The following is a 45,144-nucleotide window of genomic DNA, read 5'->3' on the forward strand; positions in this document are numbered from 1 at the left end:
CGGTGGTTGGCGATGGCTTGAGTGATTTTCAGGTCTTCGCGGTAAACGACGATTTCGGCCTTCGCTACATCGATACCAATAACCGTTGGTGAGTTAAGGATTGTCATGACGAATCCTCGGAGCTAGGGTTTAGGTGCTTGTCGGGGTCTACCTTTGCGCTGGCTTGCCTCTATCGTCGGTTTTACCGATGAATTCCTTATCGGCGCTTTAGGTAGAAAGGGCGGAACGAGAAGTCTCCCACGGTCCGTACTGGCTAGAGTCGGAATCGAGCTTTTAGTCCCGCCCACCCCTTCAAGTCTAAACATACAAGCGAGCCTGCTCGCGATGGCGGTGTATCAGTCAATGCAGATGTTGACCGACATACCGCCATCGCGAGCAGGCTCGCTCCCACAGGGGATTTGTGTTGCTGTTCTGCTGACCTGCGAGTCAATAAAACCGCCGTTTCAGCGCAAATGACAGATGGTCGGCGAAAGTGCGTTTAACGCACCATTTTCGGTATACTGCCCGGCCTTCGGTCGGTTCACCCGGCCATAATTCGTACAACAAGCCACGCCGGTTTCCTGCGTGGCTTGTTGTTTTTTGACGCGCCTGCGGGCGCCCAGAGAGAAGAGGCACGACGATGAGTGCACTGGTTGGCGTGATCATGGGCTCCAAGTCCGATTGGTCCACCCTTAGCCACACCGCCGATATGCTGGAAAAGCTCGGCATCCCTTACGAGGTGAAAGTGGTCTCCGCCCACCGTACCCCGGACCTGCTGTTCCAGTACGCCGAAGAGGCCGAGGCGCGTGGCATCGAGGTGATCATCGCCGGTGCCGGTGGCGCCGCCCATCTGCCAGGCATGTGTGCGGCCAAGACCCACCTGCCGGTGCTGGGCGTGCCGGTCCAGTCTTCGATGCTCTCGGGCGTCGATTCGCTGCTGTCGATCGTGCAGATGCCGGCCGGCATCCCGGTCGCTACCCTGGCCATCGGCAAGGCCGGTGCGATCAACGCGGCCCTGCTGTCGGCAAGCATCCTGGGCGCCAAGCATCCAGAATTTCATACCGTGCTGAAAAAATTCCGCGCTGAACAGACAGACAGTGTCCTGGACAATCCAGACCCACGTATTGCCTGAGGTTGTTGACGAATGAAGATCGGTGTAATCGGTGGCGGCCAGTTGGGTCGCATGTTGGCCCTGGCGGGTACGCCGCTGGGGATGAACTTCGCTTTCCTGGATCCGGCGCCGGACGCCTGCGCCGCGGCACTGGGTGAACACCTGCGGGCCGACTACGGCGATCAGGATCACCTGCGCCAATTGGCCGATGAAGTCGACCTGGTGACCTTCGAGTTCGAAAGCGTCCCGGCCGAAACCGTGGCCTTCCTGTCCCAGTTCGTCCCGGTCTACCCGAGTGCCGAAGCCTTGCGCATCGCCCGCGACCGCTGGTTCGAAAAGAACATGTTCAAGGACCTGGGCATCCCCACGCCGGCCTTCGCCGACATTCAATCCCAGGCCGACCTGGACGCCGCCGTTGCCGCCATCGGCCTGCCGGCCGTGCTCAAGACCCGCACTTTGGGTTACGACGGCAAGGGCCAGAAAGTCCTGCGCACCCCTGAAGACGTGGCCGGTACGTTTGCCGAGCTTGGTAGCGTGGGTTGCCTGCTGGAAGGCTTCGTACCGTTCACCGGCGAAGTCTCGCTGATCGCCGTGCGGGCCCGCGACGGTGAAATCCGCTTCTACCCGCTGGTGCACAATACCCACAAGGACGGCATCCTCAAGCTGTCTGTCGCTAGCACCGATCACCCGTTGCAGGCCCTGGCCGAGGACTACTCCAGCCGGGTGCTCAAGCAGCTCGATTATGTCGGCGTGATGGCGTTCGAGTTCTTTGAAGTGGACGGCGGCCTCAAGGCCAACGAAATCGCGCCTCGGGTACACAATTCCGGGCACTGGACCACCGAAGGCGCCGAGTGCAGCCAGTTCGAAAACCACCTGCGGGCGGTGGCCGGGCTGCCGCTGGGGTCGACCGCCAAGGTCGGTGAGAGCGCAATGCTCAACTTCATCGGCAAGGTCCCGGATAGCGAGAAAGTCCTGGCGATCGCTGACTGCCATTTGCACCACTATGGCAAGGCGTTCAAGGCCGGACGCAAGGTCGGTCACGCCAACCTGCGCTGCGCTGACCGGGCCACGCTGGCTCAGCAGATCATCAAGGTCGAGACGCTGATCGCCGAACAATAATCTGGAACGACGGTGGAACCATTCGTCGGCTAATCTCTCTCATGGCTAAGTGCCAAAGTCTGACTAGGCTTTGGCCATAGCTATCCAACCAGAGGGAAATGCCATGGGAATCATCGGAACCATTTTTATCGGCTTGATCGTTGGCCTGCTGGCACGCTTCCTGAAACCAGGCGATGACAGCATGGGCTGGATCATGACCATCCTGCTCGGTATCGGCGGTTCGTTGGCAGCCACTTACGGTGGCCAGGCCCTGGGCATCTACCAGGCCGGTCAAGGCGCGGGCTTCATCGGTGCCCTGGTGGGCGCGATTGTGTTGCTGGTGATCTACGGCCTGATCAAAAGAAACTGATTCAAATGCGACAAAGCCCTCTCTGCGTGGCGCGCAGAGGGGGCTAGAATGCCCGGCGTTGCACTTCCTACTCATTGCCGAGCCCTTTCATGCGCCGTCTAGTGTTGACCCTTCTTTTGCTGGGCAGTGGCCTGGCCCATGCTGCCGAACTGCCGGAAACCGACTGGCTCGAACTGATGCCCAAGTCGGACCAGAAAGCCCTCGAGGCCATGCCCGAGATCGACCACAACTCCCCGGAAGCCAACGGCACCTTCACCGAAAAAGGCGGCCTGAAGCAGAGCAAGGGCTTGCCGGCGGTGATGTATTCGACCAAGACCGTGGCGTCGATGAATGACAAGCACATTCGTATCGGCGGTTACCCGGTGCCCCTGGAAAGTGATGCCAAGGGCCGTAGCACGCTGTTCTTCCTGGTGCCTTACCCGGGCGCCTGCATCCACGTCCCGCCACCGCCGCCTAATCAACTGGTGTTGGTGCGCTATCCCAAGGGCTTGAAGCTGGACGACATCTATACGCCGCTCTGGGTAACGGGCACGTTGAAGATCGAAAAGGTCGACAACGATTTGGCGAGTGCGGCGTATGCGCTGGATGCGGAGAAGGTGAGGGTGGTGCAGGAGGCGGATCTGTAGCGCCAGCGTAGTTCCACTGTGGGAGCGAGCCTGCTCGCGATAGCGGGCTGACAGTCGACATCTGCATTGACTGGTGCAGCGCTATCGCGAGCAGGCTCGCTCCCACAAGGGATTTGTGGTGTGGCTTAGAGCGGCTTGCTACCGATGCTCACGCCCAGGGTATGACTGGCCTGTGGCAACAACGTCACCACATCGTCCATTACATTCGCTGTCTCGATGCACAACATGCGCTGCCAGCCATCGTCGGCCATGTCGCTGAAGGCCTTGGCGCGTTCGGTCCAGGGGTTCCAGATCACCGCCGAGCGCGAACCGCTGCTGGTCAGTTCGATCCGGCGTTCCCAGTGCGGGTCAAGGATGCTCAGCGTCGGCGGGGTATCGAGGTAGATGCGGTCGGTTTCGCCGGCAAAGTGCAGGTTGCCGGCCTGGGTATGGGTGTTCCAGTCGTCCAGGGTCTCGATGTAGCTCAAGCCATCCACCCCTTCGACCTGCACGTTGCGCACGTCGCTCACGGCGAAATAGCTGTGCAGCGCCTGGCTGAGGCTGACGGTTTCGCTGCCACGGTTATGGCTGGTGAGGTGGATGTGCAACTGCTCGTCCATCACGATAGTCAGCGTCAGGTCCACCTGGTGCGGCCAGCCCGAGAGACCGTTCTCGGGATAGGGCAGCACAAATTCCACCTTCAGGCTCTCGCCTTCGGTTTCGATGCCCTTCAACTCCCAGTCCATCGCCCGCACCAGGCCATGGGCGGTGGCTGGATCGTTGCTCACGCGCATGGCTTGTACGCTGTCGGGGTTGCGCGTCAGGTTGCCGAACCATGGCCAGCACACCGGCACGCCCGCACGGATGCTCTTGCCGGTCTTGAACGTGGCCTGGTCGTTGAGCCAGATCAGCGGCGGCTGGCCGTCCACTTGATAGCTGAGGATATGCGCGCCTTGTTGGGCCACCAGCAACTCGGCCTGACCGTGGCGGATGCGCCAGGCATTGAGTTCATCCAGTTTGACGGCTTCGACGTTGGGCGTAGGCATGTTGCAAATCTCGCTCGAGAACAGGGACTGCAATGGACCGCAAAACGGCCGTGGTGTTTAACGAGCGCGCGGCGGAACCGAGCGGGTGCGACCGCTGCCGTCGATGGCGACGAAGACAAATACCGCCTCGGTCACCTTGCGCCACTCACTGGACAGCGGGTCGTCGCTCCAGACCTCGACCATCATCTGGATCGAGCTGCGGCCGATTTCCAGCGCCTGGGTATAAAAGGACAGCTGCGCACCCACCGCCACCGGTACCAGGAACGCCATGCGATCGATCGCCACGGTGGCCACGCGTCCGCCAGCCACTTTGCTGGCCATGGCGGTGCCGGCCAGGTCCATCTGGGACACCAGCCAGCCGCCGAAAATATCGCCAAAGCCGTTGGTCTCGCGAGGGAGCGCGGTGATTTGCAGGGCCAGGTCGCCTTGCGGGATTGGATCTTCTTGTTCGAGTTCTATCATGCCGGGGGTGCCTCTGACCCGTAACGCTGTCTTGTGCTTCAGGTGAATAGCCGTCTTTGTAAAAAACGATTCAGCCCGAACATGCTGCGTTCGTCACGTTTTTCGTAAAGGCGTGCCAAAGGGAAACTCTGCGAAACCGGCTGGTTCTGGTACTACTCCCCCAACGACGTTTTCGCACAGCAACCCCTTACAGAGTACTGCAAGGTTGCGAGTATATCGGGCGATAGACGTCGAGACGACCACTCGGTTCTGATTTCGACTGTCAAATACGCGCCTCTATGTGCTTTTTTGAACAATTTGCTATCGTGCCGGACCTGCCCAGGCCCCCAACCCGTGTCTTCAGGGTTGCAGAACCGACTATAAGAGAAGCCCTTGCCATGACCACTGCGCCTTCGAGCACGGCGACGCCCGCACAACCGGCACGTCCACTGACCCGCAACGATTACAAGACCCTGTCGCTTTCTGCCCTGGGCGGTGCGCTGGAATTCTACGATTTCATCATTTTCGTGTTCTTTGCCACCGTAGTCGGCAAATTATTCTTCCCTGCCGAAATGCCCGAGTGGCTGCGTTTGATGCAGACATTCGGCATTTTCGCCGCCGGTTACCTGGCCCGGCCGCTGGGCGGGATCATCATGGCCCACTTCGGCGACCTGCTGGGGCGCAAGAAAATGTTCACCCTGAGCATTTTCATGATGGCCGTGCCGACTCTGATCATGGGCCTGTTGCCCACTTATGCGCAGATCGGCATGTGGGCACCCATCCTGCTCTTGCTGATGCGGGTGATCCAGGGGGCGGCCATCGGCGGAGAAGTGCCGGGCGCCTGGGTATTCGTTTCCGAACACGTTCCGGCGCGTCACATCGGCTATGCCTGCGGCACGCTGACCTGCGGCCTGACGGCGGGGATTTTGCTGGGTTCGCTGGTCGCCACCGCAATCAACAGCCTCTATACGCCGCTGGAAGTGGCCGATTACGCCTGGCGGATTCCGTTCCTGCTCGGCGGTGTGTTCGGGCTGTTTTCGGTGTACCTGCGTCGCTGGCTGCACGAAACCCCGGTGTTCGCCGAGCTGCAACTGCGCAAGGCCCTGGCCGAGGAAGTGCCGCTGCGGGCGGTACTGCGTGATCATCGTGGCGCCATTGCCATTTCGATGCTGCTGACCTGGTTGCTGTCGGCCGGCATCATCGTGATCATCCTGATGACCCCGACCGTGCTGCAGACGGTGTACCACTTCAGCCCGACCACGGCTTTGCAGGCCAACAGCCTGGCGATCGTATTCCTGAGCTTTGGCTGCATCGGCTCCGGCGTACTGGCCGACCGTTTCGGCGCCGGGCGGGTCTTCGTGTTTGGCAGCACCTTGCTGCTGATCATCTCCTGGACGTTCTACCACAGCCTGTTCGACCACCCCGAATGGCTGTTTCCGCTCTATGCCCTGAGCGGGCTGCTGGTGGGCACCATCGGTGCGGTGCCTTATGTCATGGTCAAGGCGTTCCCGGCGGTGGTGCGCTTCAGTGGCCTGTCGTTCTCCTACAATCTGGCGTATGCGATCTTCGGCGGCCTGACCCCGATGATCGTCACTCTGCTGCTCAAGGAAAGCCCGCTGGGGCCGGCGTATTACGTGGCGGTCATCTGCGGGATCGGGATTGCGGTGGGTGGTTATCTCTGGAAGAAGGGGCGCTAGGTCCGAATCTTTTACTGACTGCACTGGCTTCATCGCGAGCAGGCTCGCTCCCACATGGATGCTGCGTTCACCGCGAATCCCCTGTGGGAGCGAGCTTGCTCGCGATTGGGTCCGCATGAATCATCCTGCAAAACTCAATGCTGGCCTTTCATCCAATTGTCATATTTCAGCCATAGAGTGTTCACACGGCTTATCGATACTTTGCCGACTTAACACACCCTATCTGCTAGGAGTAAGGCATGAAACTGAAGCGTTTGATGGCGGCAATGACTTTTGTCGCTGCTGGCGTTGCGACTGCCAACGCGGTTGCCGCTGTTGACCCTGCGATCCCGAGCTACACCAAGACCACTGGTGTATCGGGCAACCTGTCCAGCGTCGGCTCCGATACCCTGGCGAACCTGATGACCTTGTGGGCCGAGAACTACAAGAAAGAATACCCGAACGTAAATATCCAGATTCAAGCCGCCGGTTCCTCCACCGCGCCGCCCGCACTCACCGAAGGCACCGCCAACCTGGGCCCGATGAGCCGCAAGATGAAGGACAACGAACTGCAGGCCTTCGAAACCAAATACGGCTACAAGCCAACCGCTATCCCGGTTGCCGTGGACGCCCTGGCGGTATTCGTACACAAGGACAACCCGATCCAGCACCTGACCATGGAACAGGTCGATGCGATCTTCTCGTCCACTCGTCTGTGCGGCGGTAAAGCCGACGTTAAAACCTGGGGTGACCTGGGTGTGACCGGCGACCTGGCCAACAAGCCAGTGCAACTGTTCGGTCGTAACTCGGTATCCGGCACCTACGGCTACTTCAAGGAAGAAGCCCTGTGCAAAGGCGACTACAAGCCAAACGTCAACGAACAACCCGGCTCGGCTTCGGTCGTGCAGTCGATCAGTTCCTCGCTCAACGGCATCGGTTACTCGGGCATCGGCTACAAGACCGCCAGCGTGAAGACTGTGGCCCTGGCCAAGAAAGGCAGCACTGACTTCATCGAAGACACTGAAGAAAACGCCCTGAACGGCAAGTACCCGCTGTCGCGTTTCCTCTACGTCTACGTCAACAAGGCACCGAACAAGCCTCTGGCCCCGCTGGAAGCCGAGTTCGTGAAGCTGATCCTGTCCAAGCAAGGCCAGGAAGTCGTGGTCAAGGACGGCTACATCCCGGTACCTGCCAAAGTCGCCGCCAAGGCACTGGCTGACCTGGGGCTGCAAGAAGGCGGCAACGTCGCCAAGAAGTAATAATCCGGCCTAGCCCGGACCTTGTGGGAGCGAGCCTGCTCGCGATAGCCGGTTCACTCCCACAGACAAATTTCCTGTCCGCTGCCGGTTCCCTCCGGCGGCGGATTTGTTGCGTCACTGCACTGTCATCTTTCTGTCATACAGGATCGCTAGGGTGTGCGCATGAATGATCTGGCCAACTCCACAATGACTACGACTTCCCCTCCCAAGCGCATTGACTTCAATACGCCTGAGCTTCAACGCAAGCGCCGTATTCGTGCGCTCAAGGATCGCCTGACCCGCTGGTACGTCCTGGTTGGCGGCCTGGCCGTCCTGGCCGCCATTACGTTGATCTTCTTCTTCCTGGCCTACGTGGTGCTGCCTCTGTTCCAGGGTGCGGACCTGACCGCCAAGGATTCGATCACTCCGGCCTGGATGCAAGACGCCGGCAAACCCCTGATGATCTCCATCGAAGAACAGAACCAAGTCGCCATGCGGGTTTCCGACAAGGGCCAGGCACTGTTTTTCGATATCAGCAGCGGTGCCGAACTGCGCCGTGTCGACCTGCCGATCCCGGCCGGTGCCAGCGTGACCTCCATTGGCGAAGACCAGCCCGGCAGCCCATTGGTGGCAATCGGTCTGTCCAACGGCCAGGCCTTGGTGTTCCGCCACACTTATAAAGTCACCTACCCGGACGGCAAGAAAACCATCTCGCCCGCCGTCGAATACCCTTATGGCGAGACGCCGATCACGTTGAACGAACAGGGCGCGGCCCTGGAACATGTCAGCCTCAACGCCACCGATTCGACCCTGCTGCTGGCCGGTTCCAGCGGTGCCCAACTGCACGTGCTGTCGCTCACCAGCGAAGAGAACATGATGACCGGTGAGGTCACCAGCGAACAGACCCGCATCGACCTGCCGCAGATGACCGAGCCGGTGAAAAACATCTTCGTCGACCCACGCCAGCAATGGTTGTATGTGGTCAACGGGCGTGCCCAGGCCGATGTGTTCAGCCTGCGGGACAAGAGCCTCAACGGCCGCTACAAACTGCTGGAGAACGCCGACGCCCAAGTCACCGCCGTCACTCAGTTGGTGGGCGGGATCTCGCTGATCATCGGCGACTCCAAGGGTGGCCTGGCCCAGTGGTTCATGGCGCGCGATCCGGATGGCGAGTTGCGCTTCAAACAGATTCGTACCTTCCAGATGGGTAGCGCGCCGATCGTCGAGATCAGCGCCGAAGAACGCCGCAAAGGTTTCGTTGCCCTCGACGCCGCCGGCAAGCTCGGCGTGTTCCACAGCACCGCCCACCGCACCCTGCTGGTGGACCAGGTGGTCGACGGCCAGGGGCTGTTCGGCATGTCGCCCCGGGCGAACCGCCTGATCGTGGAACAAGGCGGCAAGCTGCAACCGCTGACGCTGGACAACCCGCATCCGGAAGTTTCGTGGAGCGCGTTGTGGAGCAAGGTCTGGTACGAAAACTACGACGAACCCAAGTACGTCTGGCAATCAACCGCCGCCAACACCGACTTCGAACCCAAGCTGAGCCTCTCGCCACTGACCTTCGGTACCTTGAAAGCGGCGTTCTACGCGATGCTGCTGGCCGCGCCGCTGGCGGTTGCCGCGGCGATCTACACTGCTTATTTCATGGCCCCGGGCATGCGCCGCAAGGTCAAGCCGGTGATCGAGCTGATGGAAGCGATGCCGACAGTGATCCTCGGTTTCTTCGCCGGCCTGTTCCTGGCGCCGTACGTCGAAGGGCACTTGCCGGGCATCTTCAGCCTGCTGATGTTGCTGCCAATCGGCATCCTGGTCGCCGGTTTCGCCTTCAGCCGCCTGCCGGAATCCATTCGCCTGAGGGTTCCGGACGGCTGGGAAAGCGCCCTGCTGATCCCGGTAATCCTGTTCGTGGGCTGGCTCTCGCTGTACATGAGCCCCTACATGGAAGCCTGGTTCTTTGGCGGCGACATGCGCATGTGGATCTCCCATGACCTGGGCATCACCTACGACCAGCGCAACGCCTTGGTGGTCGGCCTGGCGATGGGCTTTGCGGTGATCCCGAACATTTATTCCATCGCCGAAGACGCGGTGTTCAGCGTGCCCCGCGGCCTGACCCTGGGCTCCCTGGCCCTCGGTGCCACGCCGTGGCAGACCATGACCCGCGTGGTGATCCTCACCGCCAGCCCCGGCATCTTCTCGGCGCTGATGATCGGCATGGGCCGTGCGGTGGGCGAGACCATGATCGTGCTGATGGCCACCGGTAACACGCCGGTCATGGAAATGAACCTGTTCGAAGGCCTGCGCACCCTGGCGGCCAACGTGGCGGTGGAAATGCCTGAGTCGGAAGTCGGCGGCAGCCATTACCGCGTGCTGTTCCTGTCGGCACTGGTGCTGCTGTTGTTCACCTTCGTCATGAACACCCTCGCCGAGCTGATCCGTCAGCGTCTGCGCAAGAAATATTCGGCGCTTTAAGGAAGGTAGAAGTCTGTGAAACAGAACTCCCTGAAAGGATGGTTCAAGAGCGGCGCCCCCGGCGTCTGGATCAGCGGTGGCGCGGTGTCCATCGCGGTCATCATGACCATTGGCCTGCTGGCGGTGATCGCTGTGCGCGGCCTGGGCCACTTCTGGCCGGCGGACCTGATCCACGCCAACTACAACGTGCCGGGCATGCCTGCGCACCTGGTGGTCGGCGAAGTCGTGCAGAAAGAAGAAGTACCCCGCGAGCGCCTGAAAAGCGCCGGCCTGCCGGTGCCGGACGAAGGCCCCGAGTTCATGACCCGCGAACTGATCAAGGTCGGCAACCGGGACCTGAACGGCACCGATTTCACCTGGATCGTCGGCGACTGGCTGACCAACCAGACCACGCCGCCGGAACTGATGGCCATCGAGCGTCGTGAGTGGGGCAACTTCTACGGTTACCTGGTCAACGTCAAGGAAAGCGGCAAGGTCATTGCCGAGGGCGAGGCCGCCTGGCCGCAACTGCAGGCTCGCGTACAGCGCGTCAACCAGTTGGCCGCCGAGCTCAAGACCCTGGAAAAAGTCGACATCGGTGCGATCAATGCCGGCCTGGAGCGTGTCCGCCTGCACGGTCGCAAACTGGAGCTGGACGGCAAGCTCGACGCTTCGGCACAGGCCGACCTGGAAAGCGAGCGTGCCGAACTCAACGCCCGCTACAAGGACATCGAAGCACGCCTGACCGACCTGCATGCGCAGTTCAACCGCGACAGCCTGACGGCCCGCGATGCCAACGGCAAGGAAGTGGAGATCGAAATCGGCAAAGTGGTGCACGCCTACCAGCCAAACGGCATGGGCACGTTCACCAAGATAGGTTTCTACTTCAGCAAGGTCTGGGAATTCCTCAGCGACGACCCGCGTGAAGCCAACACCGAAGGCGGCATCTTCCCGGCGATTTTCGGCACCGTGATGATGACCCTGATCATGGCGATGATCGTGACGCCGTTCGGCGTGCTGGCGGCGGTCTACCTGCGTGAATACGCCCGCCAAGGCCCGATGACCCGCCTGATCCGCATCGCGGTGAACAACCTCGCGGGGGTTCCCGCCATTGTTTACGGTGTGTTCGGCCTGGGCTTCTTCGTCTACGTGCTGGGTGGTTCGGTCGACCGCTTGTTCTTCCCCGAAGCCTTGCCGGCACCGACCTTCGGTACCCCGGGCCTGCTCTGGGCGTCCCTGACCCTGGCACTGCTGGCGGTGCCGGTGGTGATCGTCGCCACCGAGGAAGGCCTGGCGCGGATCCCGCGGACCGTGCGCGAAGGCTCCCTGGCCCTCGGCGCGACCAAGGCCGAGACCCTGTGGAAAATCGTCCTGCCGATGGCGAGCCCGGCGATGATGACCGGGATGATCCTCGCCGTGGCCCGTGCCGCCGGTGAAGTGGCGCCGCTGATGCTGGTGGGCGTGGTGAAACTGGCCCCGTCGCTGCCACTGGACGGCAACTACCCGTACCTGCACTTGGACCAGAAGATCATGCACCTGGGCTTCCATATCTATGACGTGGGCTTCCAGAGCCCGAACGTCGAAGCGGCACGGCCGCTGGTGTACGCCACGGCGCTGCTGCTGGTGCTGGTGATCGCGATACTGAACCTGTCGGCGGTATGGATCCGTAATCACCTGCGCGAGAAGTACAAGGCACTGGATAGCTGATTACACATTGATTTTCTGTGGGAGCGAGCCTGCTCGCGATGGCATCTCCTCGGTTCAACGCCAACCGAGTCGCCTGAATCGCGAGCAGGCGCGCTCCCACAAATACACAGATTGGCATGGCCACTCAGTGGTCAACCGAACCGAATTTGTTAGCACAGGGAGCCTCCCATGCAACACGAAGCACATACACACGGCATCAACATGTCGGCCTTGGGCCGCGACAAGCAGAGCCTGGACCTGGCCCAGGAAACCGTGGCCATCGAAGTGCCCGGCCTGAATCTGTTTTACGGCGAGAAGCAGGCGCTGTATGACGTCAGCCTGAACATCCCGAAACAGCGCGTCACCGCGTTCATCGGCCCGTCGGGCTGCGGCAAGTCCACCTTGCTGCGTACCTTCAACCGCATGAACGACCTGGTTGACGGTTGCCGCGTTGAAGGCGAAATCAACCTCTACGGCAACAACATCTACCGCAAGGGCGAAGACGTGGCCGAGCTGCGTCGCCGCGTAGGCATGGTGTTCCAGAAGCCCAACCCCTTTCCGAAAACCATCTACGAGAACGTGGTCTACGGCTTGCGCATCCAGGGCATCAACAAGAAGCGCATCCTCGACGAAGCCGTGGAATGGGCCCTCAAGGGCGCTGCACTGTGGGATGAGGTCAAGGATCGCCTGCATGAATCGGCCCTCGGTCTGTCCGGCGGCCAGCAGCAACGCCTGGTGATCGCCCGCACCATCGCCGTAGAACCGGAAGTGCTGCTGCTCGACGAGCCCTGCTCGGCCCTGGACCCGATCTCGACGCTGAAAGTCGAAGAGCTGATCTACGAGCTCAAGTCCAAGTTCACCATCGTCATCGTGACCCACAACATGCAACAGGCTGCGCGGGTTTCCGACTACACCGCGTTCATGTACATGGGCAAACTGGTGGAATTCGGCGATACCGATACGCTGTTCACCAATCCGGCCAAGAAACAGACCGAGGACTACATCACCGGTCGTTACGGCTAGTCGAGGCGGCTGCATAGCCGCGCTGTGCTATCAGGATCAACATTTAACTGCTTGAAGCTTGCAGCTTGAAGCTTGCAACTTTCGCGGAGCGAACAAGATGATTTCGAAGGAAGGCCTTACTCACCACATTTCCGCACAGTTCAACGCCGAGCTGGAGGAAGTACGCAGTCACTTGCTGGCCATGGGCGGGCTGGTGGAAAAGCAGGTCAACGACGCGGTGACCGCGCTGATCGAGGCCGATTCGGGCCTGGCCCAGCAGGTGCGCGAAATCGATGACCAGATCAACCAGATGGAGCGCAACATCGACGAGGAGTGCCTGCGTATCCTGGCCCGTCGTCAACCAGCTGCTTCTGACCTGCGCCTGATCATCAGCATCTCCAAGTCGGTGATCGATCTTGAGCGGATCGGCGACGAAGCCACCAAGATCGCCCGTCGTGCCATCCAATTGTGCGAAGAGGGCGAGGCGCCGCGCGGTTACGTCGAGGTTCGCCACATTGGCGACCAGGTGCGCAACATGGTCCGCGATGCACTGGACGCCTTCGCCCGCTTCGACGCCGACCTGGCGCTGTCGGTGGCCCAGTACGACAAGATCATCGACCGCGAATACAAGACGGCCCTGCGCGAGCTGGCGACCTACATGATGGAAGATCCGCGTTCCATCTCGCGGGTGTTGAGCATTATCTGGGTGCTGCGTTCTCTGGAGCGTATCGGCGATCATGCGCGCAACATCTCGGAACTTGTCATTTATCTGGTGCGCGGTACCGATGTGCGGCATCTGGGGCTCAAGCGCATGAAGGAAGAAGTTGAGGGCACCCCGTCCGAAAACGCTAATGTTCCGGGCGAAACTGACGATAAGTAAGATTGCCAAGAAAAGCGCCCGGCCTTCTGGTCGGGCTTTTTTTTGGGTTTTTTTTAATCGACAGCAGCACCCCGCGAACGAAAAGTCCCGGCGTGACTGAAGGTTTTTTGGCAATGTGCCATCAGTAAAAGCGGTATGCTTGCCGGGATTTTTTAGAGGTGTATCTGGATGAGTAAGGTCAGTGTGTTGGTCGTGGACGATGCTTCGTTCATTCGTGACCTGGTGAAGAAGTGCCTGCGCAACTACTTCCCGGGCGTGCGCATCGAAGACGCGGTGAACGGCAAGAAAGCCCAGGCCCTGCTGGCTCGCGAGGCGTTCGACCTGGTGCTGTGCGATTGGGAAATGCCGGAAATGTCCGGCCTGGAACTGCTGACCTGGTGCCGCCAGCAGGACACCCTCAAGGGCATGCCGTTCGTGATGGTCACCAGCCGCGGCGACAAGGAAAACGTCGTCCAGGCGATCCAGGCCGGCGTTTCCGGCTATGTCAGCAAGCCATTCACCAACGAACAGTTGCTGACCAAGGTCAAGCAGGCCCTGCATAAGGTCGGCAAGCTCGACACGCTGATGAACAGTGCCCCGACCAAGATGAACTCGGCGTTTGGCAATGATTCCTTGAGCGCCCTGACGGGCGGTAAGGCTCCAGTTGCGGCGGTTGCTTCGGCGCCTGCCGCCCCTGCCCCTGCGCCGGCCCCAGCCGCTCGTGGCTTGCTCAACAGCCCGCCGGTCAAGGCACCGGCCGCCGCCGCTTCGACGACCAACCGTGGCCAAGGCCAGTTGCGCCTGTCCAGCGGCACCCAGCAATGCGTGATCAAGGCCTTGAGCCTCAAGGAAGCGCTGCTGGTGGTCAAGCGCTCCGACACCCTGCCGCAAGTACTCGAAGGCGCGGTGCTGGACATGGAGCAGGGCGACAACGCCGAAACCGCTCGTCTCAATGGCTACCTGCACGCCATCGTCGCCCATGAACAGACGCCCGACAGCGAATGGCTGCAACTGACGTTCCGCTTCGTCGACAAAGACCCGCAGAAACTCGACTACATCTCCCGCCTGATCGCCCGCGGTACGGCGCAGAAGCACTTCGTGCCTGGCGCCTGATCCCCGGCGGCGCCTGTCAGGCCGTCATCGCGAGCAGGCTCGCTCCCACATTGGATCTGCGCTGAATGCAGATCCAATGTTCACTGAGACCAACTGTGGGAGCGAGCCTGCTCGCGATGGGGCCATCGGTCTCCCACCAACCCATTTTGAAACATCCGTCGACTACGCTGGTCCATCCCAGCTGCTAGGCTGCTGTTCAGGCCTTCATTTTTCGACAGAACCTTTGCCCATGCTCGCGCCCCTGCTGTTCGCCTGCGGTCTGGTCCTGGCCTCCACTTCGGCCATGGCCATGACGATCTACAAATCCACCGACGCCAATGGCGTGGTGTCCTACAGTGACCGTCCCAGCAAGGGCGCTCAGGTGTTCGTGTTCCGCGACCGCATGGTCGAGCGCCTGGAGCGACAGGTCTTTCTTGATATCAAGAAGCAGAAGGGCGGGGATGCGGTGTTCGTGCGCAACGATTTGTATGCGCCGGTGGAGATCGAGTTGAGTTTCACTGGGGTGCGCAATGTCATCGGTGCGCCGAGCCGGCCGATTCGGCGGGTGCTGCCGGCGCGCAGCAACCTGCGCCTGGCGCTGCTCACGGCCACGCAGCCTGGCAGGCCCCTGGTGTACACCCCACGGTTCGAATATTCCCTGGGCGACCCTGCCGGCACGGCGCAGGCCTATCAGTACCCGCTGCCGTGGCGTGGCGGGCCGTTCCGGCTCAGCCAGGGGGCCAACGGCCAATACAGCCATTACGGCCCGAAGAACCGCTACGCCATGGACATCGCCATGCCCGAAGGCACGCCGATCATCGCGGCGCGCGGAGGCGTGGTGATCAAGACTGAAAATCAGCAGACCGGCCGCGGGGACGACCCTTCGGGCAACTTCGTGCGAGTACTGCACGATGACGGGACGATGGGCGTCTACCTGCACCTGCAGAAAGGCTCGGTGAGCGTACGGGAAGGGCAGCGGGTCGGAGTGGGCACGCCGTTGGCGTTGTCGGGCAATACCGGCAACAGTTCGGGCCCGCACCTGCATTTCGTGGTGCAGCGCAATACCGGATTGGGGCTGGTATCGATTCCCTACCAGTTCAATCAACCGGTGGGAGAGTTGCCCAACTTTGCGTTGGGCAAGCAGTAACTCTGGAGATTCGAGGGGCTTTTTGTGGCGAGGGAGCTTGCTCCCGCTGGGTCGCGAAGCGGCCCCAAAAACGACGACTGCTTCGCAGCCGAGCGGGAGCAAGCTCCCTCGCCACAGGGGTTTATGCCCTCTTGCGGGCCGGTTGATGCTCAATCGAGCATCAAAACCTTCGCCAGGATGATCTTCGGTCCTTTCATCTTCTTGATGATGATCCGCAGGCCTTCGACTTCCAGCACTTCTTCCTCTTCCGGCACGCGCTTGAGGGTTTCATAGACCAACCCGGCCAGCGTTTCGGCTTCGATGTGGTCCAGATCGATCCCTAGCAAGCGCTCGACCTTGAACAGCGGCGTATCGCCACGTACCAACAGCTTGCCCGGCTGGTAGGCCAGGATGCCGCGTTCGGCCTTGCGGTGTTCGTCCTGGATGTCGCCCACCAGTACTTCCAGCACGTCTTCCATGGTCAGGTAGCCGATGATGTTGCCGTCGGCTTCCTCGACCAGGGCGAAGTGCGAGCCGCCCTTGCGGAACTGCTCAAGCAACTGCGACAGCGGCATGTGTCGCGATACGCGCTCCAGCGGCCTGGTCAGTTCGGCCAGGTTGAACGACTCGGGGATGTGATCCAGGGCCGCCAGTTCCAGCAGCAGGTCCTTGATGTGCAGCAGGCCGACGAACTCCTGGCGCTCACTGTCGTACACCGGATAACGGCTGAATTTGTGGCGACGGAACATCGCCAGGATTTCCTTGAGTGGCGCGTTGAACTCCAGCGTCACCAGGTCTTCCCGGGAGTTGGCCCAGTCCACCACTTCCAGCTCGCCCATCTCCACGGCCGAGGCCAGCACGCGCATGCCCTGGTCGCTGGGGTCCTGGCCACGGCTGGAGTGCAGGATCAACTTCAGTTCTTCGCGGCTGTAGTGGTGTTCGTGATGGGGGCCGGGCTCGCCTTGGCCGGCGATGCGCAGGATGGCGTTGGCGCTGGCGTTGAGCAGGTAGATCGCCGGGTACATGGCCCAGTAGAACAGGTACAGCGGCACGGCGGTCCACAGCGACAGCAGCTCGGGTTTGCGAATCGCCCAGGATTTGGGTGCCAGCTCACCGACCACGATGTGCAGGTACGAAATGATGAAGAACGCGGTGAAGAACGACACGCCCTTGATCACTTCCGGCGACTGTACGCCGACCGCGCCCAGCAACGGTTCGAGGATATGGGCGAACGCCGGCTCACCGACCCAGCCCAGGCCCAGGGAGGCCAGGGTGATGCCCAGCTGACAGGCCGACAGGTAAGCGTCGAGCTGGCTGTGGACGGTGCGCAGGATATGCCCGCGCCAGCCATTCTGCTCGGCAATGGCCTCGACCCGGGTCGAGCGTAGCTTGACCATGGCGAATTCCGCCGCAACGAAAAAGCCGTTGAGCAAAACCAGGATCAGAGCAAAAAGAATCATGCCGAATTCGGCGAAGAGTGTAACGAGGGACAAGCCAGGGGAAGGGTCCATGATGGAGTTTTGCGGGTTCCGTATAGTCGTAGAAGTTGGAAATGAGCGCCTGAAAAGGCAGGCACAAGTCAGTCAATGTAGCGGCTGGCTCGGCGATTGCCTAGGGGGCGCTCTCAATCAGCGGGGCGGGCGAGGCGTGCGCGAACCACCTGGGCCGGGGCGAAATGGCAGGTAAAGGTGCTGCCATGGCCGGGTACGCTGCTGATTTCCATGCGGGCGCGATGGCGCAGCAGGACGTGTTTGACGATGGCCAGGCCCAACCCTGTGCCCCCGGTATTGGAGTTGCGGCTGGAGTCGACGCGGTAGAAACGTTCGGTCAGGCGCGGCAGGTGCTTGCTGTCGATGCCGATGCCCGAATCGCGCACACTCAGGTGCGCGCCTTGCTCATCGCCCCACCAGCGCACATGGATCCGGCCTTGTTCCGGCGTGTACTTGACCGCGTTGAACACCAGGTTGGAGAACGCACTGCGCAGTTCCGCCTCGCTGCCTTTGAGCTGCACGGCCGGATCGGCTTCCAGGGTAATGGTCTGCTGCTTGGGGCCGGACAGTTCCTGTGCATCTTCGACAATGGTTTGCAGCAGATCGTCGATGGGCACCGGCTGGTTGTCCGACGGGTAATCGGTGGCCTCCAGTTTCGCCAGCAGCAACAAGTCGTTGAGCAGGGTCTGCATGCGCCCGCTTTGCTGGTGCATCTGCTGCAAGGCCCGGGTCCAACGCGGGTTCACCTCCTCGACATTGTCGAGCAGGGTTTCCAGATAACCGCAGATCACCGTCAATGGCGTGCGCAGTTCGTGGGAAACGTTGGCGATGAAGTCTTTGCGCATCTGTTCTAACTGATGGATACGCGTGACGTCGCGCACCAGCATCAGGTGCTCGTTGTTGCCGTAGCGCGTGATGTACAACTGGATACGCAGCCGATCATTGGTCGGCGAAGGAATCTCCAGCGGCTCGGCGTAATTACCCTGCTCGAAATACTCCTTGAAGCGCGGGTGACGCACCAGGTTGGTCACCGGTTGGCCGCTGTCCTGTGGGGTCTTGAGGCCCAGCAGGGTCTCGGCGGCGCGGTTCCACCACTCCAGGTTGCCGTCGCTGTCGAGCATGATCACCGCGTCTTTCAGCGCGGCGGTGGACTCCTGGACCCGGTCGATCACCGCCTGCAGGCGCCCGCGAACGCGTTGGTCGCGCCGTTGCAGATGGTAGATGCTGTCGAACACCTCACCCCACAGGCCATAGCCGTCGGGCGGGGCTTCGTCGGGTTGGTGCAGGCGCAGCCATTCATGCAGGCGCAGCAATTGCTTGAGGGTCCAGGCCAGGTAAAGCCCCAGGCCTGCGGCCAGGCTCCAGCCGTAATAACCGCTGATCAGGCCGATCAGCAAACAGCCGGTCACCAGCAGCAACATGTGGCGAATCAGGGTGCCATGCCAGTTTTGATTCAATTGAGCGCGCGTCCTTGTCAGCTTGTCGGGCGGTAAGGGCTCGGATCAGGCCTTGGTAGAAAAACGATAACCGGTGCCGCGCACGGTTTGTACAAGATTTTCATAGGCATCGCCGAGGGCCTTGCGCAGGCGGCGGATATGCACGTCCACGGTGCGCTCCTCGACATAGACGTTGCCGCCCCAGACCTGGTCCAGCAGTTGTCCGCGGGTGTAGGCACGTTCCTGGTGAGTCATGAAAAATTGCAGCAGGCGGTATTCGGTCGGGCCCATCTCGGCGGGTTTGCCGTCGATGGTCACGCGGTGGCTGATGGGGTCGAGCAGCAGGCCGCCGACTTCGATGGGCGCTTCGCCGTCGGTCGGTCCGGCACGACGCAGCACGGCCTTCAGGCGTGCCACCAGCTCCCGTGGGGAGAACGGCTTGGTGATGTAGTCGTCGGCGCCCACTTCCAGGCCCTGGATCTTGTTGTCCTCTTCGCCCTTGGCGGTGAGCATGATGATCGGAATATCACCGGTCAGCTCGTCGCGCTTGAGGCGTCGCGCCAGTTCGATGCCTGACGTGCCGGGCAGCATCCAGTCCAGCAGGATCAGGTCGGGCTTGCGGTCGACGATGATGGCATGGGCCTGTTGAGAGTTTTCTGCTTCCATGCAGTCATAGCCGGCCATCTCCAACGCAACGGCGATCATCTCGCGGATGGGCGCCTCGTCGTCGACGATCAGAATGCTCCTGCCAACCATGGGGTAATCCTCTTGTCATTTAACTGTCTTGCGCCGCATTAGATAACGGAATTATTGCAGTCGTGTGACAGATATTTCGTAATCCGGCAGCGAAGGGGATCCTGGGCTACGCTTTTCAGTCCGAATCCTGACAACCACAAAAGAAGGTTTCCATGAATTACTTCACCCAATCCATCCAGGCACTGGCGGTAGCGGCTGCCCTGGCGTTGCCTGCCATGGCGTTCGCAGCTGAGCCGGCGATGAAAGAAGGCGGCATGTGGACCGATCACCACGGCATGACCTTGTATACGTTTGACAAGGACAAAGGCACCGAGTCAGCGTGCTATGACCAATGCGCGAAGAACTGGCCACCGCTCAAGGTTGAAGGCGCAGCCAAGCCTACGGGCGACTGGACCGTGATCGAACGTAAAGACGATGCGAAGCAGCAGTGGGCCTACAAGGGCAAACCGCTGTATACCTACATTGAAGACAAGAAGGCGGGCGATAAGAATGGTGACGGCAAAGGAGGCGTCTGGCACGTCGCCAAGTAGAATTGACAGACTTCACCAAGGTGAACGCAGATCATTTGTGGCGAGGGGATTGATGTGGGAGCAAGGCTTGCCCGCGATGAAGGCGCTGCGGTCTTTCAGAAATCGAGGCGCCTGGTTCGCGAGCAAGCTTTGCTCCCACAGCAAGCGGGGATAAATCCCCTCGCCACAAGTTAACGGCTTGGAGACCGATGGGCCTCAGCGCAACGCGTAATCCAGCACAATCCCCACGAAAATCGCCAAGCCGGCCCAGTGGTTATGCAAAAACGCCTGGAAGCAGCGCATCCGGTCCCGGCCACGGGTGTACCAGAACTCCCAGGCGAAGCACGTGGCAGCGGCCACCAGCCCCAGGTGGAACCAGCCACCCAGCTGGAATTTCGACCCGGCCAACAGCAGGCAGCCCAAGGCCAGGCCTTGCAACGTCAGGATGATCACCCGGTCGGCGTCGCCAAACAGGATCGCCGTGGATTTCACGCCGATGCGCAGGTCATCGTCCCGGTCGGTCATCGCGTAATAGGTGTCGTAGCCCACCGTCCACAGCAGATTGGCGATGTACAGCAACCAGGCGGCGGCCGGCAGATGACCGGTTTCGGCGGTGAACGCCATCGGCATGCCCCAGGAGAACGCCGCGCCCAGCACCACTTGTGGGTAGTAGGTATAGCGCTTCATGAACGGGTAGCTGAACGCCAGCGCCAGGCCACCGAGCGATAGCAGGATGGTCGGGGCGTTGGTGCACAGCACCAGCAGGAAGCTCACGCTCATCAACACGGCGAAGAACACCAGCGCCTCTTTCGAACTGATCTTGCCGCTCACCAGCGGGCGCTGCTCGGTGCGTTTGACGTGGCCGTCCACCTTGCGGTCGGCCCAGTCATTGATCACGCAGCCACCGGCGCGAGTCAGCACCACGCCGAGGACGAAAATCACCACGTTGGCGATGGACGGCGAACCTTCCCCGGCAATCCACAAAGCCCACAACGTCGGCCACAGCAGCAGGTAAATGCCGATGGGCTTGTCCATGCGGGTCAATTGCACGAAGTCCCACGCCCGTGGATTCAGGCGATTCAAGGATTTGAGCAGTTGCACGTACATCAGAAATTCTCCGAATAGGCGCGGGCGACAGTCCACAAGCGGGGCAGGAAGATTTCCGCCACCAGCACGCTCAACGCACCGCGATCGAAACGCGAACGGCGACCCCACAACCCGCTGGCGCGGACGTCTTCCGGCAACCCGGCCTCGGGATAATGGCAAACCTCGATGGCCCGGCGCTGGAACGCCTGGTCGCAGAACAGCAATTCCCCCAGGGAGCGGCTGCCCAGTTCGTCCATCTGCAAGCCGTCGCCCTGCAAGGCGCTGCGCGCCGCCACACTGCGGGCGAACACCCAAGGCTGGTCGCGACCGTGCAGATACACCTCGCGTACCCAGCCCTCGCTGCCCTCGGCCAGGTCCAGCGCGGCACATTCGTCGGCGCGCAATGGCTGCCAGCCTTCGAACAGCGGCGTCACGCTGAAATGGCCGTCCGACAGGCGCGTGAGGCGTCGGGTCAGGGAGCCTTCGTCGAACAGCCAGTCGAGCACGCGCGCATCGGGGCGCGGCGACAGCAGGTGCTGGGGCAACCATTGGAGTGTAGGAAATATCGAATTTGTATGCGGCACAGAGGTCTTGAATGGCAGCAAAGGAGGGCGCGAGCTTACCATGTCGGTCGCTGGTTTTGACTGGCCCGGCCTGTAGCCTTCCGATCGTGCTTGCATCTGTCGCAAGCGATCAGTACAAAACGGCCCTGAGCCGGAAAATATCGGCCATGGCCTGACATCTTGAGGAAGTATTGGAATGAAGAAGTGGCAATGTATCGTCTGCGGCCTGATCTACAACGAAGCTGACGGCTGGCCTGACGATGGCATCGCGCCCGGCACCCGCTGGGAGGACGTACCGGCAGACTGGCTGTGCCCGGACTGCGGCGTCGGCAAGATGGATTTCGAAATGATCGAAATCAACTGATCGTTTCATCAAATGGAGAGCAACATGAGCGCACCTGTCGTCATCGTCGGTACGGGCCTGGCCGGTTATAACCTGGCCCGGGAGTTTCGCAAGCTCGACAGCGAAACCCCGTTGCTGCTGATCACCGCGGACGACGGTCGCTCGTATTCCAAGCCGATGCTCTCCACAGGCTTTGGTAAAAACAAGGATGCCGACGGCTTGAGCATGGCCGAGCCGGGGGCCATGGCCGAGCAACTCAAGGCCGAAATACGCACCCATACCCGTATCAGCGGCATCGATCCAGGCCACAAACGGCTGTGGATTGGCGAAGAGGCGGTGAACTATCGTGACCTGATCCTGGCCTGGGGTGCCGAAACCGTGCGGGTGCCGGTGCAGGGCGATGCCGCCGAGCTGATTTTCCCGATCAACGACCTGGAAGACTACGCACGCTTCAGGGCCGCGGCTGCTGGCAAGCGCCGGGTGTTGTTGCTCGGCGCCGGCCTGATTGGCTGCGAGTTCGCCAACGACCTGAGCCTGGGCGGCTACGAAGTACAACTGGTGGCGCCGTGCGAGCAAGTCATGCCGACGCTGCTGCACCCGACCGCTGCCGCAGCGGTCCAGGCCGGGCTGGAAAGCCTCGGTGCGCGCTTCCACCTGGGCCCAGTGCTCAACCGCTTGCAGAAGGTCGCCGACGGGCTGGAGGCGCACCTGTCCGACGGCCAGGTGATTGCCTGCGACCTAGTGGTCTCGGCCATCGGCCTGCGCCCGCGCATCGACCTGGCGGCGGCCGCCGGCCTGGTGGTCAACCGCGGCGTCGTGGTCGACCGCCACCTGAAAACCTCCCACGCCAACATCTACGCCCTGGGTGATTGCGCAGAGGTTGATGGCTTGAACCTGCTCTACGTCATGCCGCTGATGAGCTGCGCCCGGGCCCTGGCCCAGACCCTGGCTGGCAATTCGACCGCCGTCAGCTACGGCGCCATGCCGATTACCGTGAAAACCCCGGTGTGCCCACTGGTAGTGTCGCCACCACCGCGAGGCAGCGAGGGCGTGTGGAGCGTCGAAGGGCAAGGCTCGGACATCAAGGCGCTGTGTCGCGACGCTCAAGGCAATCTGCTGGGGTACGCGCTGACAGGCACGGCGGTGATGGAGAAACTGGCGCTGAACAAGGAACTTCCACCCCTGCTGGCGTAAATACTGGTCGTTCTGTCGCAAAAACCCTACTTTTGGTCCCACAAAGGTCGCCCGGACACTGGCGCCGTTTTCGGCACCGTGCCATCCTCACTCCCGTCTGCCGCAGAGTAGAGCCTGCGGCGCCTTAGGGGCTGTTCCAAAGAGAACAGCACGGACATAACAACAAAAAAACCGTCAAAGGGGCTTCATTCATGCGTAAACCAGAACTCGCCGCCGCCATCGCGGAAAAAGCAGACCTCACCAAAGAACAAGCCAACCGCGTCCTCAACGCCGTCCTCGAAGAAATCACCGGCGCCTTGCACCGCAAGGACAGCGTCACGCTGGTGGGCTTCGGCACTTTCCTGCAACGCCACCGCGGCGCCCGCACTGGCAAAAACCCACAGACCGGTGAGCCTGTGAAAATCAAGGCCAGTAACACCGTTGCCTTTAAGCCAGGCAAGTCCTTGAAAGAAAGCGTCAACCCATAATCGCTGCGAGTACCTCGGTCAGGGGGAGAAAACGGCAATCAAAAAGGGCATACCGATTCATCGGGATGCCCTTTTTATTGCGGGGTTGCTGGCTGTGGCCAGGCTTGGTGAGACAGCGATGGCTTAGATGGCCATTATCCGTGGCGAGGGAGCTTGCTCCCGCTGGGGCGCGAAGCGGCCCTGAAAAGCGACGACTGCTGCGCAGCCTAGGGGGAGCAAGCTCCCTCGCCACAGGGTTGGAGATGCCTAATGTGGGCGAGCTTGCTCGCGATGACGTCCGCCTAGTCAATGGAAGTATTCGGCTCCGCCAACGCCTTCAAGGCCGCCCTGCGCTCGTCGATCGGTAATTTCCCCAGCTTTTCCACCGCCGCATAAAACGCAACCCAATCACCGTCCTCCCGCCTTAACAATGCCGCAAAGGCCGGCACCCACTGGTCATACAAACCAAACGGCAATAACCGTGCATTGTTAAGTGGCGCATAGACCCAGGCGTCATAACGTTTGTCGCCTGCCCACTGGCTGTCGCGTAGTTGCTGATAGTCGGCGCGCAGGTGTTCGAATTCTTCTGCCTTGCGTTGACGCATCTGTTCGGCCGGTAAGGGCTGGGTATAGAGCTTTTCCAGGCGCTGACGGGTATCGAGGATCAGTTGGATGAATTGGTCGCGCTGGCGCACGCGCTTGCCGTTATCCGGCGCCAGCCCGCGACTGGCGCGCCATTGCCGGCTGCCTTCCTGTTCGACGAAGGTGGCGAAGGACTCATTGAATTCCGTGTCGTCCTTTACATAAAACCGCTGGTGCGCCAGTTCATGAAAGATCAGTGTCGCCAGGCGTTCGTCGCCCCAATGCATCATCGAGCTCAGGATCGGATCGTTGAACCAGCCCAGCGTCGAGTAGGCCTCTACGCCACCGATCGACACGTCCATGCCCTGCAGCCGCTGCAACGCGGCCTCGCCACGGGCGGCGTCCTGGCTGTAGTAGCCGCGATAGGCCACGCAACCGGCAATCGGGAAACAGTGGTTTTGCGGTGCCAGGGAAAATTCGGGCGTGGAGAAGACATTCCAGACTACGAACGGGCGGCCAATATCGGCGTACAGGCGATAGCTTTTATTGTCCGGCAAGTGCAAGTGAGCAGTGGCGAATGCCCGCGCCTCGCGCGCTTGGGCCAGGTGCGCTTTCAGTTGGGTATCGCGAGCAGGGTCGGCGATGATCTGGTCGATAGGCTCTCGGGCCTGCAACAACCGAAGTTGCCCGCCGACGAGCTGGCTGTAGTAACTGGCGCTTGTGCAACCGTTGAGTAACAAAAGCAGGAGGCCTGGAAACAAAATCCGGAAAACACGGTCGAGTAACCGATGGTTTGAATGCGGCCTGATCAATTGGAATCACCCTGGGAAAGTCTGCCCACAAGACTATCTCGCCTGCCTGGAGCTTCGCTATGCGCGTGTTGATGCTGACGAGTGGCCTGTTGCTGCTGACCGGTTGTGCCGGTTTGCCTGACCCTGATCCATCCCAAGCGTGGATCGACCTGGGAAACCATCAGGACACCGCGCTGCAAGCGCTGAAGGTCGATGACAAGATGTCTGTGGACCGACGTTATTTCGAGGTGCAACCCGGCAGCCATGAGCTGACGGTGCGTTATCAATTTGCCGTCGAGCCCGGCAACATTGGCCCGGATGCCGAGCCGCTGTGGCGCGATTGCCGGTTGAATGTGAAGTTCAAGGACTTCAACGCCGGCCAGCGCTACCAGTTGCAGGCTGGCAACATCGGTTTCCGGCCCTGGGCCAAGCTGTATGATCAACAACGCAAGGTGGTGGGGCAAGGGACACCGGCAGGCTGCCAGCAAAGTTGATCGGCGCTATGCTCAAGACCTGATTTTTCAGGAAGCTCACCATGCGTCTTCACATGCTGTTACTGGCCTTCGTTGTCATGAGCGGTTGCACGGCGACCCCGTTGCCAGCGGTCGATTCGAACATGGCCTGGATCGATTTCGCGACGCCTACGCCTGGCGGCAAGGTACTGATGGCTGAAAAGCTGGATGGTCAGCGACTGCGAGACGGGCGTTTCTTCCAGGTTTCGCCGGGCAGTCATGAATTGGAAGTGCGCTTCGATTTCGAGGTGTTTGGTGGCGGTGGGCTGGGTTTGATGAGCGAGCCGCAAGAACGGCTGTGCTACCTGACCGTGCGATACGACCATTTCGAAGCCGGCCAGCGCTATCGTCTGGAGGCGCGTAACCTGGCGTTCACCCCAAGCGCCCGGCTTTATGACGCCAAGCGAGAAATCGTTGCCGAAGATCGACAAGCCCGTTGCATGCCATAGGGCGTCTTAGCGGTCGTTCTTCTGGTAGATGATTTTCTTCGTGCCGTTTTCGCAAGTGCCAACGACCATGTTCTGGTCATGGACTTCGTCATTGGTGACGATTTCCAGCGTATAGGACGTGACGCCCTGCGCCTGGATCTTGGTTTCGATTTCGGCCTTGAGTTCTTCGCAGGGTTTGGGGGCCGCAAGGGCCGACGAGGCCAATGCGCAACCGATGACTGCCAAGGCAAATCGTTTCATGCTCGAATTCCTCATTGCAGCGCGCACTGCCTGTGCGCTGAGACTGCGGGCATGCATTCGACCACAATTGCATCAAGGTAAACAGATCACCCGTCCCCAGAAAGGTCGCAGCCTCCACAGTGCCTGCAAAAGCTGCGACCGCCTTCAGCGGGTCAGCTCACCAGTGTTGCGTCCAATGTGATCTCGGCATTCAGCACCTTGGAAACCGGGCACCCTTCCTTGGCCTTCTTGCTCAGTTCGTCGAACTGCGCCTGGCTGGCGCCGGGGATTTTCGCCTTGAGAATCAGCTTCACGGCGGTAATCGCAAATCCGCCATCGACCTGATCCAGGGTGACTTCGGCGTTCGTGTCGATACTCTCGGCCTTTAGCCCGGCGTCGCCAAGGATCATCGAAAAGGCCATGGAAAAGCAGCCGGCGTGGGCCGCGCCGATCAATTCCTCTGGGTTGGTGCCCTTGCCGCCCTCGAATCGAGCCTTGAAACCATAGGGTGCTTCGCGTAACACGCCAGTTTCCGTGGAGATGGAGCCGATACCGGTTTTCAGGTCGCCTTCCCAATGAGCCGATGCTTTCTTGATGATAGCCATGTCTGCCTCCTCAATATCCGGCGCGGGGTTCGCGCCTGGGTGTTTTCCGTTGTCAGGGTTGTGAGGATAGACCGCCCGATAAAGTTCATCCTGTCGATTAGCCGACCGATTTAGTAGGAAAATTCGTCGCAGCTATTGAAACTCGGGTATATGCCCACATTGCATGGAACACACCTTTAGAAACGGCAGGCTTTTGCCCGTAGGAAAAAGCCCGGAACGCCGTTGGAGATCCCGGCCCATGAAACAGCTGTCCGAAGTGAAATTCTCAACCCTCGACCTGGTGCCTGTTCGCGCCGACGGCAACGCCGCCCAGTCCTTGCGCAACTCGCTGGACCTGGCGCAGCACGTGGAGAAATACGGCTATACCCGTTTCTGGGTAGCCGAGCACCACAACATGGATGGCATCGCCAGCTCCGCGACCGCCGTGCTGCTGGGCTATCTGGCCGGGGGCACTTCGACCATCCGTGTCGGCTCCGGCGGGGTGATGCTGCCCAACCATGCGCCGTTGATCATTGCCGAGCAGTTCGGCACGCTGGAAAGCCTCTACCCAGGTCGAATCGACCTCGGGCTGGGGCGTGCGCCAGGTTCCGACCAGATGACCGCCCGGGCGCTGCGTCGCGAGCGCTCTGGCAGCGCTGACGATTTCCCTGAAGACGTGGCCGAACTGATGCGCTATCTCGGCCCGCGTACTCCGGATCAACGCATCATCGCCATGCCAGGCACCGGCACCAACGTGCCGGTGTGGCTGCTGGGTTCGAGTCTGTTCAGTGCGCAATTGGCCGGTGAACGGGGCTTGCCCTATGCATTCGCCTCCCACTTTGCGCCGCGCTATATGCACGAGGCGATACGCATTTACCGCAACCATTTCAAGCCGTCGGCGGTGCTCGACAAGCCATATGTAATGCTCGGCGTGCCACTGGTGGCGGCCGATACGGACGAACAGGCCGATTACCTGGCGACCTCGGTGTATCAGCGGATCCTGGCGTTGATGCGCGGCCAAAGCCTGGTGCAACGTCCGCCAGTGGAAACCATGAACGGTCTCTGGCTGCCCCATGAGAAAGAAGCGGTTGGCGATTTCCTGGGCCTGGCCATGGTTGGCGGTCCGCAGAAGATTCGCGCCAAGCTGGAGGTGCTGATTGAGCAAACCCAGGCCGATGAGCTGATTTTTACCAGTGATCTATATGAGCACGCTGATCGCTTGCACTCCTACGAGTTGCTGGCGCAGGTCATGAAAGGCTGAATGACGCCCATGAAAAAGCCGACGCATTGCGTCGGCTTTGACGTACGCGCGGGATCAGCCGCGCTTGTAGACGATTTCTTTCGTACCGGCCTCACAGGTGCCGACGACTTTTTGTCCTTCAGCCGCTGCGCCTTTATCGACGACTTCCAGCGAATAACCTGACACACCCTTGGCGTCCAGCTTCGCTGCGATTTCGGTTTTCAGCTCTTCGCAGGACTTGCCGGCTGCAAACGCACCGCCGGCAAGGCTCAGCAAACCCAGGGCTACCATCAACTTTTTCATCGCTCGCACTCCTTGGTCGGATCGAATAGGGCAGGTATGGAAAAACATGATGCGCATACCATAGCGCATCGCCATTCCCTATGGCACTCCGCCAGCGTGCAAGTTCACCGCCCCTCAGCTGTTGGCAATCCGGAACCCGACCTTGATGGTCACCTGGAAGTGCGCGGCACGACCGTTTTCGATGTGTCCGCGGGTTTCCGTGACTTCGAACCACTCCAAGTGCTTGAGGCTTTTGCTGGCCTCGGCCAGGGCGTTATTGATGGCGTCTTCAATGCTGGTGGGAGACGAGCCGACCAGTTCGACTTTTTTGTACGTGTGATGATCACTCATGACGTTCTCCTTGGTTGGTCTTTAACAGCCTAGCAGCGAATTTTCGTCTTACGTGTGGCGCCGTTTGCGCTTTGAAGTTCAGATTTACTGCACTTTCAGAAACGACCGCAGTCCCAATTCACACACGCCACTCAACCACTGCAGGAGAGAGCCACCATGGCCAGCAATTCGTTACGTAAAGCCTCGTTGCAAAGCATGGAAGCGGAGATCGAGAGTCTGCTCAAGTCGTTGGAAAGCCTGAAGGACGATGCTTCGGACGAGTCGCGTAAGACCCTCAAATCGCTCAAGGCAAATGCTGAAAACGCGCTGAAACATTCTCGCCATCTGCTGAGCGATGCGTATGAAGAGGTCAAGGTGAAAACCCGTGAAACCGGAATCGCCACACGCGACTACGCGCAGGAACACCCCTGGACCACGGCTGGTGTCGCGGTCGGTGCGCTGGGTTTGCTGGCCGCTTACTTGCTGTGCAAACGCGGTGACTGACTCGGTTGGCTCAGCTCATGCCTGAGCCACTGGGCCAATTGCCCTGCGCGCCCGTCTGCGGCGCGCTTGGGCAGCCACAACGCCAGTCGCGCCGCTGTTTCATCGAAGCCCCACGGCGCGACCAGACGACCGGCGCGCACGTCCTCGGCCACCAGTGGCTCGGGCGCGATCGCCACGCCTAGTCCCGCTACGGCGGCCTCCAGCAAATAGTACAGATGCTCGAATCCTTGCCCGAACTTCAGTGCCTGGGGTTCAAGGTGTTTTTGTCGTGCCCAGGTCGGCCAGGCCTGTGGACGTGACGTGGTATGCAGCAATGGCTCGTCCAATAGCGCACTGGCCGGTGCGGCCTGCAAGCGGGCGAACCCGGCGTAGTGCGGGCTCATCACGGGGCCGATCCGCTCGCTCACCAGTTCGTACACCTGCATGTCCGCCGGCCAGGGCGGCTCGGCGAATACCAGCAAGGCGTCCAGCCCCGGGCGCCGGGGGTCCAGGTCGCCTTCGCCGGCGGACAAATGCAGGCGCAAATCCGGCAGGTCGGCGTTGAGCCTGCCCAGTCGGGGAATAAACCAGCGCGCCAGCAAGCTTCCCGAACAGCCCAGAACAAACGGGGCATCTGCCGTACTTTGCGTCAGTTCCGCGCAAACACCGCGCAATCGTTCGAACGCCTCGGCGCTGACATCCCGCAGGCGCAAGCCGGAATCTGTGAGTTTCAGGCCGCGCCCATCCTTGCTGAACAGGCTGACGCCCAGATGCTCTTCCAACACCTTCAATTGTCGGCTGACCGCACCGTGAGTGACGTGCAGCTGTTCAGCCGCCTGGCTTACGCTGTTCAGGCGGGCGGTGGCCTCGAAGGCGCGCAAAGCGTTGAGCGGGGGAAGGTCATGGCTCATGGGATATGTGAGTTTTCCTGACAGGTTGTGGCGATCTTATCGGTTTTCAGCGCGGCATGTCAGGGGTAGAGTGACCTTCATTGTCTTTCTACGCATTCGCTTGGAGCGCCCGATGACCCAGTCTACGACCCCCTTCAACCTGCGCAGTGGCCCCGACGCCAACGGCCTGTTTGGTGCGTTCGGTGGCCGCTATGTGGCCGAAACCCTTATGCCGTTGATCCTCGACCTGGCCCGCGAATACGAAGTGGCGAAGGAAGATCCGGCGTTCCTCGAAGAATTGGCCTACTTCCAGCGTGACTATGTCGGACGTCCGAGCCCGCTCTACTTCGCCGAGCGCCTGACCGAATACTGCGGCGGCGCCAAGATCTATCTCAAGCGTGAAGAGCTGAACCACACCGGCGCGCACAAGATCAACAACTGCATCGGCCAGATCCTGTTGGCGCGGCGCATGGGCAAGAAACGCATCATCGCCGAGACCGGTGCCGGCATGCACGGTGTGGCGACCGCCACTGTGGCTGCACGTTTCGGCCTGGATTGCGTGATCTACATGGGCACCACCGACATCGAGCGGCAGCAGGCCAACGTATTCCGCATGAAGCTGCTGGGCGCTGAAGTGATCCCGGTGGTCGCCGGTACCGGCACGCTGAAGGACGCAATGAACGAGGCCCTGCGTGACTGGGTCACCAACGTCGACAGCACGTTCTACCTGATCGGCACCGTGGCGGGCCCGCATCCGTACCCGGCCATGGTGCGCGACTTCCAGGCCGTGATCGGCAAGGAAACCCGCGAGCAGTTGCAAGCCCAGGAAGGTCGCCTGCCGGATAGCCTGGTGGCGTGCATCGGCGGCGGCTCCAACGCCATGGGCTTGTTCCACCCGTTCCTGGACGACAAGAGCGTCGAGATCATCGGCGTCGAGGCCGCGGGCTATGGCATCGAGACCGGTAAGCATGCGGCGAGTTTGAACGGCGGCGTGCCGGGTGTACTGCACGGCAACCGCACCTTCCTGTTGCAGGACGACGACGGTCAGATCATCGACGCCCATTCGATTTCCGCGGGTCTCGACTACCCCGGTATCGGCCCGGAACATGCCTGGTTGCATGACATTGGTCGCGTCCAGTACACCTCGGTCACTGACGCCGAAGCCTTGGAAGCCTTTCACAAATGCTGTCGCCTGGAAGGGATCATTCCTGCACTGGAAAGTGCCCATGCCCTGGCGGAAGTGTTCAAACGCGCACCCAACCTGCCGAAAGATCACCTGATGGTGGTCAATCTGTCCGGCCGTGGCGACAAAGACATGCAAACCGTGATGCACCACATGGAACAGTCCCAGCAGGAGAAACACTGATGAGCCGCCTGCAAACCCGTTTTGCCGAACTCAAGGAACAGAACCGCGCCGCCCTGGTGACTTTCGTCACGGCTGGCGATCCGGACTACGATACCTCGTTGGCGATTCTCAAAGGCCTGCCGGCTGCCGGTGCCGACGTGATCGAGTTGGGCATGCCGTTCACCGACCCGATGGCCGACGGCCCGGCGATCCAGTTGGCGAACATCCGCGCCCTGGGGGCCCAGCAGAACCTGGCGAAAACCCTGCAAATGGTTCGTGAGTTCCGTAAGGACAATACCGATACACCACTGGTGCTGATGGGTTACTTCAACCCGATCCACCGCTATGGCGTGCAGCGTTTCATTGGTGAGGCGCTGGACTCTGGTGTGGATGGCCTGATCGTTGTGGACATGCCGCCCGAGCACAACAGTGAACTGTGCGAACCGGCCCAGGCTGCCGGCCTGGACTTCATCCGCCTGACCACTCCCACCACCGACGACGTGCGTTTGCCGACTGTGCTCAACGGCAGTTCGGGTTTCGTGTATTACGTCTCGGTGGCGGGCGTGACCGGTGCCGGCGCCGCGACGCTGGAGCATGTGGAAGAAGCTGTTGCGCGCTTGCGTCGCCATACCGATCTGCCGATCAGCATTGGTTTCGGTATTCGTACGCCGGAGCAGGCTGCGTCCATCGCGCGATTGGCTGATGGGGTGGTGGTGGGCTCGGCGCTGATCGACCATATCGCCAAGGCCGAAACGTCGGAACAGGCGATTGATGGCGTGTTGAGTTTGTGTGCTGCCCTGGCTGATGGGGTGCGCAAGGCGCGTGTCAGCTGATTGTCGATTCGACTCGCAGCCACGAAAAAAAAGGGGGGCGGAACTTGGTTCCGAACCCCTTTTTGTTGCTCATGAAATGCTCGAAGAACGGCTCCAGGAGCTATGGCCGCATAGGTCAGGGGACCATCAAGGCAACTCCAATCCTCCGCCGGCCTTGTGCAGCTTGCGCAAATGCTCGCCGATCTCTTTCACATTAGCCTCGCTCGCGGCAATTTCAGCAGCGCGGCTCGGCTCAAGCAAAGCCCTGACTTCCTTGTCCAGATCGCCTGTCAGTGTTTGCAGCTGTTTCTGACGCAGGCTGCTTTCCGACTCCAGTCGTTGCCACTCGCTGGGTTGTGGCAACCCATAGCCGCTGCTACCCAACAACTCGGCGGGACGGCTCAGGAAGCCGCTGTTGGCAAGGATCTGCTGTAGCGTCGCGTTAGCCCTTTCCATACCGCCATTCTGCAATTCACGGGCTCCAAGGTAACGCTGCTTGACTTCGTCCTGTGCCAACAACAGTTGCCGCCGATAACTGGCCTGTTCCAGCAGCAACAACGCCGCGCTGGTGCGCAGGTCGGCCTGTTCGAACCAGACGCGGCGTTCAGCGGCGTCCAGGGCCAGCCAGTCTTCCACCGTTTGCTGCTTGATTGGCAGATACTTCTTCAGCACCTCGAACATCGCCTGGTACCGCTCGCGGAAGGAGTCGAAGCGGTAGCCCAGGCGCAAGGCTTCCTTGGGATCATCCAGCACGCTGGTGTCCGCCAGGCCCCGGCCCTTGAGCACTTCCAGCAGGCCGTTGGGCATGATGCTGTCCAGGCCCTTGAGCTGCTCGTTATTGCTGCCGCTGCGCAGCAGTTTCAAGCTTTCCACGGCGCAGTTGTTGGACAGGAAGTAATAGTTGCCGTCGTAGCTCCAATGCATTTCGGCAGCGTGTTCGACCGTTTCTTCGATCTCGGTGCGCGACAGGTTCAGCGGCACCGATGCCAGGCTGCGCAGTTCGGTCTTGGTGTATTCATCGATCACCTGGGCCAACGGCAATACGAACAGGCGCGATGGGTATTTGCCGACCAGTCCATCCCAACTCGACAACTGCACATCGCCCACGAAAGCGCGGTATGACAGCACCAGGTGTTGGTCCAGATCCAGTCGACAGTCCGGACCCCGTGGGCGCCCCGGTGCGCAGATCACCAGCCGGAGCATGCTGTGGCCCCAGCGGCTCACCCAGTTCTGATTGGCTTCGGCCAGCAGGTAATCAATGGCATAGACTCGCTCTGGATCGACCTTGCCCAGTGGTGTCTTGGCGAAGTCGTTTCCGGCGTTGAGGAAGGCAAATGATTTGGCGCAGGTATCCTTGGCGGCGGGTGCCCAACCGAAGTGCTCCTGATAATAGCGATACAGGGCGGGGCGGCGGCAAGCATAGCTGGGGTCAAGGAGAAAGTACTCCATGTTGACCGCGACGAATTCCTTGGGGCTGCTCGTTTCGTAGAGGTCCGGGCTGCGGGCGACCTGGCGGTTGTGTTGTTCCCGTTCACCACGACGGCCAACGTATTGCGGCCAGCCGGCGAGGTCCAGCAAGCGCGGATCATCGCTGAGGGTGAAACGGCGGTCGTTCTGGCCCCGGCATTCATCCGGCAGGCCGATGAGCCCGGCACTGCTGTTACGCCGGGTACAGCGCTGGATCAGCGCGCGCTCGGCGTCTGGCCATAGGCGCGAGCGGTCATAAATGTGAGTCAGTTCGTGCAGGACCGTGGCGAGCATTTCCCGTCGCACGGTGCCGTGGGGGCGATGGGTTTTCTGCGTCGCGGCGCTGCCGTCGACAAGGCCGTCGAGCAGGTTGCTATTGAGGTCCAGCTGCGACACCAACGAGGCCTGACCGTAAGCGTTGGTGGGCATCTGGTCAGTCCAGCCGACATCGATGCGTCGGTCCAGGCGCTCGATGAAGCGCGGCGGCAACGCCTGCATGGCTTCATCGAGCAGCGCCTGGCTGGCCTGCTGTTGCGCCGGGCTCAGTCCGTTGGCGTTGAGGTGCAGTTGCAAGCCGGCCTGGGCCATGCTGCCCGTGAGCAGCAAGACCCCGGCCGCCAGCCAGGCGGCGAACCGCCTCACAATGCGAGGATGGCTTCGGCGAGAACCTGGTCACTGGCGTCGCGGGCTTCCGGCACGCGGGTGCGCAAGGTGTCGAAGGCGGCCTCGAGATGAGCACCACGAATTTCACCATTGCTGGCGACAAAACTGGCCGCATCGTCATGGGCTTCGCGGACGATTTTCGAATCACGGATGGAAGTGGTGGTATCGGAAGTGAAATCAATCGTGCGCTGGGAAGCGCGGACGATGATGTTACTGGTGGCTACCAGGGTATGTGCCTGGGCCACATCGGCCAATACCAGCAGGCCTAGGGCGGCAGCAATCAGCGGGCTACGCATGGAACGACTCCGGAAAAATAAGGATAACTATTGGACGAGAATTGCCTGTGCCAGTTCAAGGTCGCTGACGTGAAGTTTTGGCTGGGTCCGGCGCAGGTAATCCAGGGCCGATTCCAGCTGTGCACCTCGCAACTGCCCGTCGCTGGCGATGAACGCCGCAGCGTCATCGTGTGCGGCAACGATCAGTTTATGGTCGAAGGGCGCGGAGGTCACCATGCTGGTGGCATAGCCGCTGACCACCACTTGCTGGGTGGACACATCGAAAGCATGGGCCGGAACAGACCAGCAGAACACTGCGAAGAAAGACGCGATGAACAGATCTGAGTAAAAACGCATGGGACTCGACGGTTGATGGCGAGCTTGAAGGCTAGCGCAAACCTGCGGGCCAGAGCCAGCGCTGAAACATCGGAACACCATTTGGGGCCCGATGTTTCATGTTGCATCAGATCACCAGGATGGCTTGGGCCAGCTGCGCATCGGTGGCGTTGAGCTGTGGTGCCTGCTGGCGGATGTAATCCAGGGCGCTTTCCAGTTTCACGCCACGGATGGCACCTTCGCTGGCCACGAAGCTGGCGGCGTCATCGCGGGCGGCTTGAACGATCTTGTTGTCCCGCAGTGACGAAGTTGCATCGGAAGTCACATCAGACGTGGCCTTGAGTGCGCCAACGATGGAGTCAGTGGTGACGATAAAGCTGCTGGCGTTGGAGTGGGTGGCTACGGCCAACAGGGCAACTGCGCTGAGCAGGCGAAGACGAATCATGATGAAACTCCTTGGATAATGAGGTAATGCCGGTGCGTGTAGCTGGAAGAGCAGACGCATGCTCGACTCGCTTCGCCACGTTCGCATCGATATTAGGACAGAACGCAGTGGCTGACAGCCCTTTGCGACCGTCACTGGCAGCATGATGCTTGCATTAGGCGCTATGGCTCAAGAAAACTGTACTGGTATTGAGTTAGACGTTTTAAAACTGTTATGCCTCTCCAGTTTTCCCGAAAAATCGGCCTCGGAAACGACAAGACCCGTCGCGGTTTCCCGCGACGGGTCTTGTTTGTTCAATTCGGTGCTGGCGGTGGACCCGGTGGGTCAGGGCCAGCGACGCTGAGTTAGCGCCAGAACGGCTTGCTCAGCTCTTCGTAGCGTTGTGCTTCGCTGATACCGGCGTCAGCCAGCAGGCGCGAATCCAGACGAGCCAGTTGGTGACGGCTGGCGATGCGGCGCTGCCACAACATCAGGTTGGCAATAACGCGAAGAGGCAGGGAAGCCTGGTTTTTTTCAGCTTTGTCTTCGAAAAACAGCTCGGAACTGAGTGTACGTTCCATGGTTGACATCCTTCCGCTTGTGGCGGGATTAGGTAGTGGTTTACTGGTGCCCATGATCCTCTCGTTTGGCCAGTCTCTCTAGATACAGTTCACCTGTATTGTGAGGGACCAGTTAACTGTTAAAGAGCGGTGTACTGGTCGATATTGAGGCAACTGTACCTATCTGCTCAATATTGGTGCGTTTTTCATCGTTTCCGGAGGTTTTGTGGGAAAAGACTGTAAGGAAACACCGGTACAGCAGTACAGTTTTTGTAAGATTTGGCTCGGATGATGAGCTTCAGTCAAAACTGTATTTGCGATAGCGGTGTTCCAGCTGTATCAGACTGCCAACATCCGCCCGGTTTCTTCGAGGTTCAGGTGCCAACTTAGTGCATCGCGCAGGATATGCGGGGTATGCCCACCCAAGGCGCATGCAGCTTGGAAGTATTCATTCAGCGCTTGGCGGTAGGATGGATGCACGCAGTTGTCGATGATTACTCGCGCCCGCTCCCTTGGCGCCAGGCCACGCAGGTCGGCCAGGCCGATTTCGGTCACGAGGATGTCGACATCATGCTCGGTATGGTCCACATGGCTCACCATCGGCACGACACTGGAAATGGCACCGCCCTTGGCAATCGACTTGGTAACGAAAATCGCCAAGTGGGCATTGCGGGCGAAATCCCCCGAGCCGCCAATGCCATTCATCATCCGAGTGCCACAGATATGCGTGGAATTGACGTTGCCGTATATGTCGAACTCCAGCGCGGTGTTGATACCGATGATGCCGAGGCGGCGTACGACCTCGGGATGGTTGGAGATTTCCTGCGGGCGCAGGACCAATTTGTCCTTGTACCTTTCCAGGTTGCCGAACACATCGGCGTTGCGTCGACTCGACAGCGTGATAGAGCTGCCGGAGGCGAAGCTCAGCTTGCCGGCGTCGATCAAGTCAAATGTCGAGTCCTGCAGGACCTCGGAATACATGGTCAGGTCTTCGAACGGGGAATCGATCAGCCCGCACATCACGGCGTTGGCGATGTTGCCAATCCCCGCCTGCAACGGCCCGAGCTTATTGGTCATGCGTCCGGCTGAAACTTCCTGCTTGAAGAAATCGATCAGGTGATCGGCGATGGCCTGGGTGTCGCTGTCCGGTGGCACGACGGTCGAAGGCGAGTCTCCTTGGTGGGTGATGACAATGGCAGCAATTTTTTCCGGCGGGATCGGGATAGCGGGGCTGCCAATACGATCGTCGACTTTCACCAGCGGGATCGGAGTGCGGGTTGGGCGATAGGTCGGAATATAAATGTCGTGCAGCCCTTCCAGATTCGGGTTGTGGGCCAGGTTGATCTCGATGATCACTTGCCGGGCGAAAATGGCGAAGCTGGCCGAGTTACCCACCGATGTGGTCGGTACAATATGCCCTTGCTCGGTAATGGCCACCGCTTCGATCACGGCAATATCGGGCAGCTTGAGCTGGCCATTGCGCAGTTGTTCGACGGTTTCCGAGAGGTGCTGGTCGATGAACATCACCTCGCCTGCGTTGATCGCCTTGCGCAACGTGCTGTCGACCTGAAACGGCATGCGTCGTGCCAGCACACCGGCTTCGGTGAGCTCCTTGTCGAGGTCGTTGCCCAGGCTTGCTCCGGTCATCAGGCTGATTTTCAGCGGGGTGAGCTTGGCGCGTTCAGCCAGGGCGTGGGGTACGGCTTTCGCTTCTCCGGCGCGGGTAAAGCCGCTCATGCCGACGGTCATGCCGTCCTGAATCAACAAGGCTGCTTCGGCAGCGCTCATCACTTTATTCAACAAAGAGGGCAAGCGAATGCGGTCACGGTACATGGAGGATTATCTCGGGCTGGAAGCAAGATGCGCAGTCTAGTGAATTCGCGCTGTGCCCGACCCGCTACAAAGGTCGCATTTAAGGCCTCTATTACGGGCGTTTCAGGCAAAACATTATTACCGGATCGGTAACGTTCGGCCTTGATACAAATCAAAACGCCCCGACAAGTCGGGGCGTTAGTAGTGAAGCAGCGAGCGTTATTCCACCGCTTTGACCATGTCCTCGATGACCTTCTTGGCGTCACCGAACACCATCATGGTTTTGTCCAGATAGAACAGCTCGTTGTCCAGGCCGGCATAACCACTGGCCATCGAGCGCTTGTTGACGATGATGGTCTTGGCCTTGAACGCTTCGAGGATCGGCATGCCGGCAATCGGCGACTTCGGATCGTTCTTCGCCGCCGGGTTGACCACGTCGTTGGCGCCGAGCACCAGCACCACGTCGGCCTGGCCGAACTCGGAGTTGATGTCTTCCATCTCGAACACCTGGTCGTAAGGCACTTCAGCCTCGGCCAACAGGACGTTCATATGCCCAGGCATACGACCGGCCACTGGGTGGATCGCGTATTTGACGGTCACGCCGTGGTGGGTCAGCTTCTCGGTCAGCTCTTTCAGCGCGTGCTGCGCCCGCGCTACCGCCAGGCCGTAGCCCGGCACGATAATCACTGTGTCGGCGTTGGTCAGCAGGAAGGTCGCGTCGTCAGCCGAACCGGATTTCACCGGGCGGGCTTCTTTGGAGCCTGCTGGGCCAGCCGCATCCGCCGTGTTGCCGAAACCGCCGAGCAGCACGTTGAAGAACGAACGGTTCATCGCCTTGCACATGATGTACGAGAGGATCGCACCGCTCGAACCCACCAGCGAACCGGCAATGATCAGCATCGAGTTGTTCAGCGAGAAGCCGATACCCGCTGCGGCCCAACCGGAATAACTGTTGAGCATCGAGACCACTACCGGCATGTCCGCACCGCCGATCGGGATGATGATCAGCACGCCCAATACAAAGGCCAGGGCCAGCATCAGGGCGAATGCGCCGAGATTGCCGGTGAGCATGAAGGTCAGGCCCAGGCCTAGCGTTGCCAGGCCCAGGATCAGGTTGAGCTTGTGCTGGCCGCCAAACTGTACCGGTGCGCCCTGGAACAGGCGGAACTTGTACTTGCCCGAGAGTTTGCCGAAAGCGATCACCGAACCGGAGAAGGTAATTGCACCGATGGTTGCACCGAGGAACAGCTCCAGGCGGTTACCGGCCGGAATCGAATCGCCCAATTGCTTGACGATGCCCAGCGATTGCGGCTCGACGACCGCCGCGATGGCAATGAACACCGCCGCCAGGCCGATCATGCTGTGCATGAACGCCACCAGCTCCGGCATCTTGGTCATCTCGACGCGCTTGGCCATGATCGAACCGGCGGTGCCGCCAATCAGCAGACCGACGATGACATAGCCAATGCCGGCAGTGGCCAGCTCAGCTCCCAGCTTATAAATGAGGCCCACGGTGGTAAGCACCGCCAACGCCATGCCGAGCATGCCGAACAGGTTGCCACGTCGCGAGGTGGTGGGATGCGACAGGCCTTTGAGGGCCTGGATGAAACAGATCGACGCGATCAGGTAGAGCGTCGTTACCAGGTTCATGCTCATTACTTGGGCGCCTCTTCTTTTACGGCTTTCGGGGCTTTTTTCTTGAACATCTCAAGCATGCGGCGTGTTACCAGGAAGCCACCGAATACGTTCACCGCAGCCAGGGCTACGGCGAGAGTGCCCATGGTCTTGCCCAGCGGCGTCACGGTCAGCGCGGCGGCAAGCATGGCGCCGACGATCACGATCGCCGAAATGGCATTGGTTACCGCCATCAACGGTGTGTGCAGCGCAGGCGTTACGTTCCAGACCACGTGGTAACCGACATAAATCGCCAGCACGAAGATGATCAGGTTGTAGATACCGGGGGAGATAAGCTCTTCCATTGTCTGAATCCCTGCTTAGGCGTTTTTGCGGATGACTTGGCCGTCGCGGCACATCAGGCACGCGGCGACGATGTCGTCTTCCAGGTTCACGTCGAACTGACCTTCCTTGGTGAAGACCAGCTTCAGGAAGTCCAGCAGGTTACGGGCGTACAGCGCCGAAGCATCGGCCGCGACTTCACCGGCCAGGTTGGTCGGGCCGACGATGGTGACGCCGTTCTCGACAACCACCTGATCGGCCACGGTCAACGGGCAGTTGCCGCCCTGGGCTGCCGCGAGGTCGATGACCACCGAGCCAGGTTTCATCTGCGCGACGGTTTCGGCGCTCAGCAAGGTCGGTGCCTTGCGGCCCGGAATCAAGGCGGTGGTGATGACGATGTCAGCCTGCTTGGCGCGCTCGTGCACGGCTTGGGCCTGGCGCTGCATCCAGCTGGCAGGCATGGGCCGGGCGTAACCGCCGACGCCGACGGCGCATTCACGCTCTTCGTCGGTTTCGTAAGGCACGTCGACGAACTTGGCGCCGAGGGATTCGATTTGTTCCTTGACCGCCGGTCGCACATCCGAAGCCTCGATCACAGCGCCCAGGCGCTTGGCCGTGGCAATCGCCTGCAGCCCGGCCACACCGGCCCCGAGAATCAGCACGCGCGCCGCTTTCACGGTACCTGCGGCGGTCATCAGCATCGGCATGAAGCGCGGGTAGTAGTGGGCGGCCAGCAGCACGGCCTTGTAGCCGGCAATGTTCGCTTGAGACGACAGCACATCCAGGCTCTGGGCACGGGAGGTCCGTGGCGCGGCCTCGAGGGCGAAAGCGGTAATGCCGCGTTCGGCCAGCTTGGAGATGGTTTCGTTGTTGAACGGATTGAGCATGCCCACCAGAACGGTGCCGCTCTTTATCAGCGTCAGTTCGCTGTCGCTGGGGGCGACCACCTTGAGGATCAGTTCGGCCCCGAATGCATCACTGGCACTGCCAATGGTTGCGCCCGCTGCCTCATAGACACTGTCGATAACGCTGGCCTTGATGCCGGCGCCGCTTTGAACAGTGACCTTATGGCCTTGGCCGATCAGCTTCTTGATGGTTTCCGGGGTAGCAGCAACCCGTGTTTCACCCGTTTGGGTTTCGAGGGGAACACCAATGTGCACGTCAAATCTCCTGCGTGATCTTATTGAGTAAACCCAGGCACTTCGGATGGTGCGGCTGGGGCGGCCGATCAGCACGATCCCGCCAAACCAGGCGGGGCGCGGCATTTTGCAGGCGAAAATTCAGCCCTTCAAGGGATTATGACGGGTGACGGAAAATTAACTACAAGTCACCCTGTGACCGAATGTCGCAATTATCGATCGGCATCCCTTGTAGGCCGTGCTTTCCAAGGATTCAGGTTCAAATTGACAATTTTTCCCATCGGCCAGATGAATAAGGCCTGATGCGTTGCGTGATATGGCTCAAAGCCATGTATTTAAACGCTTTGGAGACTACTTCAGGGGCTGCGTAACAGATTGACTGGATGCGACATAAACTTATATCTGTAGCGACTTATGTTAGTTGACTACCTAATCATGTTTTGCTTTTTTCTTTATTAATCAATGTGATAGTTGCTTGCCTGTTTCACGAGCCAATCACGAAAAGCACGAAGAGAGGCAGATTCGGCCTTTCGTTCCGGAATCATCAGGTAGTAGGCCTTGATGCTCGACAGCGCGTTGGGGTTGGCAACGACCAATCGTTTCTCTGCCAACTCGTGCTGAATCAAAAAGGGCGGAATCAGCGCAATGCCCATGTCGTGCATGGCCGCTTGGGCAAGCATGGAGAATAGTTCATAACGCGGGCCTGTCAGGTCTCGCGCAATATTCAGGTTCTGGGCGTTGAACCACTGGCGCCACGCATACGGGCGAGTGGTCTGCTGGAGCAAGGGCAGCTCGGCGATGGCCTGCGGCGTCAGGCTCTTCTGGTCACCCAGTAGGGTGGGGCTGCATACCGGCATCGGATTTTCGCCCATCAGCTTGTGGGATTCGGTGCCGGACCAGTCCGCATCACCAAAATAGATGGCGGCATCAAACTCTGTGTCCGCAAAGAGAAAAGGACGTGTGCGGTTGGTCAGGTTGACGGTGACTTCCGGATGCTGATGCTGGAAATCCTTGAGACGGGGCAGTAGCCATTGAGTGCCGAAGGTCGGAACCACGGCCAGCTCGATCACGTTCGCACCGGTGTGCCCCATCACTGAAAGAGCATCGCGCTCGACGGCATCCAGTTGGGTGGCAACTCGACGACTGTAGGAAATGCCTGCTTCAGTCAGCTTGACGCCTCGGCGTGAGCGTCGGAAAAGCTCCACGCTGAGGAAGTCCTCCAAGCTGGCGATCTGTCGGCAGATTGCGCCCTGCGTAAGAGAAAGTTCTTGCGCCGCCTTGGTGAAGCTTTCATGGCGCGCAGCGGCCTCGAAACTGACCAGGGCGGTGGTGCTGGGAATTTTACGGCGCATGTACGCAAGCCTCACTCAATATCGGCATAAACGGGGTTTATGGCGTTTACGAAGTGAGAAATTAGCACAACATAGTGCGTAATCCTCGTTTGCCCTTGTAGGAAAGCGCGCCTAGGATCAATCCACGATTTTCATTTAATTGGCGAGGACTCTTTCATGGCCGGTAAAGCGAGCTTCAACTGGATCGATCCATTGTTGCTGGATCAGCAGCTCACCGAAGAAGAACGCATGATCCGCGACACTGCCGAGCAATTCGCTCAGCAGAAGCTTGCGCCGCGGGTGCTGGAAGCGTTCCGTCATGAGAAAACCGACCCGGCGATTTTTCGCGAGATGGGTGAAGTAGGCCTGCTGGGGGCAACCATTCCTGAGCAGTACGGCGGCAGTGGACTGAACTACGTCAGCTATGGCCTGATCGCTCGCGAGGTAGAGCGCGTCGATTCCGGTTATCGCTCGATGATGAGTGTGCAGTCCTCGCTGGTGATGGTGCCGATCAATGAATTCGGTACTGAGGCGCAAAAACAGAAGTATCTGCCGAAACTGGCGTCGGGTGAGTGGATCGGCTGCTTTGGTCTGACCGAGCCGAACCATGGTTCCGACCCGGGCGCGATGATTACTCGTGCGCGCAAGGTGGAAGGTGGCTACAGCCTGACGGGTAGCAAAATGTGGATCACCAACAGTCCGATCGCAGACGTCTTTGTTGTCTGGGGCAAGGACGACGCCGGCGATATCCGCGGCTTCGTTCTCGAAAAGGGCTGGAAGGGCCTGAGTGCGCCGGCTATTCATGGCAAGGTTGGGCTGCGCGCTTCGATCACTGGTGAAATCGTCATGGATAACGTATTCGTGCCGGAAGAGAACATTTTCCCCGATGTCCGTGGCCTGAAAGGTCCGTTTACTTGTCTGAATTCGGCGCGCTACGGCATCTCCTGGGGCGCCTTGGGGGCGGCTGAATTCTGCTGGCATACCGCTCGCCAGTACACATTGGACCGCCAGCAGTTCGGGCGCCCACTGGCTGCCACTCAGTTGATCCAGAAGAAATTGGCCGACATGCAGACCGAAATCACGCTGGCCCTGCAGGGATGCCTGCGTCTGGGGCGTATGAAAGATGAAGGCACTGCGGCGGTCGAGATCACTTCGATCATGAAGCGCAACTCCTGTGGCAAGTCCTTGGATATTGCTCGTATGGCGCGGGACATGCTGGGCGGCAACGGTATCTCCGATGAGTTCGGCATCGCTCGTCATCTCGTGAACCTGGAGGTCGTAAACACCTACGAAGGCACGCACGACGTTCATGCGTTGATCCTGGGGCGTGCGCAAACCGGTATCCAGGCGTTCTATTAATAGGAGAACGCTCATGGGCGCGCTTTCGCATCTGCGGGTATTGGATTTATCGAGGGTCTTGGCCGGGCCGTGGGCCGGACAGATCCTGGCGGACCTGGGGGCTGATGTCATCAAGGTCGAGCGTCCCGGCAATGGCGACGACACACGTGCCTGGGGGCCGCCCTTCCTGAAGGATTCCCGAGGCGAGAACACGACCGAGGCTGCTTATTATCTGTCGGCCAATCGCAACAAGCAGTCGGTGACCATCGACTTCACGCGCCCGGAGGGGCAGCGGCTGGTGCGAGAGCTGGCGGCCAAGTCCGATATCCTGATCGAAAACTTCAAGGTGGGCGGGCTGGCGGCTTATGGTCTGGACTATGAGTCGCTGAAGGCGATCAATCCGCAGTTGATCTATTGCTCGATAACCGGGTTTGGCCAGACCGGCCCTTACGCCAAGCGCGCCGGGTATGACTTCATGATTCAGGGGCTGGGGGGCTTGATGAGCCTGACTGGCCGCCCTGAGGGTGATGAGGGTGCGGGGCCGGTGAAGGTAGGGGTTGCGCTGACGGATATCCTCACGGGGCTGTATTCGACTGCTGCTATTTTGGCGGCGCTGGCTCATCGTGATCATGCCGGCGGCGGGCAGCACATCGATATGGCCTTGCTGGATGTTCAAGTGGCTTGCCTGGCCAATCAGGCGATGAATTACCTGACTACGGGCAACGCGCCGAAGCGACTGGGCAATGCTCATCCGAACATCGTGCCTTATCAGGATTTTCCTACGGCCGATGGCGATTTTATCCTTACGGTAGGTAATGACGGCCAGTTCCGAAAATTCGCTGAGGTGGCTGGTCAGCCGCAGTGGGCTGATGATCCGCGTTTTGTCACAAACAAGCTGCGGGTGGCGAATCGGGCGGTGTTGATTCCGTTGATTCGCCAGGCGACGGTGTTCAAGACCACTGCCGAATGGGTGGCTCAGTTGGAACAGGCGGGTGTGCCGTGCGGGCCAATCAACGACCTTGCCCAGGTATTTGCCGATCCTCAGGTGCAGGCGCGTGGATTGGCAATGGAGTTGCCTCACCTTCTAGCTGGTCGCGTGCCGCAGGTGGCTAGTCCGATTCGACTGTCCGAGACACCGGTGGAATATCGCAATGCGCCCCCTTTATTAGGGGAGCATACGCTGGAGGTACTGCAGCGAGTCTTGGGGCTGGACGAAGCGGCGGTGGCGGCGTTCAAAGAGGCGGGAGTGCTTTGAGTCTTCTCTTCTATATAGGAGGAGGTTTTAAAGGAAGAAAGCAGCGGGTTGGCCGGTGCTGCGCAACTTATTGATAGAAAAGCGAAATTAATGGTTGACGGCAAATTCTGGACGTCTATAATTCGCCCCACTTCCGGCGCAGTCGAAACGGAAAACTCCTTGAAATTCAATGAGTTAAGTAGGTTTCGAAGGGGGCGGGCTTCAGGTCATCGAAGCCAGGAAGTAGCTGATAGGGCAGTGTGGGTTTGGCCTTTTCAGCGGTTCGATCTTCTCGGTCGAAAGCGGTGAAAAAGAGGTGTTGACAGCAGCGAGTAACGCTGTAGAATTCGCCTCCCGCTAACGAGAGATCGGAAGCGCAAGTGGTTGAAGTTGAAAAGGAAACTTTGAAAACTTCTGAAAATAACCGCTTGACAGATACACCGGGCGCTGTAGAATGCGCGCCTCGGTTGAGACGAAAGCTCTTAACCAA

General features: G+C 60.1%; 47 protein-coding genes and 1 pseudogene. 24 read left to right on the top strand and 24 right to left on the bottom strand.

Features of this window, described 5'->3' with window-relative positions:
• Nucleotides 1-619: 619 nt before the first annotated feature.
• From purE to DTP52_RS29725, 4 genes are all read left to right on the top strand, one after another.
• Nucleotides 620-1,111, top strand: a complete 492-nt coding sequence (gene purE / locus DTP52_RS29710; RefSeq protein ID WP_109756519.1) for a 5-(carboxyamino)imidazole ribonucleotide mutase — start codon at nucleotides 620-622, stop codon at nucleotides 1,109-1,111.
• Nucleotides 1,112-1,123: 12 nt separating this feature from the next.
• On the top strand, nucleotides 1,124-2,209 hold the full coding sequence (locus DTP52_RS29715) for a 5-(carboxyamino)imidazole ribonucleotide synthase (RefSeq protein WP_109756520.1): 1,086 nt from the start codon (nucleotides 1,124-1,126) through the stop codon (nucleotides 2,207-2,209).
• Nucleotides 2,210-2,312: 103 nt separating this feature from the next.
• The gene (locus DTP52_RS29720; protein WP_003187057.1) at nucleotides 2,313-2,558 is read left to right on the top strand and encodes a GlsB/YeaQ/YmgE family stress response membrane protein; all 246 of its coding nucleotides are present in this window, start codon (nucleotides 2,313-2,315) and stop codon (nucleotides 2,556-2,558) included.
• Nucleotides 2,559-2,647: 89 nt separating this feature from the next.
• Entirely contained in the window at nucleotides 2,648-3,184 is a 537-nt protein-coding gene (locus DTP52_RS29725; protein WP_109756521.1) for a DUF3299 domain-containing protein, read from the top strand.
• A 125-nt stretch (nucleotides 3,185-3,309) separates the two neighbouring features.
• Here DTP52_RS29725 and DTP52_RS29735 read toward each other — a convergent pair whose 3' ends face one another.
• Together DTP52_RS29735 and DTP52_RS29740 are read right to left on the bottom strand one after the other, a co-directional pair.
• Nucleotides 3,310-4,209, bottom strand: coding sequence for a D-hexose-6-phosphate mutarotase (locus DTP52_RS29735; RefSeq protein WP_109756522.1), 900 nt, complete (start codon nucleotides 4,207-4,209; stop codon nucleotides 3,310-3,312).
• Between the two features lie 57 nt (nucleotides 4,210-4,266).
• The gene (locus DTP52_RS29740) at nucleotides 4,267-4,671 is read right to left on the bottom strand and encodes an acyl-CoA thioesterase (protein ID WP_003177184.1); all 405 of its coding nucleotides are present in this window, start codon (nucleotides 4,669-4,671) and stop codon (nucleotides 4,267-4,269) included.
• A gap of 377 nt (nucleotides 4,672-5,048) precedes the next feature.
• Between DTP52_RS29740 and DTP52_RS29745 the strand changes: the two genes are divergently transcribed.
• From DTP52_RS29745 to DTP52_RS29785, 8 genes are all read left to right on the top strand, one after another.
• A complete protein-coding gene (locus DTP52_RS29745; protein ID WP_109756523.1) occupies nucleotides 5,049-6,347 on the top strand; it encodes an MFS transporter in 1,299 nt (432 codons plus the stop codon).
• A 239-nt stretch (nucleotides 6,348-6,586) separates the two neighbouring features.
• Complete coding sequence (locus tag DTP52_RS29755; RefSeq protein WP_109756525.1) at nucleotides 6,587-7,585, top strand: phosphate ABC transporter substrate-binding protein PstS; 999 nt, start codon at nucleotides 6,587-6,589, stop codon at nucleotides 7,583-7,585.
• Nucleotides 7,586-7,999: 414 nt separating this feature from the next.
• On the top strand, nucleotides 8,000-10,033 hold the full coding sequence (locus tag DTP52_RS29760; protein ID WP_176689601.1) for an ABC transporter permease subunit: 2,034 nt from the start codon (nucleotides 8,000-8,002) through the stop codon (nucleotides 10,031-10,033).
• Nucleotides 10,034-10,048: 15 nt separating this feature from the next.
• Nucleotides 10,049-11,719: a phosphate ABC transporter permease PstA gene (gene pstA, locus DTP52_RS29765; protein ID WP_109756527.1), complete on the top strand. Its 1,671-nt coding sequence runs from the start codon at nucleotides 10,049-10,051 to the stop codon at nucleotides 11,717-11,719.
• A 168-nt stretch (nucleotides 11,720-11,887) separates the two neighbouring features.
• The gene (gene pstB / locus DTP52_RS29770) at nucleotides 11,888-12,721 is read left to right on the top strand and encodes a phosphate ABC transporter ATP-binding protein PstB (protein WP_072411200.1); all 834 of its coding nucleotides are present in this window, start codon (nucleotides 11,888-11,890) and stop codon (nucleotides 12,719-12,721) included.
• A gap of 97 nt (nucleotides 12,722-12,818) precedes the next feature.
• Nucleotides 12,819-13,580 (top strand): phosphate signaling complex protein PhoU, encoded by a 762-nt coding sequence (phoU, locus tag DTP52_RS29775; protein ID WP_109756528.1) that lies wholly within the window; start codon nucleotides 12,819-12,821, stop codon nucleotides 13,578-13,580.
• Nucleotides 13,581-13,748: 168 nt separating this feature from the next.
• A complete protein-coding gene (locus DTP52_RS29780) occupies nucleotides 13,749-14,672 on the top strand; it encodes a response regulator (protein ID WP_109756529.1) in 924 nt (307 codons plus the stop codon).
• Between the two features lie 229 nt (nucleotides 14,673-14,901).
• Nucleotides 14,902-15,798 (top strand): peptidoglycan DD-metalloendopeptidase family protein, encoded by an 897-nt coding sequence (locus DTP52_RS29785; RefSeq protein WP_109756530.1) that lies wholly within the window; start codon nucleotides 14,902-14,904, stop codon nucleotides 15,796-15,798.
• A 149-nt stretch (nucleotides 15,799-15,947) separates the two neighbouring features.
• Here the strand turns inward: DTP52_RS29785 and DTP52_RS29795 are convergent, their stop codons facing one another.
• From DTP52_RS29795 to phoB, 3 genes are all read right to left on the bottom strand, one after another.
• Nucleotides 15,948-17,288: a hemolysin family protein gene (locus tag DTP52_RS29795; protein WP_014335895.1), complete on the bottom strand. Its 1,341-nt coding sequence runs from the start codon at nucleotides 17,286-17,288 to the stop codon at nucleotides 15,948-15,950.
• 113 nt (nucleotides 17,289-17,401) lie between these two features.
• Nucleotides 17,402-18,688: a phosphate regulon sensor histidine kinase PhoR gene (gene phoR / locus DTP52_RS29800; RefSeq protein WP_232201707.1), complete on the bottom strand. Its 1,287-nt coding sequence runs from the start codon at nucleotides 18,686-18,688 to the stop codon at nucleotides 17,402-17,404.
• A gap of 81 nt (nucleotides 18,689-18,769) precedes the next feature.
• Nucleotides 18,770-19,459, bottom strand: a complete 690-nt coding sequence (phoB, locus tag DTP52_RS29805; RefSeq protein WP_003177195.1) for a phosphate regulon transcriptional regulator PhoB — start codon at nucleotides 19,457-19,459, stop codon at nucleotides 18,770-18,772.
• Between the two features lie 152 nt (nucleotides 19,460-19,611).
• Between phoB and DTP52_RS29810 the strand changes: the two genes are divergently transcribed.
• Nucleotides 19,612-19,989: a hypothetical protein gene (locus DTP52_RS29810; protein ID WP_109756532.1), complete on the top strand. Its 378-nt coding sequence runs from the start codon at nucleotides 19,612-19,614 to the stop codon at nucleotides 19,987-19,989.
• 195 nt (nucleotides 19,990-20,184) lie between these two features.
• Here the strand turns inward: DTP52_RS29810 and ubiA are convergent, their stop codons facing one another.
• Both ubiA and DTP52_RS29820 read right to left on the bottom strand, forming a co-directional pair.
• Nucleotides 20,185-21,075: a 4-hydroxybenzoate octaprenyltransferase gene (ubiA, locus tag DTP52_RS29815; protein ID WP_109756533.1), complete on the bottom strand. Its 891-nt coding sequence runs from the start codon at nucleotides 21,073-21,075 to the stop codon at nucleotides 20,185-20,187.
• Complete coding sequence (locus DTP52_RS29820; RefSeq protein WP_109756551.1) at nucleotides 21,075-21,638, bottom strand: chorismate lyase; 564 nt, start codon at nucleotides 21,636-21,638, stop codon at nucleotides 21,075-21,077. Before DTP52_RS29820 ends, ubiA begins: the two co-directional genes overlap by 1 nt.
• A 175-nt stretch (nucleotides 21,639-21,813) precedes the next feature.
• Here DTP52_RS29820 and DTP52_RS29825 point away from each other — a divergent pair, with 175 nt between their 5' ends.
• From DTP52_RS29825 to DTP52_RS29835, 3 genes are all read left to right on the top strand, one after another.
• Nucleotides 21,814-21,981, top strand: a complete 168-nt coding sequence (locus DTP52_RS29825) for a rubredoxin (protein ID WP_003177199.1) — start codon at nucleotides 21,814-21,816, stop codon at nucleotides 21,979-21,981.
• 24 nt (nucleotides 21,982-22,005) lie between these two features.
• Complete coding sequence (locus tag DTP52_RS29830; protein WP_109756534.1) at nucleotides 22,006-23,154, top strand: NAD(P)/FAD-dependent oxidoreductase; 1,149 nt, start codon at nucleotides 22,006-22,008, stop codon at nucleotides 23,152-23,154.
• 191 nt (nucleotides 23,155-23,345) lie between these two features.
• The gene (locus DTP52_RS29835; RefSeq protein WP_060739802.1) at nucleotides 23,346-23,621 is read left to right on the top strand and encodes an HU family DNA-binding protein; all 276 of its coding nucleotides are present in this window, start codon (nucleotides 23,346-23,348) and stop codon (nucleotides 23,619-23,621) included.
• Between the two features lie 281 nt (nucleotides 23,622-23,902).
• On the opposite strand, the gene DTP52_RS29845 is transcribed toward DTP52_RS29835, so the two are convergent.
• The gene (locus DTP52_RS29845) at nucleotides 23,903-24,994 is read right to left on the bottom strand and encodes an aminopeptidase (protein WP_109756535.1); all 1,092 of its coding nucleotides are present in this window, start codon (nucleotides 24,992-24,994) and stop codon (nucleotides 23,903-23,905) included.
• A 59-nt stretch (nucleotides 24,995-25,053) separates the two neighbouring features.
• Here DTP52_RS29845 and DTP52_RS29850 point away from each other — a divergent pair, with 59 nt between their 5' ends.
• Both DTP52_RS29850 and DTP52_RS29855 read left to right on the top strand, forming a co-directional pair.
• Nucleotides 25,054-25,467 (top strand): hypothetical protein, encoded by a 414-nt coding sequence (locus DTP52_RS29850; protein ID WP_109756536.1) that lies wholly within the window; start codon nucleotides 25,054-25,056, stop codon nucleotides 25,465-25,467.
• A gap of 41 nt (nucleotides 25,468-25,508) precedes the next feature.
• Complete coding sequence (locus tag DTP52_RS29855; RefSeq protein WP_109756537.1) at nucleotides 25,509-25,934, top strand: hypothetical protein; 426 nt, start codon at nucleotides 25,509-25,511, stop codon at nucleotides 25,932-25,934.
• Nucleotides 25,935-25,940: 6 nt separating this feature from the next.
• On the opposite strand, the gene DTP52_RS29860 is transcribed toward DTP52_RS29855, so the two are convergent.
• Together DTP52_RS29860 and DTP52_RS29865 are read right to left on the bottom strand one after the other, a co-directional pair.
• Nucleotides 25,941-26,174 (bottom strand): DUF1161 domain-containing protein, encoded by a 234-nt coding sequence (locus tag DTP52_RS29860; RefSeq protein WP_109756538.1) that lies wholly within the window; start codon nucleotides 26,172-26,174, stop codon nucleotides 25,941-25,943.
• A gap of 152 nt (nucleotides 26,175-26,326) precedes the next feature.
• Nucleotides 26,327-26,758 (bottom strand): OsmC family protein, encoded by a 432-nt coding sequence (locus DTP52_RS29865; RefSeq protein ID WP_109756539.1) that lies wholly within the window; start codon nucleotides 26,756-26,758, stop codon nucleotides 26,327-26,329.
• Between the two features lie 238 nt (nucleotides 26,759-26,996).
• Between DTP52_RS29865 and DTP52_RS29870 the strand changes: the two genes are divergently transcribed.
• The gene (locus DTP52_RS29870; RefSeq protein WP_058544936.1) at nucleotides 26,997-27,998 is read left to right on the top strand and encodes an LLM class flavin-dependent oxidoreductase; all 1,002 of its coding nucleotides are present in this window, start codon (nucleotides 26,997-26,999) and stop codon (nucleotides 27,996-27,998) included.
• A 54-nt stretch (nucleotides 27,999-28,052) separates the two neighbouring features.
• On the opposite strand, the gene DTP52_RS29875 is transcribed toward DTP52_RS29870, so the two are convergent.
• A complete protein-coding gene (locus tag DTP52_RS29875) occupies nucleotides 28,053-28,280 on the bottom strand; it encodes a DUF1161 domain-containing protein (RefSeq protein ID WP_109756540.1) in 228 nt (75 codons plus the stop codon).
• Between the two features lie 114 nt (nucleotides 28,281-28,394).
• Nucleotides 28,395-28,610 carry a dodecin gene (locus tag DTP52_RS29880; protein ID WP_003177209.1) on the bottom strand — a complete coding sequence of 72 codons (216 nt, stop codon included), beginning with the start codon at nucleotides 28,608-28,610 and terminating at the stop codon, nucleotides 28,395-28,397.
• Between the two features lie 156 nt (nucleotides 28,611-28,766).
• Here DTP52_RS29880 and DTP52_RS29885 point away from each other — a divergent pair, with 156 nt between their 5' ends.
• Complete coding sequence (locus DTP52_RS29885; RefSeq protein ID WP_003196426.1) at nucleotides 28,767-29,093, top strand: YqjD family protein; 327 nt, start codon at nucleotides 28,767-28,769, stop codon at nucleotides 29,091-29,093.
• Here the strand turns inward: DTP52_RS29885 and DTP52_RS29890 are convergent.
• The gene (locus DTP52_RS29890) at nucleotides 29,066-29,983 is read right to left on the bottom strand and encodes a LysR family transcriptional regulator (RefSeq protein ID WP_109756541.1); all 918 of its coding nucleotides are present in this window, start codon (nucleotides 29,981-29,983) and stop codon (nucleotides 29,066-29,068) included. The two genes, DTP52_RS29885 and DTP52_RS29890, sit on opposite strands and share 28 nt — an antisense overlap.
• A gap of 112 nt (nucleotides 29,984-30,095) precedes the next feature.
• On the opposite strand from DTP52_RS29890, the gene trpB reads away from it, so the two are divergent.
• Nucleotides 30,096-31,328 carry a tryptophan synthase subunit beta gene (gene trpB / locus DTP52_RS29895; RefSeq protein ID WP_014335911.1) on the top strand — a complete coding sequence of 411 codons (1,233 nt, stop codon included), beginning with the start codon at nucleotides 30,096-30,098 and terminating at the stop codon, nucleotides 31,326-31,328.
• Entirely contained in the window at nucleotides 31,328-32,140 is an 813-nt protein-coding gene (gene trpA / locus DTP52_RS29900) for a tryptophan synthase subunit alpha (RefSeq protein ID WP_109756542.1), read from the top strand. The genes trpB and trpA overlap by 1 nt, the downstream gene beginning before the upstream one ends.
• Before the next feature lie 126 nt (nucleotides 32,141-32,266).
• Here the strand turns inward: trpA and DTP52_RS29905 are convergent, their stop codons facing one another.
• The 10 genes from DTP52_RS29905 to DTP52_RS29950 all read right to left on the bottom strand — a co-directional run bounded on the left by DTP52_RS29905 (nucleotide 32,267) and on the right by DTP52_RS29950 (nucleotide 42,103).
• A complete protein-coding gene (locus DTP52_RS29905) occupies nucleotides 32,267-34,228 on the bottom strand; it encodes a DUF4105 domain-containing protein (protein ID WP_109756543.1) in 1,962 nt (653 codons plus the stop codon).
• Nucleotides 34,225-34,545, bottom strand: coding sequence for a DUF2388 domain-containing protein (locus DTP52_RS29910; protein WP_003187020.1), 321 nt, complete (start codon nucleotides 34,543-34,545; stop codon nucleotides 34,225-34,227). The genes DTP52_RS29905 and DTP52_RS29910 overlap by 4 nt, the downstream gene beginning before the upstream one ends.
• 27 nt (nucleotides 34,546-34,572) lie before the next feature.
• Nucleotides 34,573-34,881, bottom strand: a complete 309-nt coding sequence (locus tag DTP52_RS29915; protein ID WP_109756544.1) for a DUF2388 domain-containing protein — start codon at nucleotides 34,879-34,881, stop codon at nucleotides 34,573-34,575.
• A gap of 106 nt (nucleotides 34,882-34,987) precedes the next feature.
• Nucleotides 34,988-35,305, bottom strand: coding sequence for a DUF2388 domain-containing protein (locus tag DTP52_RS29920; protein WP_109756545.1), 318 nt, complete (start codon nucleotides 35,303-35,305; stop codon nucleotides 34,988-34,990).
• A 344-nt stretch (nucleotides 35,306-35,649) separates the two neighbouring features.
• Entirely contained in the window at nucleotides 35,650-35,865 is a 216-nt protein-coding gene (locus DTP52_RS29925; RefSeq protein WP_003187014.1) for a DUF1127 domain-containing protein, read from the bottom strand.
• A 318-nt stretch (nucleotides 35,866-36,183) separates the two neighbouring features.
• A complete protein-coding gene (locus tag DTP52_RS29930; RefSeq protein WP_109756546.1) occupies nucleotides 36,184-37,677 on the bottom strand; it encodes an acetyl-CoA hydrolase/transferase family protein in 1,494 nt (497 codons plus the stop codon).
• Nucleotides 37,678-37,875: 198 nt separating this feature from the next.
• Nucleotides 37,876-39,312 carry an NAD(P)(+) transhydrogenase (Re/Si-specific) subunit beta gene (locus DTP52_RS29935; protein ID WP_109756547.1) on the bottom strand — a complete coding sequence of 479 codons (1,437 nt, stop codon included), beginning with the start codon at nucleotides 39,310-39,312 and terminating at the stop codon, nucleotides 37,876-37,878.
• On the bottom strand, nucleotides 39,312-39,635 hold the full coding sequence (locus tag DTP52_RS29940; RefSeq protein ID WP_003187010.1) for an NAD(P) transhydrogenase subunit alpha: 324 nt from the start codon (nucleotides 39,633-39,635) through the stop codon (nucleotides 39,312-39,314). The genes DTP52_RS29935 and DTP52_RS29940 overlap by 1 nt, the downstream gene beginning before the upstream one ends.
• A 15-nt stretch (nucleotides 39,636-39,650) precedes the next feature.
• A complete protein-coding gene (locus tag DTP52_RS29945) occupies nucleotides 39,651-40,772 on the bottom strand; it encodes a Re/Si-specific NAD(P)(+) transhydrogenase subunit alpha (protein ID WP_109756548.1) in 1,122 nt (373 codons plus the stop codon).
• A gap of 434 nt (nucleotides 40,773-41,206) precedes the next feature.
• Nucleotides 41,207-42,103 (bottom strand): LysR family transcriptional regulator, encoded by an 897-nt coding sequence (locus DTP52_RS29950; RefSeq protein WP_109756549.1) that lies wholly within the window; start codon nucleotides 42,101-42,103, stop codon nucleotides 41,207-41,209.
• A 156-nt stretch (nucleotides 42,104-42,259) separates the two neighbouring features.
• On the opposite strand from DTP52_RS29950, the gene DTP52_RS29955 reads away from it, so the two are divergent.
• Both DTP52_RS29955 and DTP52_RS29960 read left to right on the top strand, forming a co-directional pair.
• On the top strand, nucleotides 42,260-43,441 hold the full coding sequence (locus DTP52_RS29955; protein ID WP_025216186.1) for an acyl-CoA dehydrogenase: 1,182 nt from the start codon (nucleotides 42,260-42,262) through the stop codon (nucleotides 43,439-43,441).
• Nucleotides 43,442-43,454: 13 nt separating this feature from the next.
• Entirely contained in the window at nucleotides 43,455-44,675 is a 1,221-nt protein-coding gene (locus tag DTP52_RS29960) for a CaiB/BaiF CoA-transferase family protein (RefSeq protein ID WP_109756550.1), read from the top strand.
• A 166-nt stretch (nucleotides 44,676-44,841) separates the two neighbouring features.
• Here DTP52_RS29960 and DTP52_RS31280 read toward each other — a convergent pair.
• A pseudogene (locus tag DTP52_RS31280) lies at nucleotides 44,842-45,144 on the bottom strand (hypothetical protein); the annotation flags it as partial.

The sequence above is a fragment of the Pseudomonas sp. 43mfcvi1.1 genome (assembly GCF_900115935.1).
Classification (GTDB): domain Bacteria; phylum Pseudomonadota; class Gammaproteobacteria; order Pseudomonadales; family Pseudomonadaceae; genus Aquipseudomonas; species Aquipseudomonas bijieensis.

What these genes read in the sequence shown, in the direction of transcription:
- purE (WP_109756519.1), top strand. Translation starts at nt 620, where the DNA reads ATGAGTGCACTGGTTGGCGTGATCATGGGCTCCAAGTCCGATTGGTCC.
- DTP52_RS29715 (WP_109756520.1), top strand. Translation starts at nt 1,124, where the DNA reads ATGAAGATCGGTGTAATCGGTGGCGGCCAGTTGGGTCGCATGTTGGCC.
- DTP52_RS29720 (WP_003187057.1), top strand. Translation starts at nt 2,313, where the DNA reads ATGGGAATCATCGGAACCATTTTTATCGGCTTGATCGTTGGCCTGCTG.
- DTP52_RS29725 (WP_109756521.1), top strand. Translation starts at nt 2,648, where the DNA reads ATGCGCCGTCTAGTGTTGACCCTTCTTTTGCTGGGCAGTGGCCTGGCC.
- DTP52_RS29735 (WP_109756522.1), bottom strand. Translation starts at nt 4,209, where the DNA reads ATGCCTACGCCCAACGTCGAAGCCGTCAAACTGGATGAACTCAATGCC.
- DTP52_RS29740 (WP_003177184.1), bottom strand. Translation starts at nt 4,671, where the DNA reads ATGATAGAACTCGAACAAGAAGATCCAATCCCGCAAGGCGACCTGGCC.
- DTP52_RS29745 (WP_109756523.1), top strand. Translation starts at nt 5,049, where the DNA reads ATGACCACTGCGCCTTCGAGCACGGCGACGCCCGCACAACCGGCACGT.
- DTP52_RS29755 (WP_109756525.1), top strand. Translation starts at nt 6,587, where the DNA reads ATGAAACTGAAGCGTTTGATGGCGGCAATGACTTTTGTCGCTGCTGGC.
- DTP52_RS29760 (WP_176689601.1), top strand. Translation starts at nt 8,000, where the DNA reads ATGCAAGACGCCGGCAAACCCCTGATGATCTCCATCGAAGAACAGAAC.
- pstB (WP_072411200.1), top strand. Translation starts at nt 11,888, where the DNA reads ATGCAACACGAAGCACATACACACGGCATCAACATGTCGGCCTTGGGC.
- phoU (WP_109756528.1), top strand. Translation starts at nt 12,819, where the DNA reads ATGATTTCGAAGGAAGGCCTTACTCACCACATTTCCGCACAGTTCAAC.
- DTP52_RS29780 (WP_109756529.1), top strand. Translation starts at nt 13,749, where the DNA reads ATGAGTAAGGTCAGTGTGTTGGTCGTGGACGATGCTTCGTTCATTCGT.
- DTP52_RS29785 (WP_109756530.1), top strand. Translation starts at nt 14,902, where the DNA reads ATGCTCGCGCCCCTGCTGTTCGCCTGCGGTCTGGTCCTGGCCTCCACT.
- DTP52_RS29795 (WP_014335895.1), bottom strand. Translation starts at nt 17,288, where the DNA reads ATGGACCCTTCCCCTGGCTTGTCCCTCGTTACACTCTTCGCCGAATTC.
- phoR (WP_232201707.1), bottom strand. Translation starts at nt 18,688, where the DNA reads ATGTTGCTGCTGGTGACCGGCTGTTTGCTGATCGGCCTGATCAGCGGT.
- phoB (WP_003177195.1), bottom strand. Translation starts at nt 19,459, where the DNA reads ATGGTTGGCAGGAGCATTCTGATCGTCGACGACGAGGCGCCCATCCGC.
- DTP52_RS29810 (WP_109756532.1), top strand. Translation starts at nt 19,612, where the DNA reads ATGAATTACTTCACCCAATCCATCCAGGCACTGGCGGTAGCGGCTGCC.
- ubiA (WP_109756533.1), bottom strand. Translation starts at nt 21,075, where the DNA reads ATGTACGTGCAACTGCTCAAATCCTTGAATCGCCTGAATCCACGGGCG.
- DTP52_RS29825 (WP_003177199.1), top strand. Translation starts at nt 21,814, where the DNA reads ATGAAGAAGTGGCAATGTATCGTCTGCGGCCTGATCTACAACGAAGCT.
- DTP52_RS29830 (WP_109756534.1), top strand. Translation starts at nt 22,006, where the DNA reads ATGAGCGCACCTGTCGTCATCGTCGGTACGGGCCTGGCCGGTTATAAC.
- DTP52_RS29835 (WP_060739802.1), top strand. Translation starts at nt 23,346, where the DNA reads ATGCGTAAACCAGAACTCGCCGCCGCCATCGCGGAAAAAGCAGACCTC.
- DTP52_RS29850 (WP_109756536.1), top strand. Translation starts at nt 25,054, where the DNA reads ATGCGCGTGTTGATGCTGACGAGTGGCCTGTTGCTGCTGACCGGTTGT.
- DTP52_RS29855 (WP_109756537.1), top strand. Translation starts at nt 25,509, where the DNA reads ATGCGTCTTCACATGCTGTTACTGGCCTTCGTTGTCATGAGCGGTTGC.
- DTP52_RS29860 (WP_109756538.1), bottom strand. Translation starts at nt 26,174, where the DNA reads ATGAAACGATTTGCCTTGGCAGTCATCGGTTGCGCATTGGCCTCGTCG.
- DTP52_RS29865 (WP_109756539.1), bottom strand. Translation starts at nt 26,758, where the DNA reads ATGGCTATCATCAAGAAAGCATCGGCTCATTGGGAAGGCGACCTGAAA.
- DTP52_RS29870 (WP_058544936.1), top strand. Translation starts at nt 26,997, where the DNA reads ATGAAACAGCTGTCCGAAGTGAAATTCTCAACCCTCGACCTGGTGCCT.
- DTP52_RS29875 (WP_109756540.1), bottom strand. Translation starts at nt 28,280, where the DNA reads ATGAAAAAGTTGATGGTAGCCCTGGGTTTGCTGAGCCTTGCCGGCGGT.
- DTP52_RS29880 (WP_003177209.1), bottom strand. Translation starts at nt 28,610, where the DNA reads ATGAGTGATCATCACACGTACAAAAAAGTCGAACTGGTCGGCTCGTCT.
- DTP52_RS29885 (WP_003196426.1), top strand. Translation starts at nt 28,767, where the DNA reads ATGGCCAGCAATTCGTTACGTAAAGCCTCGTTGCAAAGCATGGAAGCG.
- DTP52_RS29890 (WP_109756541.1), bottom strand. Translation starts at nt 29,983, where the DNA reads ATGAGCCATGACCTTCCCCCGCTCAACGCTTTGCGCGCCTTCGAGGCC.
- trpB (WP_014335911.1), top strand. Translation starts at nt 30,096, where the DNA reads ATGACCCAGTCTACGACCCCCTTCAACCTGCGCAGTGGCCCCGACGCC.
- trpA (WP_109756542.1), top strand. Translation starts at nt 31,328, where the DNA reads ATGAGCCGCCTGCAAACCCGTTTTGCCGAACTCAAGGAACAGAACCGC.
- DTP52_RS29910 (WP_003187020.1), bottom strand. Translation starts at nt 34,545, where the DNA reads ATGCGTAGCCCGCTGATTGCTGCCGCCCTAGGCCTGCTGGTATTGGCC.
- DTP52_RS29915 (WP_109756544.1), bottom strand. Translation starts at nt 34,881, where the DNA reads ATGCGTTTTTACTCAGATCTGTTCATCGCGTCTTTCTTCGCAGTGTTC.
- DTP52_RS29920 (WP_109756545.1), bottom strand. Translation starts at nt 35,305, where the DNA reads ATGATTCGTCTTCGCCTGCTCAGCGCAGTTGCCCTGTTGGCCGTAGCC.
- DTP52_RS29925 (WP_003187014.1), bottom strand. Translation starts at nt 35,865, where the DNA reads ATGGAACGTACACTCAGTTCCGAGCTGTTTTTCGAAGACAAAGCTGAA.
- DTP52_RS29930 (WP_109756546.1), bottom strand. Translation starts at nt 37,677, where the DNA reads ATGTACCGTGACCGCATTCGCTTGCCCTCTTTGTTGAATAAAGTGATG.
- DTP52_RS29935 (WP_109756547.1), bottom strand. Translation starts at nt 39,312, where the DNA reads ATGAGCATGAACCTGGTAACGACGCTCTACCTGATCGCGTCGATCTGT.
- DTP52_RS29940 (WP_003187010.1), bottom strand. Translation starts at nt 39,635, where the DNA reads ATGGAAGAGCTTATCTCCCCCGGTATCTACAACCTGATCATCTTCGTG.
- DTP52_RS29950 (WP_109756549.1), bottom strand. Translation starts at nt 42,103, where the DNA reads ATGCGCCGTAAAATTCCCAGCACCACCGCCCTGGTCAGTTTCGAGGCC.
- DTP52_RS29955 (WP_025216186.1), top strand. Translation starts at nt 42,260, where the DNA reads ATGGCCGGTAAAGCGAGCTTCAACTGGATCGATCCATTGTTGCTGGAT.
- DTP52_RS29960 (WP_109756550.1), top strand. Translation starts at nt 43,455, where the DNA reads ATGGGCGCGCTTTCGCATCTGCGGGTATTGGATTTATCGAGGGTCTTG.